The organism is Paenibacillus sp. ISL-20 (assembly GCF_018613005.1).
In the GTDB taxonomy this organism is placed as follows: Bacteria; Bacillota; Bacilli; order Paenibacillales; family Paenibacillaceae; genus Paenibacillus_AQ.
On sequence record NZ_JAGGRD010000006.1, the window covers coordinates 115,343 to 166,797 of the forward strand.

57 protein-coding genes, 2 pseudogenes and 1 riboswitch (1 of these 60 cut by a window edge) are annotated in these 51,455 nt (G+C 45.8%); of the genes and pseudogenes, 10 read left to right on the plus strand and 49 right to left on the minus strand.

Annotated elements, in window-relative coordinates:
* From J7E85_RS04790 to J7E85_RS04820, 7 genes are all read right to left on the minus strand, one after another.
* Positions 1-1,102, minus strand: partial view of an ABC transporter permease gene (locus tag J7E85_RS04790; protein ID WP_215155530.1) — the 5' portion only. It extends 1,211 nt beyond the left edge of the window; only the first 1,102 of its 2,313 coding nucleotides appear in the window; it begins with the start codon at positions 1,100-1,102; the stop codon falls past the left edge of the window.
* The gene (locus J7E85_RS04795) at positions 1,087-2,385 is read right to left on the minus strand and encodes an MFS transporter (RefSeq protein ID WP_215155532.1); all 1,299 of its coding nucleotides are present in this window, start codon (positions 2,383-2,385) and stop codon (positions 1,087-1,089) included. Before J7E85_RS04795 ends, J7E85_RS04790 begins: the two co-directional genes overlap by 16 nt.
* The gene (locus J7E85_RS04800) at positions 2,378-3,025 is read right to left on the minus strand and encodes a TetR/AcrR family transcriptional regulator (RefSeq protein WP_215155534.1); all 648 of its coding nucleotides are present in this window, start codon (positions 3,023-3,025) and stop codon (positions 2,378-2,380) included. Before J7E85_RS04800 ends, J7E85_RS04795 begins: the two co-directional genes overlap by 8 nt.
* Before the next feature lie 145 nt (positions 3,026-3,170).
* On the minus strand, positions 3,171-3,545 hold the full coding sequence (locus tag J7E85_RS04805) for a hypothetical protein (RefSeq protein WP_215155536.1): 375 nt from the start codon (positions 3,543-3,545) through the stop codon (positions 3,171-3,173).
* Between the two features lie 116 nt (positions 3,546-3,661).
* On the minus strand, positions 3,662-4,216 hold the full coding sequence (locus J7E85_RS04810) for a GNAT family N-acetyltransferase (protein ID WP_215155538.1): 555 nt from the start codon (positions 4,214-4,216) through the stop codon (positions 3,662-3,664).
* 13 nt (positions 4,217-4,229) lie between these two features.
* Entirely contained in the window at positions 4,230-5,324 is a 1,095-nt protein-coding gene (locus J7E85_RS04815) for a sensor histidine kinase (protein ID WP_215155541.1), read from the minus strand.
* Complete coding sequence (locus tag J7E85_RS04820) at positions 5,315-6,034, minus strand: response regulator transcription factor (protein WP_215155543.1); 720 nt, start codon at positions 6,032-6,034, stop codon at positions 5,315-5,317. Before J7E85_RS04820 ends, J7E85_RS04815 begins: the two co-directional genes overlap by 10 nt.
* A gap of 179 nt (positions 6,035-6,213) precedes the next feature.
* Here J7E85_RS04820 and J7E85_RS04825 point away from each other — a divergent pair.
* The 6 genes and pseudogenes from J7E85_RS04825 to J7E85_RS04845 all read left to right on the plus strand — a co-directional run.
* Positions 6,214-6,900 (plus strand): annotated as a pseudogene (locus tag J7E85_RS04825) (ABC transporter ATP-binding protein); the annotation flags it as partial.
* A gap of 37 nt (positions 6,901-6,937) precedes the next feature.
* The gene (locus J7E85_RS04830) at positions 6,938-7,642 is read left to right on the plus strand and encodes an ABC transporter permease (protein WP_215155656.1); all 705 of its coding nucleotides are present in this window, start codon (positions 6,938-6,940) and stop codon (positions 7,640-7,642) included.
* Positions 7,643-7,675: 33 nt separating this feature from the next.
* Entirely contained in the window at positions 7,676-8,545 is an 870-nt protein-coding gene (locus J7E85_RS04835; RefSeq protein ID WP_215155547.1) for a DUF4097 family beta strand repeat-containing protein, read from the plus strand.
* Between the two features lie 135 nt (positions 8,546-8,680).
* Entirely contained in the window at positions 8,681-8,995 is a 315-nt protein-coding gene (locus J7E85_RS33850; protein WP_251035474.1) for a hypothetical protein, read from the plus strand.
* A gap of 50 nt (positions 8,996-9,045) precedes the next feature.
* Positions 9,046-9,702, plus strand: a complete 657-nt coding sequence (locus J7E85_RS33855) for a hypothetical protein (protein ID WP_251035475.1) — start codon at positions 9,046-9,048, stop codon at positions 9,700-9,702.
* Positions 9,703-10,057: 355 nt separating this feature from the next.
* Positions 10,058-10,555, plus strand: a complete 498-nt coding sequence (locus J7E85_RS04845; RefSeq protein WP_215155549.1) for a DinB family protein — start codon at positions 10,058-10,060, stop codon at positions 10,553-10,555.
* Positions 10,556-10,605: 50 nt separating this feature from the next.
* Here J7E85_RS04845 and J7E85_RS04850 read toward each other — a convergent pair whose 3' ends face one another.
* The 10 genes from J7E85_RS04850 to J7E85_RS04895 form a co-directional block, all read right to left on the minus strand.
* Complete coding sequence (locus J7E85_RS04850; protein WP_215155552.1) at positions 10,606-11,391, minus strand: hypothetical protein; 786 nt, start codon at positions 11,389-11,391, stop codon at positions 10,606-10,608.
* Between the two features lie 351 nt (positions 11,392-11,742).
* Complete coding sequence (gene arcC, locus J7E85_RS04855) at positions 11,743-12,702, minus strand: carbamate kinase (protein WP_215155560.1); 960 nt, start codon at positions 12,700-12,702, stop codon at positions 11,743-11,745.
* The gene (locus J7E85_RS04860; protein ID WP_215155562.1) at positions 12,684-13,607 is read right to left on the minus strand and encodes an oxamate carbamoyltransferase subunit AllH family protein; all 924 of its coding nucleotides are present in this window, start codon (positions 13,605-13,607) and stop codon (positions 12,684-12,686) included. Before J7E85_RS04860 ends, arcC begins: the two co-directional genes overlap by 19 nt.
* Before the next feature lie 34 nt (positions 13,608-13,641).
* Entirely contained in the window at positions 13,642-14,907 is a 1,266-nt protein-coding gene (locus J7E85_RS04865) for a YlbE family protein (protein ID WP_215155564.1), read from the minus strand.
* A gap of 48 nt (positions 14,908-14,955) precedes the next feature.
* A complete protein-coding gene (gene fdrA, locus J7E85_RS04870; protein ID WP_215155658.1) occupies positions 14,956-16,698 on the minus strand; it encodes an acyl-CoA synthetase FdrA in 1,743 nt (580 codons plus the stop codon).
* Positions 16,699-16,741: 43 nt separating this feature from the next.
* A complete protein-coding gene (allD, locus tag J7E85_RS04875) occupies positions 16,742-17,791 on the minus strand; it encodes an ureidoglycolate dehydrogenase (RefSeq protein ID WP_215155565.1) in 1,050 nt (349 codons plus the stop codon).
* A 42-nt stretch (positions 17,792-17,833) separates the two neighbouring features.
* Positions 17,834-18,598: a (S)-ureidoglycine aminohydrolase gene (gene allE / locus J7E85_RS04880; protein WP_215155566.1), complete on the minus strand. Its 765-nt coding sequence runs from the start codon at positions 18,596-18,598 to the stop codon at positions 17,834-17,836.
* 56 nt (positions 18,599-18,654) lie between these two features.
* Positions 18,655-19,944: an MFS transporter gene (locus J7E85_RS04885; RefSeq protein ID WP_285228782.1), complete on the minus strand. Its 1,290-nt coding sequence runs from the start codon at positions 19,942-19,944 to the stop codon at positions 18,655-18,657.
* A gap of 8 nt (positions 19,945-19,952) precedes the next feature.
* Complete coding sequence (gene allC / locus J7E85_RS04890) at positions 19,953-21,185, minus strand: allantoate deiminase (RefSeq protein ID WP_215155570.1); 1,233 nt, start codon at positions 21,183-21,185, stop codon at positions 19,953-19,955.
* Between the two features lie 171 nt (positions 21,186-21,356).
* Complete coding sequence (locus tag J7E85_RS04895; protein ID WP_251035477.1) at positions 21,357-23,039, minus strand: PucR family transcriptional regulator; 1,683 nt, start codon at positions 23,037-23,039, stop codon at positions 21,357-21,359.
* A gap of 396 nt (positions 23,040-23,435) precedes the next feature.
* Between J7E85_RS04895 and J7E85_RS04900 the strand changes: the two genes are divergently transcribed.
* Entirely contained in the window at positions 23,436-24,065 is a 630-nt protein-coding gene (locus J7E85_RS04900) for an alpha/beta hydrolase (protein ID WP_353049466.1), read from the plus strand.
* On the opposite strand, the gene J7E85_RS35090 is transcribed toward J7E85_RS04900, so the two are convergent.
* The 24 genes from J7E85_RS35090 to J7E85_RS05015 form a co-directional block, all read right to left on the minus strand.
* Positions 24,057-24,503, minus strand: a complete 447-nt coding sequence (locus J7E85_RS35090; protein ID WP_483311298.1) for an aminopeptidase — start codon at positions 24,501-24,503, stop codon at positions 24,057-24,059. The genes J7E85_RS04900 and J7E85_RS35090 overlap by 9 nt on opposite strands.
* Positions 24,443-25,222, minus strand: a complete 780-nt coding sequence (locus tag J7E85_RS04905) for an aminopeptidase (RefSeq protein ID WP_483311299.1) — start codon at positions 25,220-25,222, stop codon at positions 24,443-24,445. The genes J7E85_RS35090 and J7E85_RS04905 overlap by 61 nt, the downstream gene beginning before the upstream one ends.
* Before the next feature lie 116 nt (positions 25,223-25,338).
* A complete protein-coding gene (gene eutH / locus J7E85_RS04910; RefSeq protein ID WP_215155572.1) occupies positions 25,339-26,445 on the minus strand; it encodes an ethanolamine utilization protein EutH in 1,107 nt (368 codons plus the stop codon).
* A gap of 76 nt (positions 26,446-26,521) precedes the next feature.
* A complete protein-coding gene (locus J7E85_RS04915; protein ID WP_215155574.1) occupies positions 26,522-27,067 on the minus strand; it encodes a BMC domain-containing protein in 546 nt (181 codons plus the stop codon).
* Positions 27,060-27,335: a EutN/CcmL family microcompartment protein gene (locus J7E85_RS04920; RefSeq protein ID WP_076325832.1), complete on the minus strand. Its 276-nt coding sequence runs from the start codon at positions 27,333-27,335 to the stop codon at positions 27,060-27,062. Before J7E85_RS04920 ends, J7E85_RS04915 begins: the two co-directional genes overlap by 8 nt.
* Before the next feature lie 16 nt (positions 27,336-27,351).
* The gene (locus J7E85_RS04925; RefSeq protein WP_215155576.1) at positions 27,352-28,047 is read right to left on the minus strand and encodes an ethanolamine utilization protein; all 696 of its coding nucleotides are present in this window, start codon (positions 28,045-28,047) and stop codon (positions 27,352-27,354) included.
* 27 nt (positions 28,048-28,074) lie between these two features.
* A complete protein-coding gene (gene eutD / locus J7E85_RS04930; protein WP_215155578.1) occupies positions 28,075-28,701 on the minus strand; it encodes an ethanolamine utilization phosphate acetyltransferase EutD in 627 nt (208 codons plus the stop codon).
* Positions 28,702-28,714: 13 nt separating this feature from the next.
* A complete protein-coding gene (locus tag J7E85_RS04935) occupies positions 28,715-29,545 on the minus strand; it encodes a cobalamin adenosyltransferase (protein WP_215155580.1) in 831 nt (276 codons plus the stop codon).
* Positions 29,546-29,699: 154 nt separating this feature from the next.
* Positions 29,700-29,990 (minus strand): BMC domain-containing protein, encoded by a 291-nt coding sequence (locus J7E85_RS04940; protein ID WP_076325828.1) that lies wholly within the window; start codon positions 29,988-29,990, stop codon positions 29,700-29,702.
* A 90-nt stretch (positions 29,991-30,080) separates the two neighbouring features.
* Positions 30,081-31,550 carry an acetaldehyde dehydrogenase (acetylating) gene (locus J7E85_RS04945; RefSeq protein ID WP_215155582.1) on the minus strand — a complete coding sequence of 490 codons (1,470 nt, stop codon included), beginning with the start codon at positions 31,548-31,550 and terminating at the stop codon, positions 30,081-30,083.
* A gap of 105 nt (positions 31,551-31,655) precedes the next feature.
* The gene (locus J7E85_RS34495) at positions 31,656-32,456 is read right to left on the minus strand and encodes a BMC domain-containing protein (RefSeq protein ID WP_215155589.1); all 801 of its coding nucleotides are present in this window, start codon (positions 32,454-32,456) and stop codon (positions 31,656-31,658) included.
* Positions 32,457-32,467: 11 nt separating this feature from the next.
* Positions 32,468-33,121, minus strand: a complete 654-nt coding sequence (eutL, locus tag J7E85_RS04955) for an ethanolamine utilization microcompartment protein EutL (protein ID WP_215155591.1) — start codon at positions 33,119-33,121, stop codon at positions 32,468-32,470.
* 18 nt (positions 33,122-33,139) lie between these two features.
* On the minus strand, positions 33,140-34,093 hold the full coding sequence (eutC, locus tag J7E85_RS04960; protein WP_215155593.1) for an ethanolamine ammonia-lyase subunit EutC: 954 nt from the start codon (positions 34,091-34,093) through the stop codon (positions 33,140-33,142).
* An 18-nt stretch (positions 34,094-34,111) separates the two neighbouring features.
* Positions 34,112-35,476 carry an ethanolamine ammonia-lyase subunit EutB gene (locus J7E85_RS04965; RefSeq protein WP_215155595.1) on the minus strand — a complete coding sequence of 455 codons (1,365 nt, stop codon included), beginning with the start codon at positions 35,474-35,476 and terminating at the stop codon, positions 34,112-34,114.
* A gap of 47 nt (positions 35,477-35,523) precedes the next feature.
* Positions 35,524-36,954 (minus strand): ethanolamine ammonia-lyase reactivating factor EutA, encoded by a 1,431-nt coding sequence (eutA, locus tag J7E85_RS04970; protein ID WP_215155597.1) that lies wholly within the window; start codon positions 36,952-36,954, stop codon positions 35,524-35,526.
* Between the two features lie 134 nt (positions 36,955-37,088).
* Positions 37,089-38,513: a sensor histidine kinase gene (locus tag J7E85_RS04975; RefSeq protein WP_215155599.1), complete on the minus strand. Its 1,425-nt coding sequence runs from the start codon at positions 38,511-38,513 to the stop codon at positions 37,089-37,091.
* Entirely contained in the window at positions 38,506-39,078 is a 573-nt protein-coding gene (locus tag J7E85_RS04980) for an ANTAR domain-containing response regulator (protein ID WP_076325821.1), read from the minus strand. The genes J7E85_RS04975 and J7E85_RS04980 overlap by 8 nt, the downstream gene beginning before the upstream one ends.
* Before the next feature lie 88 nt (positions 39,079-39,166).
* Positions 39,167-39,598 (minus strand): EutP/PduV family microcompartment system protein, encoded by a 432-nt coding sequence (locus tag J7E85_RS04985; RefSeq protein ID WP_076325820.1) that lies wholly within the window; start codon positions 39,596-39,598, stop codon positions 39,167-39,169.
* A 12-nt stretch (positions 39,599-39,610) separates the two neighbouring features.
* Positions 39,611-39,967 (minus strand): BMC domain-containing protein, encoded by a 357-nt coding sequence (locus J7E85_RS04990; RefSeq protein ID WP_076325819.1) that lies wholly within the window; start codon positions 39,965-39,967, stop codon positions 39,611-39,613.
* Between the two features lie 422 nt (positions 39,968-40,389).
* On the minus strand, positions 40,390-41,532 hold the full coding sequence (locus tag J7E85_RS04995; protein WP_215155601.1) for a 1-propanol dehydrogenase PduQ: 1,143 nt from the start codon (positions 41,530-41,532) through the stop codon (positions 40,390-40,392).
* Positions 41,533-41,991: 459 nt separating this feature from the next.
* Positions 41,992-42,145: riboswitch (adenosylcobalamin (AdoCbl) riboswitch) on the minus strand.
* A gap of 197 nt (positions 42,146-42,342) precedes the next feature.
* Positions 42,343-42,882, minus strand: coding sequence for a DinB family protein (locus J7E85_RS05000; RefSeq protein WP_215155602.1), 540 nt, complete (start codon positions 42,880-42,882; stop codon positions 42,343-42,345).
* 45 nt (positions 42,883-42,927) lie between these two features.
* Positions 42,928-43,620 carry a DinB family protein gene (locus tag J7E85_RS05005; protein WP_215155604.1) on the minus strand — a complete coding sequence of 231 codons (693 nt, stop codon included), beginning with the start codon at positions 43,618-43,620 and terminating at the stop codon, positions 42,928-42,930.
* A 16-nt stretch (positions 43,621-43,636) separates the two neighbouring features.
* On the minus strand, positions 43,637-43,954 hold the full coding sequence (locus J7E85_RS05010) for an HAD hydrolase-like protein (RefSeq protein ID WP_215155606.1): 318 nt from the start codon (positions 43,952-43,954) through the stop codon (positions 43,637-43,639).
* Positions 43,955-44,052: 98 nt separating this feature from the next.
* Positions 44,053-44,559: a DUF6985 domain-containing protein gene (locus J7E85_RS05015; protein ID WP_076325814.1), complete on the minus strand. Its 507-nt coding sequence runs from the start codon at positions 44,557-44,559 to the stop codon at positions 44,053-44,055.
* Between the two features lie 206 nt (positions 44,560-44,765).
* Between J7E85_RS05015 and J7E85_RS05020 the strand changes: the two genes are divergently transcribed.
* The 3 genes from J7E85_RS05020 (at position 44,766) to J7E85_RS05030 (ending at position 46,851) form a co-directional block, all read left to right on the plus strand.
* A complete protein-coding gene (locus tag J7E85_RS05020) occupies positions 44,766-45,197 on the plus strand; it encodes a BlaI/MecI/CopY family transcriptional regulator (protein ID WP_215155608.1) in 432 nt (143 codons plus the stop codon).
* Positions 45,194-45,994 (plus strand): M56 family metallopeptidase, encoded by an 801-nt coding sequence (locus J7E85_RS05025; RefSeq protein WP_215155610.1) that lies wholly within the window; start codon positions 45,194-45,196, stop codon positions 45,992-45,994. The genes J7E85_RS05020 and J7E85_RS05025 overlap by 4 nt, the downstream gene beginning before the upstream one ends.
* Before the next feature lie 98 nt (positions 45,995-46,092).
* Complete coding sequence (locus J7E85_RS05030) at positions 46,093-46,851, plus strand: prolipoprotein diacylglyceryl transferase (RefSeq protein ID WP_215155612.1); 759 nt, start codon at positions 46,093-46,095, stop codon at positions 46,849-46,851.
* A 110-nt stretch (positions 46,852-46,961) separates the two neighbouring features.
* On the opposite strand, the pseudogene J7E85_RS05035 reads toward J7E85_RS05030, so the two are convergent.
* From J7E85_RS05035 to J7E85_RS05070, 8 genes and pseudogenes are all read right to left on the minus strand, one after another.
* Positions 46,962-47,397 (minus strand): annotated as a pseudogene (locus tag J7E85_RS05035) (GNAT family N-acetyltransferase); the annotation flags it as partial.
* Positions 47,398-47,492: 95 nt separating this feature from the next.
* Positions 47,493-48,140, minus strand: coding sequence for a FusB/FusC family EF-G-binding protein (locus tag J7E85_RS05040; RefSeq protein WP_215155616.1), 648 nt, complete (start codon positions 48,138-48,140; stop codon positions 47,493-47,495).
* 369 nt (positions 48,141-48,509) lie between these two features.
* Positions 48,510-48,851 carry a GyrI-like domain-containing protein gene (locus J7E85_RS33865; RefSeq protein ID WP_353049464.1) on the minus strand — a complete coding sequence of 114 codons (342 nt, stop codon included), beginning with the start codon at positions 48,849-48,851 and terminating at the stop codon, positions 48,510-48,512.
* Between the two features lie 172 nt (positions 48,852-49,023).
* The gene (locus J7E85_RS05050) at positions 49,024-49,494 is read right to left on the minus strand and encodes a GNAT family N-acetyltransferase (RefSeq protein WP_215155618.1); all 471 of its coding nucleotides are present in this window, start codon (positions 49,492-49,494) and stop codon (positions 49,024-49,026) included.
* A gap of 63 nt (positions 49,495-49,557) precedes the next feature.
* Positions 49,558-50,049, minus strand: a complete 492-nt coding sequence (locus tag J7E85_RS05055; protein WP_215155620.1) for a GNAT family N-acetyltransferase — start codon at positions 50,047-50,049, stop codon at positions 49,558-49,560.
* Between the two features lie 82 nt (positions 50,050-50,131).
* Positions 50,132-50,626, minus strand: coding sequence for an NUDIX hydrolase (locus J7E85_RS05060; protein ID WP_215155622.1), 495 nt, complete (start codon positions 50,624-50,626; stop codon positions 50,132-50,134).
* Positions 50,627-50,780: 154 nt separating this feature from the next.
* Complete coding sequence (locus tag J7E85_RS05065; protein ID WP_215155624.1) at positions 50,781-51,140, minus strand: hypothetical protein; 360 nt, start codon at positions 51,138-51,140, stop codon at positions 50,781-50,783.
* The coding region (locus J7E85_RS05070; RefSeq protein ID WP_215155626.1) for an alpha/beta fold hydrolase at positions 51,106-51,455 on the minus strand (350 nt) is incomplete at its 5' end. The genes J7E85_RS05070 and J7E85_RS05065, both read right to left, overlap by 35 nt.

A 51,455-nucleotide genomic window follows, 5' to 3' on the forward strand; every position in this document is an offset into this window, starting at 1 on the left:
AACGTTTCAACATTGCGCTTATATAGGCGATTATGGCAAGGAATACAAGCAGTATGCCGATGATTCCGAACAATAAAGCATAAGCGGAATTTTCGTTTTCCCCCATATACAGCCTTATATTTTCAAGAAGCATGCCTTGGAACATAACCGACAGTGCAAAACCGAGCATACTACCCACCCCGGCAATCGCTGCGTATTTCGCAAGATACATCTTCTTTATGTCGGAAACACGCAGCCCTATTGCCTTCATAACCCCAATCTCGCGATAATCTTCTTCGATTTTCGCCAGGAGCGTAAATCGTATGCACATCAATGCGATGGCCACAACAAGCGCGCTCACAAGAAGTATAACCGCGATCATCAACCCATCGGAAAGTGCGTTCATCATTTTAAAAAGCTTATATGTAACGGTTGGTCCGTTTGCTTCAAGTCCTGCGGAGGCATAAGCCGTTTCAAATGTACCGAGCTCAGATAAATCCTTTAATCTAAACTCAATCAGATACTCCATGCTGCCGAGGCCCTTGATTTCCGCGTAATCATGTTCATGTACAAGAAATCTCTTGGATGAAGAGAGTGTAGAATTCATCTGCGAATCCCGGAGGAATCCCGCAACGATAAACTCCTTCCCACTAATGACCGCCTGATCACCGACCTTGGTGGTGCCATCCTTCATATAGCTTACTGGAACATACAACTCGCCGATGGCGGGTTTAATGATGTTACCGTCGAGATCAAGAAGATAATCGAATTTTTGACTCTGCATGCTAAATCCGTTATCCTGGACACTATTCGCAAGCGAATGTTCGCCTAATCGTATCCGCGCACCGTCCATATTGAGAAATTCTATCACTTGTACATCATCCACATTACTATGCTGCTCCGCAAAAGCTGAAAGCCGCGCAGTATCTATTTCACCGGAATGCATCTGCATAAAATGCGGGGTTTTAGCTTGCGTCATCAATGTGTTGAGCGCACCCGAGAGATTGACGACGAGGATCGCCGCGAGCGAAACAAGCATTGCCGCAGCAGCGACAAATACCATAGTTGTTAGCGTAGTGGCTTTGCTTTTTAAAAGATCATTGCGGATTATTCTGGAGTACATAAGACACCTCTGTTTTCAAGCATTTTAACCGACTTTAATTTATACAGAATGACCGAAGTTACACATAGCAGCATCCCGGCGATGATAATGAGAAATCCCATCCCTCTGCCGAGTCCCGTACCGATGATTTTTCCCACACTGTCAGAAAGCACGCCACCTTCAACTAAAAAAGGGGTGAACACATAATCCGCCAAAACACCCGAAAGGGCATAAGCCACTACAAATCCAAGCTGGGAAAGGATTCCGATCAGTGCCCAAGCTCTGCCTTGAACGGAATTATCAATGTTAGTACGAACTAGAAAATCCAGGCTTGTGTTGGCAAACGGAAGCATTGCAAAAAACAGAAATCCCGAAACACAGATCAAGGCAATATGTTCTCGAAATCCGAACGCCATCATAAACACGCCTACACCAAACAAAGAAATCGAAAGAATGTTCACATAACCCTTTTGAATGGGAAGAAATCCTATAATGACACTGGATACGAGCATTCCCGAAGCGATAATGGTTTCTATCATCCCTACGACGGAGCTGCTTGTAAACGTCAGCAGCATAGGAATGGAGAGTGTTTCAATAACTCCAAGGTAAAATGTCAGCACCGATGTCATAATCACAAGAACAAGCACACCTCTGTTAGTAGAGACAGCGTTCCAACCGGCTTTGATTTCGTGGATGAACGATTGCGTGTGTTCGTATGTCTTGGAGACAAGGCCCCTGCGGACGGCAAGCGTAGTTGCAACGGTGACAAAAAAAGTGCAAATGTCGATGACAAGCAGCAGCTTTATATCCGTAACGGTGAGCAAAAATCCCGCAAGGATCGGCGAAATCAGAAATTTTGCCGATCCTGCCACCTGGACAAAACCGCTTGCCCTCGTATACTGCTCCTCGGTCAGCAAATCCGTAACCGTAGCCTTGTATGCGGGGTCAAGCAGCGATGAAAACACCGAGCTTATGGTAACTCCCGCACAAATTTGCCATAGCTGTGCTTCTCCGCGAAGCATGCATATGAGGATGAATACAAGGCCGATCGCAGAAAGACTATCGCCTAGCACCATTAACAGTCTGCGGTCATAGCGGTCCGCAAGCACTCCGGCAAATGCGCTTAAGAGTAACGACGGCATGAACGCAAGCAAGGTTACAAGCGCCATGGCCGAAGCCTTTCCGGTCTGTTGGAAAACATAAATCCCAAGCCCGAACGATGTGAGCCCGTTTCCTATGGTTGAAATAAGCTGTCCCGACCACAGTAGGAGAAATTTCTTGAAAGACTTCTCTGGTTTATTCATGGCTGCTCTCGTCTCCTCCACCAAACATCTGCATGACGTCCATCAGACTTCCGCTTGCTGCACCGAGCAGCCTTTCTACGTTACAAACAAAGGCCAGCATTCGTGAACCGCGCTCCTCATTCGTCAAGGTAATCATATCGTCATCAAAAACGGTATTCGCATAGATCACAACCATTTCCATGCATTCATACGGAAACGGTGTGCTGAACATTCCCTGCTCAATGCCTTCGCGGATGATTGCTGTCAGGATCGGCGGAAGGCCGTTGATGATGACCTTTTGTATTTTTTGATGCATCAGCGCGTTCTGCGGCTTGTGAATATGCTCCATAATTTCCTTGCTGCTTCCGCCGCTTAAGTTCATAGCCATCACAACGCGGATAATGCGCTCGACTACGGGTATCGTCTTGTCTGCGGCAATGCCCTGTGCCCCATCCAGAAGACCGTCACTATACCGATCAATCAACGCATCCATAATATCCTCCTTCGACTTGAAGTGATGATACAAGGTTCCCCGCGCAATACCGACCTTCTCGAGAATATCGTTTGTACTTGTGCCGTCAAAGCCCTTCTGACCAAAGAGCTCATCCGCCGCGTCAAGGATTTCGTTCCTGCGTTCTTCCGCTTTTTTCACAACTCGCATAGTACACCTCCTCATTACCGACCGACTGCCTGTCGGTTATAGAATAACAGGTTTCCTGTTATTGTCAAGATGTTGTTAGCTGAAAAACAAAGCAGCCCATCCTCTATTGAGGAATGAGCTACTTTTAGTTATCCATTTCACCCTATTACTGTCTAATGACGAGGATGTCTTGAGGCGGTCTGGCGGTGCTTTGGATTTGGGATATTTCAGCGTCAGTAAGATTGCGTCCTACAACAATGAACGAAGATGTCACATTGTTAAAGTTGAAATTCCCTAAGTTCGCTACGTTTTGGCTGCCGCGGAATACACGGAACGATCCCTGAAAGTTAATTCTCGAAAATAATACAAGCGTTATTTCAGAGCTCTGCACAACATTTCGGAGTCGGAAACTCGAGAGAATATTGTCAAACCGAAACGCTCCCAGATCACGGACCGCAACGCCTCCTCGTCTGAAGAGAATCCGACGAACTGAAAAATTAGTGCCTGACCAAAGCGCAAGACGTATATCACTGTTTGCCATCTATATCACTCCTTGTATGAGAATGATATAGTATATTACTTGAGTAATAGAAAGGTGAAAGACAAAAACACCTGAATAATCGTTTGTTTTTCGGATTCTACTTCCCCTGCGATGTCTTAGCTGTTCTCCGAAATATATTCATCCCTTAAAAGGCCATAATACACGAGGTCTTCATATTGGTTCCATTTCCTTACATGCTGTCTTAAACGACCTTCATATTTCATTCCTAACTTTTCCATGACTTTACCCGATGCAGGGTTTTTCCCCAGATAACGGGCAAATATACGGTTCAATTTCATTTCGTCAAACGCATACCGTACGATACCTTTTGCCGCTTCCGTACAATATCCATTGTTCTTATACTGTCTCCCAATCCAATATGCAAGTTCACCATGATCAAAATTCCTATTACATCCAACACAGATAGCGCCTATTACATGCTGTTCTTCTTTATGTACGATAGCTAGTTCCAGTGATCGGTCTTCATTAAAGTTATGAGCATGTGTTTCTATCCATTGTTCTGCCATCCCATCCTCATACGGATGCGGGATATATAATGTTGTTTCCGCAATATATGGATCCCCTGCTAATTTTTGAACGACTTTGGCATCATCTAGACGGAAAGGCCGTAATGTCAATCTTTCCAATTGAATGGTCGGCAGTTTCTCCAAATGGTTCTCCCCCTTAGTTTTTCGGCAATCGAATCGTGAACGAAGTTCCTTGTGAAGGCTCACTTTCTACACTAATTGTGCCGTCATGAACCTGAACCAGCTTGTAGACAATCGCCATTCCGAGTCCCGTGCCCTCAGAGGTAGAATCCGTGGTCGTGCCCCGGTAATATTGCTGGAATAGGTGCTCCACCATATGGGCCGGCATCCCTACGCCATTGTCCTTGATGCGGATTACAGCATGCTCTCCTGTATCCGCAATCTGTATATATATATTCGTATGTTCAGGATTGTGGAGGATGGAGTTCATCATCATATTTTGCAGGATGCGCTGCATGAATTTCAAATCAAAATCAACATAAATGGCAGGTGGATCCGCTTGAAAATGCAAATGATAGCTGCTCGCTTGCGGACTATTGCTGATATCGGCAACTACCCGTTTTGTAAATTCGACGATATCTTGATTCGTCTTCTGTAATGGCAAAGCGCCGTCAGCGCGATTGAGCTGTGTGACGAGGCTTAAATCTTGAATCAATTCCTCCATATGCTTTCCTTTGTCGTCCATTTCCCGAATGAAAGAGATCGCCTCTTCTTTCGACCACTCGTACTGCTCATTCAATAAAAGCGCTGAGTAGCCTTTGATATAGGTTAACGGTGTTTTCAAATCATGAGAAATCCCCGCAATCCATTCCTGCTTGGCTTCTTCTATTTGGCTCCTCTCGATTTCGTTCGCTTGCAGTTTGACTCTCAAGGATTGAAGATACTCAAGCACCTCCTGATACAAGCGGAACCGCATGCGAAGTTTCCCTTTACGGGTATATATTTGAGGCAAATCGGCAGGTTGCTCATAGTTGTCCTGCGAGAGTCGATGAATCCAGGCCATGATGAATCCGATCGGTCCGCCAAAATACCATCCAAACAAGACGATGCACAGCAGCGTACTCGCACCAAAGATCCATCCAACAAACAGTCCTTCATCATCTAGACTGACATGGATACCGAGCAAGGGAAGAAGGCCTTCAAGAATAATAACAACGAGTACACCCGTGCCAAGCATCCATAGAATAAGTCCTAATGCCAAATGAATCGTAAATCGAGTTTTTATTCGCATGACAGTGCCTCATTCGGGGGGATGAATTTATAACCGATTCCCCGCAAATTCACGATGATTTTTGGTTTTCGGGTATCATCGCCGAGTTTTTTTCGCAGCTTGGCGATATGGATCGTGACCGTTTTTTCTTCCCCGTACACATCATTTCCCCATACCAATTCGTAAAGCTGAGCCGTCGTGAAGATATGATTCGGATGTTTACAAAAGAAATGCAGCAGCTCCAGTTCCTTCGCCGTGCATTCTACAGGTTGACGCTTCACGGTTAACGTTGCCGATTCCGGATGAAAAGAGAAGTAGCCGTAATCGAACGCCGTGTTTTGTTGATGAGCATTCTCCATAAACCTTTGCCGGCGAAGGATCGCCTTGATTCGGGCAATGACCTCCAGTGGATTAAACGGCTTGGTAATATAATCGTCCCCGCCGATCCCTAGACCCGTTAATTTGTCGAAGTCGGTGGAGCGTGCGCTAATAAAAATAATCGGTGCATTCGTATGTTTCCGAATCTCCGCACATAGTTCAAAACCACTTAGATCCGGGAGCATAATATCGAGCAAAATCATATCATATGCCTTCTCTTTGATCCGCTGCAGCGCGCCTTTGCCCGATGATGCGGTGTCGATATGCGTAAAATTCTCTTTGTGAAGCGTGATCTCCAATAATTTCAAAATGCCGATTTCATCATCGACAGCTAGTATGGATGCAGATTCCATTGCGATTTTCCCCTCACTTTAAACTTAGCCTGTGTATTCACTTTTCTATCTTACTCTATTTACAAGATCCCGAGTTTACTCTAGTTAAAATGTTACGAGCTTTTTCCATTGTGTTTACTTTATTTTTACTTTCATTCCCTAAGCTTAGTGTAGCACATCATTAAGGGAGGAAATGACAAGTGAACGCCGCCATTCAAATCAATCAAGTAAGCAAGGTATTCAAGGGCACGGAAACCATTACAAACGTCAATATGAGCATCAGCAGAGGGGAAATTTACGGGTTCTTAGGTCCGAATGGGGCCGGCAAAACAACCATTATGAAAATGATCTTAAATCTGGTAAAACCGTCTTCCGGTAATATCCAAGTATTCGATCAGCTGGTTCTGCCAACATCGGTTCAATACTTAAAAAGGATCGGCAGCATCATTGAATATCCCGTGTTTTACGACCGGCTGACAGCAGAGGCCAATTTGGAGTTTCATTGTAGATACATGGACGTTCGCGATAAGACTGCGATCAAGGAATCGCTGGAGATCGTAGGTCTTCAGGGCGTAGGGAAGAAAAAAATCCATGAATTCTCTTTAGGAATGAAGCAGCGGTTAGGGATTGCGCGCGCGATTGTTACGAAACCGGACATTCTCATTCTGGATGAACCGATCAATGGGCTTGACCCGATCGGGATTAAGGAAATGCGGGAGCTTTTCTTGCATTTAAAGGAGAGATACGGAACGACCATTTTAATTTCGAGTCATATCGTATCCGAAATCGAATCTGTCGCCGATACGATTGGCATTATTCATCAGGGAAAACTATTAAATGAAGTCAAGATGAATGATATTCGAAAACAACACGCCGGATCATTAGAAGAGTACTTCATCAATCTCATTCATGGAGGCAAACGCTATGCTTAAACTTATACAGCTAGAATGGCAAAAAAGTAACATATCCCATTATTTTAAAGGATTAGCCATTTCTATTGTGGCTATTTTCGCCGCCGTTGCGCTGATGGCACTAGGCTCTCGCGGTGAAATTGAACCGATGTTTCAGAATTATACTGAATTCATGTCTTTAACGGATATTTTGATGCGCATCACTTATATCATTTTCGCGAGCGTTATTTTATCACGTTTAGTTATTGAAGAATACAGGAGCAACATGATCCAAGTATTATTTACCTACCCCTTGCAGCGAAAAAAAATCATTCAAGCCAAGTTATCGATTGTGTTTGGATTTAGCTTCTTCAGCATCATCGTCTCTACGTTTGTAATCAATTTGTTAGTGTACTTCTTAAATCCGATGATTGGTTTATTCGAAGACCCTGTGCATATTGGTGACATGACGGCTACCCTTCCAGCAACGTTGATCCATGCATTTATGATCGCGGGAATCAGCCTGATTCCTTTATCTTTTGGCATGCGAAAAAAATCCACGGCTTCCACGATTACCTCGGCTGTCATCATTGGATTCGTAGTTAATACAACGGTGTCTGACGGGAGCAGTTCGACCAGTCTGTTTCATTTCATCGCCATCCCGATTGCACTCTGTCTGCTCGGCCTTATCCTTGGCTATCTTTCTTTTTATAAAGTAGATCGAACCGATGTGGCTTAAAAATTACACCGTACATGAATGGAGGACTAGAGCATGAGAAAAATCATAACCACTTCGCTTGTTTTGCTTACCGTTGGCGGGTTAGTTATGGGCTGCGAAGGTGTAGGGAAAGCAACAAGTTATAAGCATGAATCTTCCTATGAGGCTAACCGCATTGAAGAAATTGAAGTCAACAACGAATCTTGGGACATTGAATTCAAGCGGTCTGATTCCCCGAACATCACCATCGCTTGTGAAGGTAAGCGGCAGAACAATAAGAGCGACCCTGTAACGATTAACCATGACGGGAATAAAATTGTTGTTACCCAGGAAGACCAGGGTAGTGCCATGGCGGGGTTCACTTTTAGAAAAAAAGGGACGATCTATATCTCGATTCCCGACCGTGAAGTTGATACGATTACATTGAACAATAATGCAGGTGACATCAAGATGAAGAATGTAGCGGCGCAAAACATTGTCATTGCCAACAATTCGGGGTCTGAGAACATCGAAGGACTGTCAGCAGACAAGGGTGAGTTTACTTCCAAAGACGGGGATATCAAATTGAAAGACAGCTCGCTAAACGAATTAACGGTAACCACAGGCAGCGGCGCCAGCTATATGACAGACGTGACCAGCCCCGTGATGAACATCACTTCAACCTATGGGGAAGTATCCGTTAAAGAGATCGAAGAAGGAAAGTTGCTGCGAGTAGAAACACAATCCGGAGATATCGCCGTATCTTATAAAACACCCCCTGCTTCGTTAAAGCTTACCGCAAGCAGCGACTCATCGGATATAAGCGTTGGTTTAGATGGCTTCAAGGTAAAACAGAGCACGGAAAAATCAATCGAAGGCACGATTGGGGATGCATCCAATACATTAGAGCTTATCAGCCGCGCCGGAACGATTGCTGTAAAATAACTGCATCCATACGAGTATGCTACAATATCGTTAAAAAACTGACTGCGCATAACATTCGGCCTATAATAAGAAGAGAATCATGACCAGAATTTCGACTTTTATTTCCATGGCTTCAAGTAAAGGAGAACAATCGGCATGATCACTGTGCAGATTATTTATTTCGGACTCATGTTTTGGTTCGGCTTATATATAGTCAGCCGAGATGCAAGAAACGTTCGGCTATTGCTGGCCGGTCTTGGCGTAATTGTTTGCTCGTTCGGTGTTGGGGCTGCCGTATTGATGCCTTACAGCCTAGAACCTCAGCGCATCGCACTGCCACTTAGCAAGATACAAGATATCTCCTCCTATCTGCCTTTGGTTTTGTGGCAAGGTGCCGTTCTATCCACTGTCGCCGGAAAAGAAGATAAACGGAACGCATTTATGTGCCGCTTCTTATATTTGCCTGCATGACGGCTTTGGCCTTCTTTTATCCGAACGACGCATGGAACAAGGGAATCATAATGGCACAAGGTACAGGAATGCTGGTGTTTAGCGCGTATACGATGATCAAAGAAATCAGGGAGCAAGGGGAATCCTGGCTGCCCGATTTGTTTCGGTCCCTCGATTATTCTGTCTTTTTTACGCTCATTTTTTCCGGTCAGGTTGCGCTTGTTATTTGGCTTGGAACGGGGACGGGTTTCGATTTTATTACACTGTTGTTATTGATGATCAGCATGATGGTTTCCATTGCATTCCAAGTGTTTGTGTATCCGATTCGGGCTTTGCTCGACAACTTCGCTTTAATGATGTTCCCCAAGCTGCGCCTGGAACGCTCCAAACTGCGTTTGGTCGAAAGCGTCCAGGCTCGTATTGATGAGGATGCGAAACCGGAGGAGATGGACGATGAGGAGCTCTACCGTCATATCCGGCGCGCGACTAGCAACTTGGGCAACCTGGAGCGTTTGGCGTCAAGCCCGCTCACGCAGTTGAAGCTGATTGACGAAAGGCTACGGAAGCGAGGAGCGGTTGATGGTATAATGGAACGAGCTAACGAGCTTAAATCTCTGCTTATCGAAAGTATACTGCAAATAAAGCCGCGCCAGGATGAATCGTTTGGCACGACGGACGAATGGAAGTTTTACAATACTTTGTACTTCCCTTTACGTCGTCGGAATTAAGCCATATAGCGTACGTTATTCGGGTAATCAGCTGGATGCCCCTTCCCAAGATGCTTTGGCGTGGTTCCGTTCCTGCGTGCCCGAGCGCACCTGCTACAATTGGCAGAATGCTGGCGCGCGTCTTATAGCAACAAGTCTGAAGGAGAAAAACGCACTAATCAAGGCGCAATAACGATGACTTAGATGGCGGTTGTTTTCTTGGGTATATCCACCCAAAAAACAACCGCTTTTTATTGCTGGCCGAAAAAAAAGCCATATTGGCACCAAATGGCAGTGAAAAGTATGGTTTTGGCAGTAGTTTGTGGGCTAATCTCGGGTGGTTAGAGCATAGCCAAACCATTAGGAGGAATGTACAATGTCCCAAGCAAGCATCCAAACCGCAAAAACGGTGCATCAATTGGTGATCGGATCCATTCAAGCGATTCCGGAAGAAATCTACGATATTACTCCGGCAGGATTTAAGAATACCATTCGTTGGAACACCGGTCATATCGTGACTATGCTGAATTGGTTTCTCTCCGCAAGCCCGGCGTTAAATACGAAGCTGCCGGAAAACTATTCCGGCTTATTCATGACCGGAACGAAACCGTCGGACTGGACTGTCACGCCCCCATCGAAGGAGGAACTGATTCAATATTTATCCGCGCGGTACGACGATCTGTCCAAGGTAGACCCCGAGTCGTTGATAATGCCTTTGAATCCACCGATTGAAATGGGGCCGCTGAGGTTCGAAACGGCAGGCGAGCTGTTTAACTTCGCATTCATCCACGAAGCAATGCACTTGGGGATCATTTCTTCGCTTGTGAAAACTGTACAAGCGGACAATCAAGCGTACTCAAATGAAAGGGGATAAATATGAAATCAAATGGAGCTGGGTACATCCGCATTATTCAAAATAAACACTTATTTCGATAGCTTGGCTTCTGCAGCACGAATTGTGCTCCGAATATTCCCCTCCCATTCAAATATCTTCTTCTGTAAAGCATGAATCTGGTTAGCATCATCAACGATCCGTTTCAATTCTGCAGCAGCCTCCACAGCGTCTCCCTGCTTGACAGCTGCTCTATAACGTTTATTTACTACATTTATATTTTTATTGAAGTCCGTTATTTTTTTGTTCTCGGCTGTGATTTGTTTCTTTAACGTTTGTACCGGTAATAACGCATCTTTAACGATTTTGGCTTTTGCGGCAGCCTGCTTCTTCGCATCGGTTAAAGCATCCTTTATCAATTTGATCTCCTGTCGCGCCGTATTAACAGCACCCTTTATTCGGTTTCGCTTAAGATCATACAGAAGAACAGATTTTCGATCTTTGCGTTTCCTCGCCTCTGTCGCTTTCTTGCCGAGATCTGTATATTCCGCAAGCAAAGGAGCGTATTTATTCTGAATCTGGTCTGCTTCTGTCTTTAACTTATCGAGCTGTACCTTATCAATCAGCTTTACTTTCGAATTAATTTCCTTAAGCTTGTCATTGTTTTGCTGGCGCAATACCTGAATTTGCTGCTTATCCTGTTTATTGGCTAATTCCAATGAGGTAAGGCTGTCATGCAACTCATTAATTGTTGTTAATGCAGCATCCCACCCTGTATTTGAAGCCTCTGCATAAGCTGGTCTAGCGACAAGAAGAAAACACATGACTAGGACGGCTAAAGCGTTTAAATACCATTTAGTTCTTCTTCGTTGCACCAATACAATCATCTCCCTTATCCAAATTTTCCTGAAAGAATGCCAAAAAGCACCCCACAAGAAAGGCTTTATAGCCTGTCCTGCGAGGTGCTTCTCCCGCTCTTCTTCCGATTTGATAATAGTATATATTTGATCTATTTAGATGTCAATCATTTTCTAGAACGTTTGTTCTCATCCCAACCTCTAAATCGTTTATTGATTTTGGCATAGATTTCTGATATCAACGTGTTGCCAATGCCAATTTCTCCTGCTTCAAAGAAACTGGAGTTGCATTCACTGGTAATGGTGGCAAGCTCCTTTGTTGATTCTAACCTTGTATCCTGTCGGAAAAAGTATTGATTTATCAATCCTTCATTACATACAGCGCAGCAGATTATCCTGGACGATACGGGTACCCGCTGCTCCTTCCAGGGCGAGATCAGCCTGATCCAGGGAACAAATGATAGCAATGCCGCCCTTTTCTGCAAAGCCTATGGCTGATTCCATCTTAGGGCCCATACTTCCGACACTAAACTGGCCCTCATCCGCATATCGCTTGGCTTCTTCAAGAGATATTGTTTCCAGTGACTTTTGATTCGGCTTTCCGTAGTTCACATATACATTTTGAACATCGGTCAGAATCATAAATATATCCGCCTGCACATCCTGGGCAAGCTGATATCCGCTGCGATCTTTATCGATGACGGCTTCCACACCGACAAGGGTCCCGTCTGGTTGCCGGGATACAGGAATACCTCCTCCACCTGCGGCAATGACAATGGCTCCCTGACTAGCCAAGGACTTGATTACATCAGCGCCAACAATGGATTGAGGCATTGGAGATGGAACAACGCGACGCCAGCCTCTGCCTGCATCTTCTTTGACAACCCAACCTTTGTCTTCAGCAAGACGTTTGGCCTCTTCTTCGCTGTAGAAAACACCAATGGGTTTAGTGGGGTTTAAAAATGCAGGATCTTTCAAAGATACTTCCGTTTGTGTCAGGATGCTTGTAACAGCCTGATTTAGTCCCAGTTTTTGCAGTACATTTTTCATGCATTGGTCCATCATGTACCCGATAAAGCCTTGGGATTCCGCACTGCACACATGCAGCGGAAACGGCGGAACCACTTCTCTGGCTTCGTCCTGCTGACGCAATATATTCCCTACTTGAGGACCGTTCCCATGCGTAATAATGACTTCATAACCTTGACTCACAATGCAGGCGATCACTTCACAGCTTTTCTGGATATTTGCTATTTGATTCTCATAGGTTGCCTGTTGTTTAGGTTGTAAAATAGCATTGCCGCCAAGAGCAATCACAACTTTTTGTGCCAATTTGAATTCCTCCTAATAATCAGCATACCGATCAGTATGCCGAATGCTGTATCCAGACCTGAGCTGTGTCCTACACGCAGCAATTCCCTGGTCCGCTTAATCAAGCTGTCTGCATCTTGTTGCAGAAGAGCATTCATGACACCTATCACTGTTGAACTGAAGTTTCGATTCAGCGCATACTTTAGGTATTCCCGGCTGATGTCGGTAGTTAGTGCTTCTTTCTCCACCAGTTCAGATAAATGTAAGCGGAACGTATCCGTGAATATCCCAGCTATTGCATCCACCGCAAGCATTCCCGCCAGCATGTCATCTCCGGCAGGGGTTAGGCCTTTTCCGCGTCCCATCCAATATCTGAGTATTAAATCTATCTGTGACAAGTTCCCGGCCAGTACCGTATTTATTAGCTGCATCATTTTTTGTTCACTATCCGAACAAGCTGCATGAGCTTCGTTAATGAAACATTCGATGAAATGATCTATCGAAATACCTGTGCCTGTTGGCTGATTATGAATAAGCAGCTCGGTTGCAAACGCATTCAGAATATGAAGCAGCAATTCCGGTTGCTCCGTTCTTGGTCCTATCCCAGATTGATAAGTTGCCTGAGGATCTAATTTAATACAGAAGGAAGAAAAGAGAAGAGACGATGTATCGCTGTCATAATGAATCATCTGATCTTCTTCATCTTGCTGGAGCATAGAAATGAGCTTTGGCACTTGTTTGTCTTCCAGATGAATGCCGAAAGGAAGCTGCCCGTTCTTTGTAGTGCCTATAAAAATAAGCCCATCTCCCATCCGGATATTCCAGCCATTGTGAAATATACTATGCACACAGCCTAGCTTACCGCTATGAAGGAGAGGGAGGACAGCTGCGCTGCATACTCCATCTGCCTGGATTAAATGTTTCATGCGACTGCCACTCTCCTCTGTTCCTTCGTGTTGTTTAAATTAGACCCAGTTTCTGGGCATACGCTTCAAGCGCTTTTTCAAAACAAGCTAGAGGTGCGCGTACTGTACCTGCCCCGATTTGGCCTACTCCAGCCTCTTTGTGGGCTATCCCGGTATTAATTACCGGTGTGATGCCTGTTTCAACGACTTTTCTTGCATCAATACCGAGACAGATTCCCTGAAAGTTCCAAGTTGGAATCGTAAAGTTAGGGTTATGGCCAATGCAAATTTCAGCCATTTCATTGCTGGTTGCCAGTGCATCGTCAAAACCGCCCGCACCTACGAAGCGGGTCACACCCGGGGCAGCCACCATGGCCATGCCTCCTATACCGAATGCCTCCGTAATGGCGCTATCGCCGATATCGGGATTCGCCATGTCTTGGGAATAACCGGTGAAGAATAAACCTTGCGGTGTATTAACTGGAGCGGTAAACCATTTGTCTCCCATGCCGCTGATTCGGATTCCGAAGTTTTGGCCATTTCTCGACATCGCCGTTACGACAGTACCGTGCTCAATCATTCTTGCAGCATCCAGTACCGCTTTAGAGGTTGCCATGGCAACATTCAGGAAGAACTGATCGGTATCAGCCAGAAACTTCACTACAGCCAATTTGTCTGTTTCGGTTGCATCGGTTTGTAAAATATAAGGACTTATTTCTTTTAGAAATACGAGAGAAGCTGCGATATTCCGCTGATGGAATTCGTCACCCATTGTGATTGCCTTCGCGATCATCACATTAATATTCAGACCTTGCTCAGTCTGGCGTAGGGCTTTAGAAAGGGTAGGGCCCAGCACATCTCTCATCCATTGCAGACGCTGAATGACCTCTTCGGAATAGGCTCCGAAGCGCAGCACTTTCCCGATTCCTTCATTCATGGTGCAAAAGGCGCGGTTGCCATCCGTCTGATTTTCTACCACTAGCAGCGGCATGTTAGCGGAGGTGATTCCGCCCATAGGCCCCACAGCTTTGACATGATGACAGGGAATGAAGGTTACTTCTCCTTGCTCCAGCATGGTCATCGCTTGTTCTTCGTCCGCTGCCCAACCTTCGAACAAGACCGCTCCGATACAAGCGCCCTGCATGGGGCCTGTCATGTCTGTGAATAGAATGGGTGGACCGGCATGCAGAAGCACCTGTCCATTTAATTGGTCCACTACTGATTTGGCAGGAACGACGTCCACCAAGAAAGGGGCACCGGCTACAATTTTTTGAATGACTGCCTGATTGGCTTCATCGATTGTTTGATATGGTCCATACATGCTGCATTTCTCCTTGTTGTTTATTTAAGAGGTTGTTCGAACTTCAATTTATTTGAGCAGGCTCAGAATTTTCCGCATCTTCTCATTGCCTCCAGCTATCGGGCGCCAGTCAAAGTGAACGGCATTTCCGCCGTGGCTGGTTACTGCATTTACAAATTTCTTAAGCCCCACATTCACAACTTCTGGCTTTCCGCTCAGCAGTTTAACAATGGATTCAGATACGTTGATGTTTCCTTGTTCGGTCTGCACTGCAGGAATGAATGATTTATCCTTATCCTGAAGCTGGATGCCCATCATCGCCAGAGCGGTTCGCACAGCCTGATTGTTACTGTCTTTAACAATAACGCCTGCTCGTTCAAGTTTGGCCTTTTGCTCTTGATAATTTTGCGGGTCTTGTTCGGTGCCACACACCGTTGCTACGAAATATAAGCTTTTGCCTTGTGCTGCAGCTTCACTCTGTGTTTTCTCAATGACAGGCAAAAGTGCGCCAGCCATATCTTCATGTGAACCGTACCCTAGAACGACATCCAGCATAATAATCGCTGTGGATTTATCCTGGGCTGCCTGCTCGATGTAATGGATTCTCGTTTCTGGATCAATCATCGGGTGTGGTTTACCTTGTGTATATTTGTCATCTCCCAGATCAATCACTTCATGACCTTTAGCTTTTAACATGTATCCATCTTCATGAATCAACTGTCCCAGTTCCAAGCCTTTGGAAATAAGAACCGCAGCTTCGTAAGCGAGTGTACCACCGGAATATAGACCTTTAATTGTTGTCTGCTCTGGTGTCAGCTTCGTCTGCGGAGCCGTAATGTTCAGTTTATTGTAGTTCGCCCTAACTTCTCTGCCTTTAGACAAATCCACGGCTATCATGGCAGTCTCTTCCAGCGTATAGGAATAATGTACCGTGCCTTCATGTGTTTCTGGCTCTTCGCCGACGAAGATAGCGACTACCGGTTTGGATATACGATGTAACAGTCGAACGACCTGATTCCGTACTTCGATGGCAGGCGGTTTGGAAATAACGACGATCACTTCAGTAGCTTTGTGATGCTCTAGTCCTTGAATCGCATCCAGCATCGCAATCGCTCCAATCGGTTCAGACAGATCGCGTCCGCCTGTCCCGATTGCCTGGCTCACGCCGCTGCCCAACCGGGCAATGAGGGTGGTAACTTCTTGAATGCCTGTGCCTGAAGCACCGATAACGCCAATGTTGCCTTGTTGTACTACGTTGGCAAAAGCAATCGGAACACCGGATACAATTCCGGTTCCGCAGTCTGGACCCATGACCAGCAAGCCTTTGTCATGCGCCTTTTGCTTCAGACGCAGTTCGTCCTGGGCATCAACGTTATCGCTAAAGATAAAAGCGTGCAACCCACGGTCAAGCGCTTGTTCCGCTTCTTCCGCTGCGTATTGGCCAGGGACAGAAATAAGAGCAAGATTAGCATTAGGGAGCGCTTGCAGCGCTTTGTCCCAAGTCCGCACGGATTGGAATTCCTGCTTGCTGCTGCCTACCGCCTGATTTTTCAGTTCCGATTCAATGGTAGCTAACACCTCGGATACGTGTTCTTTACTATTAGTCTTGATTACGATGCACATATCGTTAGGACCCGCTTTGTCGAGTTCATCCGTGTACATGCCAGTATTATGAAAAATATCTTTATTCGCAGGCGTCCCCATCATAATAGAGGCCTGCTCTACTCCATCCAGTGTGGAAATTTTGTTTGTTAAGAGCATGAGGTTAACTGAATCTTGATAGGAATTTTCTTTAATGATGGAATATAACATAAGTACAAGCTCCTCTTCGGTCAGAATAGACAATTGTGTGAAGTTACTTGGCAAATGGATCTTTGTTGTCATACTGATTTCTATGAACGACGTCTGATACCAGGTATTCATAAATATCGTCTACCATTTCAATACCATTTTTCTCGTATTGTTCTTGAATCAGATCATTATTTTGTCCGGGGAACAGCACTTGCTCAAAGCCAGGCGCCGGTTTGATATGATTCAAATCGTCCATGGTATTCGAAATATGTTGTTTAAACATGTCAGGGTCCGTAAAAAATGCAGGGTTAATGACAAGATGAAACTGACCAAGATTTCGGTATTCGGTTAGATCATGGTACATTGATGAAACTTTATTCCCAAATGGCAGGCCGAGCAGAATACCTGAGAGCACATCCACCATCATCATCAGACCATATCCCTTAGGACCGGCAATTGGAAGTAAGGCATTGACTTTAAAAGGATCTGTCGTCGAATGGCCTTCTTTATCGACTGCCCATGAATCCGGGATCGACTCGTGTCTTGATCTGGCATGAAGAATTTTGCCCCAGGCTTGTATCGTCGTCGCCATGTCCAGCGTCATGATCCGTCCATCATGGCTAGGAGCGGCAAATGCAATCGGATTCGTCCCATAATAAGGTTCTGAGCCGCCGAAGGGCACGACCATCGGATCGGATTGACACATCGAAATACCGATCATTCCGGATTTGGCTGCTTGCCTTACAAAATAGGATAGGGCTCCGCTGTGTCCGATTCTTCTGACGCCAACAGCTGCTATCCCGTGTTCTCTCGCCATCTCGATGGCCTCATCCATAGCTAGTTTGGCAGCGACATGACCTACTCCATTGTCCCCATCAAATATCGCTGTGCTGGGGCCTGTTTTGTTAAATTTAAACTCGGGATTTGTATTTAATCCGCCTTTGGCGATTCGCTCCGCATAGTATTCCACTCGCATAGCGCCGTGAGAATGAATGCCCCTTATGTCGGCATGAACCAGAACATCTGCTGCGCCGGCGGCATGTTCTTCTGTTAAACCCGCCTTGTGCAGCTTTGTTGTGATTAACTCGTGTAACTGTTGTCTGAATATTTTCAATGCTAACACCTCTGTTCATTCGATTTGCTTCATGACACGAGCTTAGAGATCCGCATCCCGATTGCAATCTTTAGAGTAAACATAAGCTAGTTTCTCGCGACCAACTGCATAGCAAGCTTGCTGCACATATGGACCCATGAAGATATAGTCGCCTTGTTTTACCGGAATCCACTTGTTATCCAGATTGTACAGTCCTTCACCAGACAGCAGGTAAGCCCCATGTTCCTGTACATGCGTTTCGATGAATGGATGACATGCGCCCGGATCGAAGGTTAATATGTGAAAATTCATATCAAAAGCGAGATCTTTAGGAAGTAAATCCTGAATTCTCATATTTGTCATTCCATCATAATCTTCTTCAGGAATGTTGCCTGAATGCCCAGATACGACCCATGGTTTCAAATCTTTTAACGGTTTATGCTTTTGTTTATACAAGAACAATTTGCTGTCGCCGTCTACCAAGTTGTTCAGATACATCTTCGTTCCTGGCGGACAGTACAGATATCCACCGCTTGTCAGCCTATACGACTTGTCAGCAGCAGATGCCTCGACTTCACCTTCCAGCACATAAACGAAAGTTTCGATCTGTTCTTGCCCGCCAAAACCATCCGTATTTGCGCCGCCTTTGTGCATGGTAACCATATAATCGACAAAGCTTGCTCCAAGTTTTGGGGTTGCCAGAATCGATATCGTGCAGTTGTCAAAGCCCGGTACTACGTTGTTAACCAGGCCTTCCGGAGTGATTAAGGCATATTTGCCATGTTGAATGATAGAACGACTGGACAACAGATCAGTTGGATATCCCATTGTGTGTATCTCCTTTTTCTCTTAATTTTGTGTATGAAATCAATGCTGTTGTTCTTTTACAGCGCAGGGCGCTTCCTTAAATTTGCGAAGAACAGGAATACAGTGCCTACAATAATGATGCCGATAGCTAGGTAAAAGCCCAAAACCTTACTGCCTGTAGCGTCTGAAATCAAGCCAGTTACGAACGGAGCGATGACCGAGGACATCATTCCGAAGAAGTTAAACACGCCGAATGTTGTACTATACCCTTGCTTAGGCGCAATATCTGCTACGTATGAGATCATGATCGGATCAACAGCCAGTTTACCGAAGAAACCGTACATAATCAGGAACAACATCAGCAGTTCGTTGCTCTGAATAGCGACTGTTAGATACAAGGTAACTGCGGCAATCACTTGCAAAATAATTACAACCATAATCTTCTTGTTCTTGAACTTGTCGGATAACCGACTGAACAACAGCGCACCTGGCACAGATGCAAAGGCAACCAGAGCTGAGGCAAAACCGATAGCAGCACCTTGGAATCCGCGCTCCATTTGCAGGTAACTTGGCAGCCAAGTCACAATCATGTAATACCCATAACATATTGCAAAGTAAATCACGTAAGCGGAGATCATTCGGATATCGCCAAAGAGCGTCTTCATCGTTGCTTTATCATCTGTATCTTTTTCCTTGTTAGCTGCAACGTTATTCGAAACCGGTTTTTCCTTAATGACTTTGGCAAAGGCGATCGCCATAATAATAATCAGGACAGTTGTGACGACGAGCAACGGTCTCCAGTCCCAACCTAGCCCTTTCACCAAGTAAGAGGAACCGATATACCCGATAGCCATTCCGAGCGCTGAACCGCTGTTAATAATGGCGGTAGAGAAGCCCCGCTTCTCGGCCGGGATTGTGGACGATGAGATCGAATAAGCAGGTCCGTAGTACGTTCCTTGTCCAAGCCCTGCCAGGAAGCTGCCTACCAGGAGGAAAATCAGGGACGGTGCGATTCCGACGGTAAAGACTCCGAAAGCAAAGATAAGGAAACCCGGAATCAACATTATTTTTTTTCCGAATTTATCAGCCATAAAGCCGGATGGAATCTGCATTGAAGTGTATGCTAGAAAAAACAAACTAGAGATAAGACCCATGCTGGCATCCGATTCAACGCCAAGTTGTATTTTAATTTCCGGTAAAATCGGATTCAGTATTGTTCTGTATATCCAGATGACAGTCCAACCAAGGCAAAATAAAATGACGACCTTTTTCCAATATTCAAGTCCACCTTGCTTAGGTGTAGTAGGGGTTTGTACCTTCATCTTTTTCTGCTCCTTATATAAGGTTGTAGGCAAGTTATTTGCCAAGACGTCGTTTATTCCTTGTATGCCAAATTATACAGAGTTCCGATCAGAACCTTCACACCTTCGGCTAGATCATAAGGCTCGGTATATTCAGCCGGATTGTGGCTAATTCCTTGCCTGCTGGGTACAAAGATCATGGCCGATGGTACAAAAGGAGCCAGAATCTGGGCATCATGCCCTGCCCCACTATGCATCAGCTTATACTTCAAGCCTTGTTCCCGACACTCGCGTTCAATGACTTCTACGACATGTTTATCCATTGGAACCGGATTTGCATCCATCCACATATCGATTTTCAGTTCTACTTTCCGTTCTTCTGCAATGTTCTTAATGGAATTCGTAATTTCTTCCGTAAATTGAACAAGTACGTCTTTCTCGGTATGACGAATGTCCATCGTGAATAAGGCGTATCCTGGAACGACGTTAACTACATTTGGCTTCACTTCGATTTTGCCGATCGTTGCCACTAACGGATCTCCGTGTTTGTCCGCTCGGCTTATGACGTCAAAGATCATAGCGCTTGCAGCTTGGACAGCATCTTTGCGGTAACTCATCGGAGTCGTACCTGCATGGTTAGCCTCACCTATCACTTCTACGGTAAATCTGCGCTGGCCTACAATGCTGTGGACTACACCAACGGGTTTTTGCTCTGTTTCCAGAACACTGCCTTGCTCGATATGGATTTCTACAAACGCTTTCAGGTCTTTGCGAAGTTCTCTAGATTCCTGGCGGAAATTAAAGTTGCATTCTCTCATCGCATCCACGAAAGCTACGCCATCAAAATCAACAATGCTCTCTACTTCTTTGCGTTCTGCTGTGCCTACGATGTTTTTTGACCCCCAGAATGTATATGGGAAACGGCTGCCTTCTTCTTCAGCCATCGATACAACCTGAAGATTGCGCAACGGCTGACCATAGGTTTCTTGTAAATATTTAACCGCAAGCAGACCTGCGACAATACCGTATTGTCCATCGTATAAACCGCCATTGCTTACTGTATCCACGTGAGAACCGGTCAAAATCGTTTCATCCGGATACTTCGTTCCTTGTAGACCTCCAAACAGGTTGCCCACCTCATCAAAGTGAGCATGGAAACCTTCTTTGTTCATCCAATCTTCTAGAGCTTTCTGAGCGTTGAGCCATTCTTTAGAATAAAGAAGTCTGGTAATACCTCCTTCAGGATCATTTCCGAAATATCCGAGCCATTCTAACATCTGCGTGATATCTTTACTTAGTTCTCCCATACTTACCGTTCCTTTCTACGATGATAAAAGTGCTTCAAAAGTGCTGATTAACTTTCTTACACCTTAATTGTAAGCGCTTACCTATGTGGGCGTCATTAACAGAGGTGGATAAAAGATTAACAGCTTCTTTATCCACCTTAGCTAAAAACAGGGTTTATTTAGTTAAAATTTTTAGTGTTCTTCTTCGTTATTTATTAAATCCAGAATTTTTAGACCAACCCGGGTTTCCAGCATCTCTTCAGAATTATCGAAATCCATGTCGCTAATTTCTTTGATCCGTTCCAGTCGGTACATGACCGTTTTGTAATGGACAAACAAATCCTGAGCTGCTTTTGCAGCATTTTGGTTATGCTGCAAAAAGACCTCAAGCGTATGCAGCAAATCTTTTTTGATGGCGCTTTTGCTTTGAACGAGCCTGTTTAAAGAAGCGGGAATAAACGAGGTCAATACGGCAGGATCTGGATACTGACAGAGCAGGCGGAATAAACCGAGCTCGGCGAAGGCGGTAATCGATTCGCTACCGTAGAGTGTACCGCCGAGGTTCAGGGCTTCTTGCGCCTCTTGATGGCTTCTCGAAATATCCATGACAGTTGCTGCCACATTGCCGATGCCGACCTGTACTACAATATCTTTCGTTTTCGTGCGGATGTTGTCTTGAATCCCGCGGATTTTGTCTTTAACTGCTGGCAACCAGATTTTCTCTTTCCCTTCCTGAGAATCAACAGGCAGTAGCAGAATGATGGTATCGCTTCGGCTACGCATAATAGCATCTGCAAATTGAGCGTCAATTGCTTCGTGTAAGTAAGTAAATGTTTTACTCTGCAGTCTGCGCAAGTTTTTAGGTTTAAACATTTCTTGTTGGTTGAACGAGATGAACTCTTCTTTCACATGAAACAAAAGCACAGCATATGATCGATCTAAATCCCAGCCGATCAGGTTAGCTCGTTGATACACCGTCTCCAACATCTGACCTTTACCTGCAAGCAGATCATCAATGATGTCATTTTTATATTTCCGCTCGACTTCCGCCACAGCAAATTGCTTGACCAGTTCTAGAGACAGAGCAGTAGCGGCATTCTCTATTGCAATGAAATCTAATTCTTCTAATTGTTTATGGATTTCGGTGATAACGAGATGCACCTTAATACGGTTTACTGTACGAATAGGCACGACTACATGGTGGAGCGATTTCATCTCCGGTTCGGTAACTTGCGTAGTTATCCAATAATAAGGAAATTTGGTTTCGAATATTTTCTCGCGTTCTACAATATGCTCCTGTTGGTGTGTGGGAATCGTGTACAAGGAAGTATGAGTCATACAGACAAAATTTCGGTCATAGATGGCAACAGGGTTTCCGATTAATTGTTCCAATGTAGTGATTATTGGTTCCATACCGCTATCTGTTAAGGAGAGTGTAGTGAAGCGATCATGCACCTCTTTAAAATATTTGAGCTTCATTACCTGGTTATTAAACAGTTCTTCCATAACCGGATAGAGCACATCTACATAAGGGATGTCCTGTGGGATTTGGATAATGGGCAGCCCCGTCTGTTCGCCTATTTCTATGATTGCCTCGGGAATCTTCTTAACAAAACGGTGGTTTTTGATCAATATGGCGCTGACGCTTTTGTCAGCCAAGCGGAACATAAATTCGCGCTGCTCTGCTTCTGTATAATTGAGGATCGGATATAGACTGGTCAGCAGCATCTCTCCGCCTTTCAGCCAATCTGCGATGTCGGGAGCTTCCATAATTGTGATGCCTTTTATTATATTCGTAATCCCTTTGCTGCCCCCTAGCACTTTTGCATGCTGCAGTCGAGCCATCTTCAATACATGTTCTACTCTGAATTCCATGTCTTTAACTCCTTATGATTGCAAGTCTGACGTCTTCTTAATTGTATTGCGTCGGAGTAAGGGTGGAGTATAGCATAATGGTGTATTCGTAATGGTGTATTCGCTTTCACTCATGCCCGATGGGTTACCTTTGAAGTTGACGCACGCGGATCAGCTCCTTTATATGTATGTATAAAGGATAAACAATGTAGAAAATGAAGTCAAAAATAGGGGGAATAACGATGAGAACGATTTGTTATAAAACAATTGAAGGTGTTGAATTGTTTAGAGACTTTTACAGTGCTTGTCAGACTAGTTCCGCTGTGATTGTCTATATTCATGGAGGCGGATTAATATGGTCTGTCCATTGATTATCGACTAGCCCCTGAAACGCGGGTCCCAGCTATTATTGAAGATATTCAGGATGCTCTTCGCTGGCTACGAGAGAATGCTTTCACTCAGCTTGGCTTTGAGCCATCCGCTATAGCCGTTGTAGGCAATTCGGCAGGTGGATACCTCGCTCTGCTTGCCGGATCCAGAGAGCCGGCTTTGCAAGCGGTCGTGTCTTTTTATGGCTATGGGGATATTCAAGCCAACTGGTCTTCGAGTCCTAGCCCGTTCTATCTGCAAAAACCTACGGTGCCTAAAGAACTGGCAGATCAGTTGATCACAAGGCGGACGCTTGCTGAAAGCTCCATTCAGCAAAGATTTGGTCTCTATTTATATTATCGTCAACAGGGAATCTGGACTCAGGAGGTTACGGGGTTGGACCTTGTTCAGGATAAGGAGGAGCTGGACTTGCTTTGTCCGGCACAAGTTGTGGACGATTCTTTTCCGCCTACTATGCTGCTGCATGGGGAGGATGATCAGGATGTGCCTTGTGAACAATCTATCGGCATGGCGCGGCGGTTGCAAAGTGCGGGAGTTGAGCATACGCTTCTTACCCTTTCTGGTGAGGACCACTTGTTTGACATGCAGCTGGACAAAGAAAATGTTCGGCAGGCATTTGCGCAGGTTCTGGAGTTTTTGCGGCGTCATTTAGTTTAGAGCGGATCCGATCATAAAATCGACATGAATCAAACTGTTATTTACTCCAAGCTTTGCCAGTTCCTCTTCGTCCATATTCGTACCGCCCTTGAGGGTTACAGGATAGGCTTGGCCAAGCGCAAGGTGACAAGATGCATTTTCATCGAACAAAGTATTGTAAAAAATAACATTCGAGTTTGAAATCGGAGAATCATAAGGAACCAGCGCTACTTCACCCAGAGCTCTTGCTCCTTCATCCGTATCCAACAGCTTCTCTAGCGCCTCAGCTCCCTTTTCGGCACTGAAGTCAACGACTTTGTCTTCCCTGAACGTCAGCGAGAACCCATCGATAATGACGCCGTTATTGTTAAGCGGCTTTGTGCTGCGCACGGTTCCATTTACGTCGTCCTTGCTTGGAAGCGTGTAGACTTCCTCAGTTGGAATATTGGGATAAACCAAACTCCGCGCGTATTCTCTTTGGCTCCGCCAAGCCAAACATGTCCTTCCGGAAGATCAATGGTCAGCGATGTGCCCGGAGCTTCATATTGAAGCTGCTTGTAGCGTTTGTCATTCAGGAAGGCCACCATTTCGCTCAGCTTCGCATTCTGTCTGCCCCATACTTCAACCGGATTTTCTTGATCAATGCGAGTTGCATCGATAATACGTTCCCACAGTTTCTGTACCGCCGATTCCTGGCTTTCGCCCGGGAACACCTTGCTTGCCCATTCAGGAGTAGCATACGAAATCAACGTCCAAGCGTTATTGTGGGACATCAGATAACTGCGGTATTTGTTTAATGCGGCAGCAGCCGTTTTGGCAGCGGTCGCAATCCGCGATGGTTCCACTTCGTTCAGCAAATCCGGATCAGGAGAATAAATCTGGATAAAAGCCGCACCCTTCTCCGCATATTCCTCCATCGATTTGGCTTTCCACTCCGGAAATTCCGAGAATACTTCTTCCGGTGCATGCAGGTATTTAATCTTGGACAGCTGATCATCATTGTATTCCACATGAACATTATGGGCGCCTGCCTTGTAAACATGCAGAGTAATCAACCGGATCAGGTCGGCTGCCGCGATCGGTCCCATCACCACAACCGTCTGGCCGGGTTGTACATTCACACCTACCTTGACGGCGAGTTCCGCATAATTTCCCAATTGCTGCTTCAGTGATGCCACAATGCGGAATGAGAGTCTGATATCATAAAAAACCCACCTTTTTCAAGATGGGCTCAAACGAGAGGATTAGATAGAAACCTGCATACGTAAAAATAATATTCTGAAAAAAACCGCTATTATGACTCCTGAAGTTCTTCCTTCGGTTCCGGAGCCATCTTCTTAGCCAAAAACAGGGCTACAACCACCGCCGTAATTCCGCCGACAAGCTTCCCGACAATCATTGGGAAAATCATTTCCTTCGCGACCCCGGCCGTAAAACCAAGATGATCGCCGAATACAAATGCGGCCGACACGGCAAATGCGACGTTGATGACCTTGCCCCGCGCATCCATGTCTTTCATCATGCCAAACATGGGTATGACGTTAGCAAGCGTCGCAACCAGCCCGGCTGCCGCAATCTCATTCATGCCGAGCAACTTGCCCAGCTTCATAAGCGGTTTATTAAATACTTTCGTAATTACAAATACCATCGCAAAAGCGCCGGCGAGTACAATAGCAATATCGCCAACGATCTTGATTCCGTCTTCAACCGGAGCAAGCCCTGGAATGATGGTAATCCCCGTCAACTGCTGCGTGATGCCAGCTGCGAGTCCCAAAGTCGCAACGACGACGATGAATTGCCCAAAAACCGTGAACCCTTTGATCATACCCTGCGGAAATTTCCACAATCCCAGCACGATAAGTACAGCAAACAAAATAATTGGAACCAGGTTGGACAAAATCATTGTGATCGAGTAACCGGCAACCAATCCGCCAATCAAGCAACCGAGCGGTATAGTTACGATACCGGCCAGCACGCCGGTAGCCAAAAATTTCTGGTCTTCTTTTTTAATAATGCCAAGCGCAACTGGAATGATGAATACCATCGTAGGGCCAAGCATAGCCCCCAGAATCGTTCCTGCAAATAATCCCGCTTCCGGACTCTGCGCGAGTTCCTGTGCCAGCGAGAAGCCGCCCATGTCGTTCGCCAGCAATGTAGTCGCAAACATGGCGGGGTCTGCTCCCAATGCGCTGTATATCGGAACGACGACCGGACTTAGCACTTTGGCCAGGACCGGAGACAGGCAGATGATCCCCACCATGGCGAGCGTAAGCGAACCCATGGCCATAATCCCTTCATCGAATTGATGTCCCAATCCGAACTTGTACCCAATGCACTTATCGATGGCACCGAGAATCATGAAAATAACCATGCCGTATATGATAATTTCATTAATCTCCACGTACATGCTCCCCCATTCTATCGCTATATGATCCAAAGCAAATGGTTTTCATTGACCATCGTGCCCTGAAAACTCCCTACCGGAAGTGTTGTATGATTTCTTCGGACGGGGAACGAAGCACCGCATGATGAATGATCCGCTTTGGATCCATGGAGGATACAAACACCTTCATCCCCTGCTCCACATCGCTGACACTTCCTGTGAACACGGCGAGAAATTTGCCCCCAATCGCCATGCCAAGATTCATTTTTTTCACATGAATGTCGCATTGCTTCAAAGCTTCATTTAATGCAAAAATGCCGGGAGACACCGTAGCCGTCTCCACAATGCCAAGCGCATTCACAGGCAGGGAGGAAGGACGGCGTTTCAATCCATCGATGATATCGGGATGTACGCCATGCAGTTCAAAGTCGCTGATCCGGAAGTCGCCGGCTTCGACCTTGGCTGTCTCCATCGCTGCCTGTACGTCTGCGGTATCCCCGCTCATGACGATCAGAAACTTGCCCGGACAGATCGGCTTCATATGATGCACTTCAACAGGCGAAGTCTTCAGCATTTGGTCCGCTGTTTCGTAACCTTTACTAATGCTGCGCATCTCAACAACGCCTATTGCACTAATCATGTGTCACCTCGATCGAATCGACGATCCCTACGATGACCGCATCAACGGGTACGTCTCCATTGGCAAACGATGTTCGGGCCGCACTTCCGGTCGTTACCAATACCGTATCCCCTATGCCCGCCCCGGCATTATCCGCAGCGACAAAATATTCACGTGTGACGGGTTCTTTGGCATATGATAACGGTTTGACCACGAGGAAGGCCATCCCGTTCAGCTTATTATCCTTGCGGGTAGCCCACAGGCTTCCCATAACTTGTCCCATGATCATAAGTTCACCTCGCCCGTTATCTTCTACGTATCTGCATCTGCTGCATGCGTAAGTAATCCTGAGCAAGCGGCGTAATGATACTATGCCGGTCTATCACGATCTCTGTCCGGTTCTGCAGACGGTACTTTTTCACTTCCGCTTCGGTAATGACTTTGCGGCTCAATACTTCCGCATCATGCGGCGCATAAACAGATTCGGTATGAGGCTCAACCTGGGTCATATCCTTAAGCCGCCCTTCCTCCATACAAGCCGCAAGCATTTCCGTTTCTTTGACCATCCGGATTCCGTAATCGCTCAGCTTGTCTGTAAATTCATCGTACATTTTGTACAGCAACACTGGGGCCGTAGACTTGTATTTGCGGTAAAGCAATCCTTCCTCGAACGCAATCACCTTTCGTCCCTTCAGCAGCATCGTGAGCACGAACCGTTCACGCGGGCCTGCGCTTATGCCGTTCGCAAGGTGGGATAACAGCTGAATACATATTGTAGGAATAATCAGCACATCACAATCTCTGAGCGTCTCATCGTAATAACGCACCTCATAATATGGCTTCAGCTTATTTTCCAGTTCCGGCAGCGGTTCCACAGTCAGAAGAACCGCTTGCTTTTTGGATACATCCGGCTTCTCCGTCTGTGCCAGTTCCAGCCGTTTCATCACCTCAGCCGTTACGGTTTCGATAATCGCTGCCCGATCCAGAGCTTCTATGTTCATTTTTTCACGCTCCTAAACCTGGATGCCCTACTTCAAAATTTTCCCCTTCGTACCTTTCGTAAAGCCGCATGCATTTGCTTCGTCGTAGTCAATATGCATGTAGGTCTCAAAGTTCGGGCTCACTCGAACCAGCACATCGTCAAAAATAAGCGGACGTTTGCCATACACTTTTACCTGTACGATTTCGCCGTTTTTTACGTTGTATTTCTCCGCATCCTCCGCTTTCACGTGGATATGGCGTTGTGCTGCGATTAATCCTTGATCGAGCCGAATCATATTACTGCCCGAAGCGATGACGATTCCCGGGGTTCCTTCCAACTTACCGCTTTCTTTTACCGGAGCGGATATTCCGAGCACAACCGAATCTGTGAGCGATACTTCTACTTGCGATTCTTTGCGTTCCGGACCAAGCACGACGACATTATGCAATGAGCCCTTGGGCCCGATCAGCGTCACACGTTCTTTGCAAGCATATTGCCCCGGCTGGGAAAGATCCTTGGCTTTCGTCAGCTGATATCCCTTGCCGAACAAGGCATCGATCGTTTCCCGATTCAAATGCACATGCTTGCCGGATGCTTCGATTTCGAAACAGGTTTCATCCTGCACCCGCTTAACCACTTCATTAATGATGCTCTCTACCAGTTGGTTATCCACCTTAGTCACCTCATCAGTTGTACTCTCCAACACGGATGCGGAACATGATAATCCAGAACAAGGAAGACAGCCTGTTCAGTGATCGAATGATATCTTCACGCTCTACATCTCCATGTTCCTTCTTGAAGGCTTGATAAGCCAGCAGTTCCGTCTCCCTCGTCAATGTGCGTAACGCATTTATGACAACAACCGCTTCGCCCATATCATAGCTGGGTTGAAAATGTTCCAGTCCAAAGTATTTCTTGGGAAAATGGGATTGCTCCCTGAGTTCCTTGGGGGTCAGCCCAAGCAAATGGAATTCTTCAATGCTTTCGCTAAGCACTTCGCACCGTACGATCTGCCTAACGAATTGCAAAATCTCTTCCAAATCGTTGACCAGCTTGGTCATATTCAGCTTGAAGCAGCTGATTTGCGCTTCCAATATTTTTGTTTCCAATGAGTCCAGCTTGCCGCGGAATAAGATCCGTGGATGATCCTTAAAAACGAGCATATTTCCATACAAATGGGTCATATGCTCAGGCTTCGTTTCCAAAAATCCGCCGTACAGCGTCCGAAATCGCTTTTTCCCGCCGGTTGCTGGTTCAACATCCAGGTTGGTCGTCACTTGAAGCTTAACTTCGTTTTGCAGCGTCGATTCTTGCGCTGGTGCCGGTACCGGTTCCTTTACCGTATCCTTATCCGTCTCAGAAGCTGTCACATACCGCAGTTCAATCTGATGATCGGTCAAAAAGCTTTTGGCCGATGGCGTCAGTATCGTTCCCGCAGCCGTCTCATAAACGGCAACATCCTTCGAATTCCGATTTCGAAAATACTTGCGCAGTTCGCTTTCCGTAATCACAGCCATGTTTTCACATCCTTCTAAGGCGAATGCGTGTTCATATTTCCTTACGCGATCGTCCGAACCGTTACAAGTCAGGATAGGTCGCCATAGTAAGAAGCGGAATGCGGGCACTCACCCGCATTCTGCTGTCTTTCTCATCTGGCTTGTCAGAGTAGTTTTATTCTGCTTTTGTGGTTTTAGGCAGGATTGCGTCCACTTCAGCATGAGGTCTTGGAATCACGTGTACCGAAAGCAATTCGCCAACGCGTTCTGCTGCTGCTGCACCTGCGTCGGTAGCTGCCTTAACAGCGCCCACATCGCCGCGAACCATAACCGTTACAAGACCTGCACCGATTTGCTCTTTGCCGATCAGCGTAACATTCGCTGCTTTCACCATTGCGTCTGCTGCCTCGATTGCTCCTACCAAACCTTTAGTTTCTACCATTCCCAATGCGTTTGCGTTTGCCATGATAAAATTCCTCCTAATAATTTGTATTTATAATGAATTTTAGGGTTACCTATAATGGGTTGTTCGTCTAGCCGAGAAATCTACGAAAACTTACATTTTTTCAAGAATACGTGCCACAATCATGTCGATAAGTTGTTCTTTGTCTTCCGGAAGGCTGCATGCGGCTTTCGGCTGCGATTCTTCCTTCCGATCCGCCAAATCTTCCATTTCTATTAGTCCATAGGCGATTCTGCGAATGTTAAGCAGATTTAGCGGACTGATGTTGTCGGATGTGGAGCTTCCGCCAACCGCACCACAACCAAGCGTAAGCGCTGGTGCAAGTGCTGTCGTTGCGCCGATGCCGCCAAGCGTACCCGGCGTATTGACTAACAAACGAGATACCGGTTTTTTCAAAGCGAACTGGCGTACAATCTCTTCATTTTCGGAGTGAATGCACATCGTATGGCCTGCGCCTTCTCCATTCAGAATTTCGATGCAGCGTTCGCATGCAGCTTCCCAGCTGTCCTCTGTGTAAAAAGCCAGAATTGGAGCCAATTTCTCTCGTGAATATGGAACATTTCGTCCCACGCGGGTTTCTTCGGCGATCAGCACGCGCGCTTCTGCAGGAATATTCAGGTTCGCCAGTTTTGCGATATGCTCTACGCTGCGACCAACGATTTGCGGGTTCATGGTGCCATTGGCCCGCATAATGAATTTGCCAAGCTGATCGGCTTCCTCTGCGGAAAGGAAATAAGCTCCTTGCTTTTTGAATTCAGCCACAACCGCTTCCTTGCTGCATGCTTCGACGACGACGGATTGCTCCGAAGCGCAAATCGTGCCGTTATCGAAAGTTTTGGAGTCCATGATGCGTTTGACTGCAAGTGGAATATTCGCGCTTTTCTCGATAAAAGCAGGGCCGTTGCCTGGACCAACACCGATTGCCGGCGTACCGGATGAATATGCGGCTTTGACCATCGCCGTTCCGCCTGTTGCTAGAATCAAGGCGACATCGTTATGCTTCATCAATTGATCTGTTCCTTGGATTGTCGGAACCGTCATGACGCCAATGGTACCTTCCGGGCATCCTGCTTGCACAGCTGCCTCGTTAATGACCTTCACCGTTTCCAGAATACTCTTAAGCGCATTCGGATGCGGGGAGAACACGATACTGTTTCCCGCTTTAAGCGCAATGAGCGTTTTGTAGATAACCGTCGAAGTCGGGTTGGTGGAGGGAATTAGACCAGCAATGACACCGACTGGGACAGCTACCTCCATCAACTTATTCTCTTTGTCATCTTTCAAGATGCCAACGGTTTTCATGTCCTTGATGGACTCGTAGACTTGCTGCGAAGCAAAAGCATTCTTGATGACCTTGTCCTGCCAGCGGCCAAAGCCAGTTTCCTCATTGGCCATCTTCGCCAGCTTCTCGCGATGGTTGTATCCGGCATCGGCAACCGCTTTGACGATCGCGTCGATTTGCTTTTGCGTCATGGCGGCGAGCTTAACTTGCGCTTCCTTGGCTTTGTTGATCAGATCACGGACTTCTTGAATGGATCTCAGGTCTTTATCCAATGTTTCCATCAAAATTCCTTCTCTCTACTGCGTTTTTACATCGATAGATGTGTATTTGTTTTCTTTCGTAAAAGCGGTCCGTCTTCTTTGCATGTTCATTGATAGATGCTTCTCTTATGAACTTGCCTTTTTTGACTTCTTGCCGGATTTGGCTGCCGATTTTTGCTTCGGTTGCTCACGGGGCTTACCGTCATTGTGTTTGCTCTTTGGCGCATCGGCATGCTTCTTATCCGGTGTTGCTGCCTTATCGGCATCCTTCTGCTCAGGGACAAGCTTTACTGCGGCTTTTGCATCTTCTGTTTCCTTGACGTCGGGTGTGGATATCTCCTCCGCTTGAGTTTGAATTTTCTTCATCGGTGAAGGTTTCCGCTCAGGCTGGGAACCAACAGCATTCGCTTCATCTGTCTTTAGTGCCTGCGGCCAAGCCGTATCTGCCGCTTTGAGGTCTTCTGAGCTTGCCCTTTCTTCCGCCAAATCTTTAGAAGCGACAGTTTCTTGGATGGCAAGGTGTATGGCTTTATTAGCAGCGTCGTTTGGTGCAGCGATTTGTTCTACACCGTCTTCAGCTGCTTCTGCAGTTTGTTTCTGCTCCTGTTCATCCATGGTTGCGACTGCCTGAAGCGGACTTTCGCCAGTATCATCCTGCTCTTCTACCAAAACTGCCGTTTCTTCATGCATTCTGGCAATCACATGGCGGGTCAGCAGCACATTTAATTGCTTCGCCATCTCCGCCCCTGCGGAAACGGCAGCTTGGACTGCTCCGACATCTCCATCCAGTTTGACGGTCACCAATCCACCCCCGATGATCTCCATGCCTATGCAGGTAACGCTTGCCGCTTTTAATGCGGCATCCGCTGCGGCGACTGCACCTAGAAACCCTCTGACTTCTACTAGCCCTAACGCGCTATATCTCATGGTCCGCTACCTTAATAACTCGTTGGGTTATCCGCAACGAATTGGACAGCGTCCCCGAAAGCGTCGCATGCTGCCTTGCAGGCCGATTGACTGCCTGTCAGCAGTGCGCCAGCGAAGTTGGTCTCGGACGGTGGGCCAAAGAAGGTTGCAATCGTAACATCGGCGGCTTTCAGTGCTGCATCGAGCGCATACATCGCTTCCAGCGGCGGAGCGATCAAATATGCGAGCGCCTCACCTTCTTGGATCCCCGCAGTCTCGGATAAATAGGAGCCAGTTCGGGATACGCAATGGGCGAAATAGGTGATGCTGTCATCCTCATTGGCGCTAACGAAATGAGCGCCGCTTTCGATGAAATCAACGACGGCGTTCATGCCGCTGCGTACTTCCTCGGGATTTGGCCCAGCCAGAATCCCAATGACTTCACCTGCCAGCTTCGTTGAAGCATTAGCCGATCCGGCATACATGCTTCTTGCATACACAACATCCACAGCGGCTGCTTTCGTTGCTTCATCCAGTGCTGCGTAAGTTACGTCATCAATGTCAGCAGTAATGATACCCAAACTTTTATGGTGCGGCTTCAGCTCCAGCTTGTTTGCCATATCCAGGCTTACGTTGGAAATGAGCTTCATCCCGAGCACTTGTGCATGAATCGGTTCGTTTCTCATACGTGCCTCCAGCCTTTCCTATAGTTTTAAATCAATACCTGATGCTTTGCGATCAATCATGGTCTTGATCAATTCGGCAATATGCGCCCCTGCTTCTACGGCAGGGGTACCGCCGGAATGAATGTTGGAAATAACGGTACGTCTTGCTTCAGGCATGCCCACTGTTGGTTTATAAGCAATGTAGGCACTCATGGATTCTGCCGTTACAAGCCCCGGACGTTCGCCGACCAGCAGGCAAACCACATCTGCTTCCGTTACATCGCCAATGACGTCCATGGAAGGAACACGGCAATGCTTGACGAACAGGATATTGCCTGCATCGATGCCATACATCTTAAGACCTTGCGTAATGGATGGAATGATATCCCGCAAATTGGCTTCGATCGCTGCCGAACTTAAGCCGTCTCCAACCATGATTTGCACGTTGGCCTGCTTGGTCGTGTGCTGCTTGATGTACTCGATGGTCTCATCCGAGAATTGACGTCCCAAGTCCGGACGCGTAATATATTCATCCTTGTCCTGACACTTGGTGGCGATAGGCACAAGGTGCATCTCCTTGACGAAATCTTCGGATACATAGGAGAACACGGCGTCTTGAGCAGCGGCATGGTCAGCACGGAAACGCAGCGATGTAAACGTCTTGTACCGCGGACCTGCGCGCCAAACGCCAAGACGGGCCGGCGTTTTTGCTTTCATTCTCATGTATCCTTCGCGATCCGCCGGATCAGGCACGAGCAGCAGCTTGCGAAGGTTAATTTCCGTAATATCATCCAAGCATTCACCGTCGTCCTCTTGTACTTCCTCAGGTACAGTTTTATGTACAAGTCCACCTTCGTTCGGCTCCGCGCTATACGCAATCGGTGCTGCAACTGTCACAGTTTCAACAGGCTTAGCAACTTCTTGCTCTGCCTTGTTTCCTACCATTTCGTTCAAAATCGATTCAATCATCGATTTCAGATCTTTTTCGTTCATGTGAGCTTCCTCCTTTCCTTACTTGAGAAATACTGACGCATCCCCGGCTTTTTTGGTCAGTTTGCCGTTTTCGATAAAGCCCATTTTCTCCATCCACTGTTCGAACTCCCGAATAGGACGCAAACCGAGCAATTCACGCAGCGTTGCCGTTTCATGATATCCCGTCGTCTGGTAGTTGAGCATAACATCGTCGCCATGAGGGATACCCATGAAGAAATTGCAGCCTGCTGTAGACAGGAGAACCGAAAGGTTTTCCAAGTCGTTCTGATCCGCCTTCATATGGTTCGTATAGCAAGCGTCGCAGCCCATCGAAACGCCTGTTAGCTTGCCCATGAAGTGATCTTCCAGGCCGGCACGGATAACCTGCTTCGCATCGTACAAATACTCGGGTCCGATGAATCCGACGACAGTATTGACAAGGAACGGGTTATACCGCTTCGCGAAACCGTAACAGCGTGCTTCCATTGTCACCTGGTCGATGCCATGATGAGCTTCGGAAGACAGTTCGGAGCCTTGCCCCGTCTCGAAATACATTACATTTGGCCCAACCACCTGGCCTTGATGCAGCACAAGCTGCTGCGCTTCCTCAATCGTGGCCGCATTGAAGCCAAAAGCCTCATTCCCTTTCTGCGAACCTGCGATCGATTGAAAAATAAGTCCTGTGGGCGCGCCGCGCTTAACAGCTTCCATCTGGGTCGTAACGTGAGCGAGCACGCAGGTTTGCGTAGGAATTTCCCACTTCTGCCGGAATTCCTCAAACCGTTTAAGGACACGTGTCACGCTTTCTACGGAGTCGTCGACCGGATTGAGGCCAAGCACCGCATCCCCGATCCCGAAAGTCAGGCCTTCCATCAGGGAAGCCATGATACCGTCCGGATCATCTGTCGGGTGATTCGGCTGCAGTCGTGCCGACAACGTGCCCGGACGTCCGATCGTCGTGTTGGCATGAGCCGTAACCCGGATTTTCTTGGCCCCGTAAATCAGGTCAAGGTTCGTCATGATTTTAGCAACCGCAGCAATCATTTCCGCTGTCAATCCCCGGGAGATGCGTTTGATGTCACCTTCCGTCGTGTTCTCGTTCAAAATCCACTCCCGCAGTTCTTCTACAGTCCAGTTTTGAATTTCACTGTAAATGCGCTCATTCACGGCATCCTGAATGATGCGGGTTACCTCGTCTTCTTCGTAAGGAACCGCCGGATTATTGCGCAGTTCCGACAATTTGATCTGAGAAAGAACTACCTTGGCGGCTACGCGTTCTTCTGCCGAAGCGGCTCCCAATCCGGCCAGCGTATCCCCCGACTTTTCCTCATTGGCTTTTGCCATGACTTCCATGAGTGTCTTGAATTGATAAATTCGGCCAAACAATTTCGTTTTTAAAATCACAAAAGCTCCTCCTTCCAAATGCAACTCGCATCGTAAATGTGCAACTTCTAATGAAAAACAAGGGTTTTAATGACAACCGGCAGCACCTTGCCATCCGCAATCGGCTTGCCAATGTCGATATAGTCGCCATTGTCTACCTGTACGCTGTCGATGCAAATGACATCTTTCTTATAATCCAGCAGCGCGTACAGGGTTTGTCCCAGCACCTTCGCCAGATCGTGATGAACAATTACGATGAGCGGATACTGCAGTTCCAGCAGTTCAGACATTCCTTTGTGCAAACCTTGGGCATATTTCTGAACCTCCTGAAAGCTCGCGTTCTTCTTTCCCTCAAGCGCAATGGCCACCCGCTGCAAATCATTATTCAGCTTGAACCAATTCAGCTTATCGTTGATGGCCTTGGCCAACTGTTCGCTACTTCCCGACTCGTCGTCTGTTGCAAGCTTCAGAATCGGAATATTCTTGATTGGAAAGCTTTCATCCGTATAGGTAATCGTGCTCCCACTGATCTCCGTCGTATGGGATCCTGCTCCGACAACGGTAGCCCGGATGGTCTCGGCTGAACGGGCAACGGTCAGCTGCTGCGTTAGCGGAGAAGAGGCGATTGCTCTTCCAAGCAATATACCGATGTCTCCGAACTCGAATACGTCTCCTGTGGATTCATGATAAATGTAATCTGCAACCCCTCCTGAGAAGGAAATACACGGAATCGCAAGGTCCAGCTTCAACCCTTTGTTGGTGACGATGGTGTTATAGAAGTCTCCCGGTGGTCTGAGGCCGACGCTTTCTTCGAGCAGCTTGACCATTTCCCCGATAATCGGCTGAAGATCATCTGGAGTGACCCGCTGGCCTATAGCAAGACGGAATCCCCTTCGCTCGGCAAGCTGCTTGATTTTAGGCGCGATATACGTGATTTCATGTGAACTTTGATCAACCTTGATCAGGCGCCCCCCAATATCGAGGCAGCCCGTATCCAACAGTTCGCCATCGGCGAATAATGCCAAATTGCTTGTACCGCCGCCAATGTCGATGTTGGCGATGCAGGTGGAATGCTCTTTGGAATACGAATGTGCACCCGCGCCTTTGGCGGCAATAATGCTCTCCAGATCCGGCCCTGCGGTTGCGACTACGAAATCACCGGCAAAGCCGCTTAGCGAGAGCACGACTTCATTCGCATTCTCTTTGCGTGCCGTCTCACCCGTGATGATGACCGCTCCTGTCTGGATCTCATCCTTGCGGATGCCTGCCTTCTCGTATTGCTCCTGCACGAAGGACTGAATCTTCAACATATCGATCCGGTTATCTTCCAACACGGGTGTAAAACAAATGTCGCTTCGATAGACCACTTCTTTGTCTGTAATAACCAAGCGGGGCACCGAAAACGAAGAAGCCATGTTTTGAATATGGAGCTTAGACAGCACCAACTGGGTCGTAGAAGTTCCCATATCGATGCCAACGCTGAGCAATTGTTCTTCCACTTTGTTCACCCCCTGGCTTGATTTCTGATCATTCGGACTACAAAAAGGCTTAAAGTGATAACCTTCCAGATATACCGGAAGGTTTACTTTAAGCCTCATTGCTTCGAAGACTACGCCCTTGTAGTCCGATGATATTATTTTTTGAACGTAAAAGTCACTGTTGTGCCCGTATCGCCGGATACGATCGAAAGCTTACCTTTCAGCTTGTCTTTAACATAGCTGTGGACAATCGTCAGCCCCAAGCTTTTATGCGAAGTTTCCCCGACAACGAACCCGGCTCCGTCATCTGCCACGATGACCGTCACCAGCCCGCCTTCTACTTTTGTCTTGACGGAAATTCTTCCCTCCGAACAATCACCGAACGCATGTTCATAACTGTTATGCAGCAGTTCGCTTACAATCAGCGCGACGGTTACGGTCCGATCACTGTCCAAGCAAATGTTTAACTCCGAAGCAATCTCCACCTTGACGGCGCGGCAATCAACAAAACAGCGTTCAATATTGGATGCAATCAATCGTATAACATCCATGAGATCCACTTCGGCTTCGATCTCCGTCGACAGCAATTCATGGGTTGCGGCGATCGCGAGCACGCGACTGACACTGTCATCAAGGCATTTCTTGGCCTCAGGGCTTTTGCACTGCCGCCCCTGAATGCGCAGCAGAGACGCTACCATCTGCAAATTGTTTTTTACCCGGTGATGAATTTCGCGGATGGCAACCGATTTCGAAACGATCTCAGCTTCCTTGTTTTTAATCTCGGTTATATCATGCAAAATAACGCCTACGCATAAATCCTTTTCCTCAATGAACAAGCGTTTCACCTGATAGTAACGTCCGGCGGCTTTCACTTCCACCGTAAGCGGACAACATAGCGAGGATGAATGCTGGCTCATGACCTCGGAGAACATCGTCTGATCAAGCGACAAATTATCATAATGCAATCCTTGGATATCTTCCAAATAACCAAGCTGTCTGTAATATACGTCCGCCTGTTCATTTTTCAGCTTCAAAAACCCATATTTATCGAACACCAGAACGGCGTCTTCCAATTGATTGATAATCGAATCCTTGAACTGCAGCATAGCTCCCAGCATCGAGGACATTTCCCCATCCTCGCATGACGTTCGCTGCCTGTTGAAGTGGGCTTGTATATTGTCGCTGACATCTTTTTCATAGATCAGAACGGCAATGACGCCGCTTTGATTTTTAATAGGATATACCGTTTGCCGAACCAGATGATTCTCCTGCGTCCTGGCGACGAGCCCCTGCGACATAATGCCTGTTTCCAGCGTCCTCAGGACGCCAGGTTCATTCTCGCGCAGCGCCTTCTCCCCCGTAACCGGAAAATAATACACCGATTTGCCTTCACATGGACGACGATGATAGACCACGATGGCTTCGCTTGCCACGCTCGACAATACGTCGATGAACACATCATCCTCCACCTCGGTCATTTGAAAAGACTCCGCTATTTCGCAGATCCGGGCTATATCCTCTTCCGACAATCCGGTGTGAAGGCTGCACAGCTGCCTGATCCGTTCTTTGAAATCAATCATAGGAAATGACGATGGTACTAGCAATTTCAATCAGAGGACATCGCCGATCCATGCTGAGTTTGCGCAAGATTTGATAGGCTTCCTCTTCCGTGTAGCCATTTTCTCTCATCAATATGCCTTTCGCTTTCTCGACCGCTTTGCGTTCTTCCATCTTCTGCGTCAGCTTTGAGAGATCTTGTTCCAGCTTTCGGAATTCCTTGCCTCTGGCTATCGTGACTTCCACCATAGGAATGAACGACTTTTCATCAAGCGGCTTTACCAAGTAACCAAGCGCACCGACAGAAGATGCTTTTTCAATCGTCTGTTTGTCGCTGTAGGCGGTCAAGAGGATGATCCCGCCCGCCAGCTGTTCTGAAAGAATTCTTTTACTCGCCTTGAGCCCATCCAAAATGGGCATTTGAACATCCATGATGACGAGGTCAGGCAGATGCTTCTTGCATAATTCGATAGCTTCAAAGCCATCGGAAGCTTCGCCTACTACATTGTAGTTAGCCTCTTCTAGCATCTCACGAATATCCATTCTTGTAATAGGTTCGTCATCGACTATTACAATTTTTCCATTCATGCGTCATGCACCTCATTGTCTGTCGTTATTTGCTTGTCGCTTGTCTATCGATAAGCCCCGCTTGCATTTGAACTAGAATCCAAGTCGTTTACGCCCTCAAATAATCCCGAAGAGCATCCACTCCCACGTTCTCGATCGTCGAGACTTCAAAAATCCGCTCCACGCCGGCCGCCATTAAATGCGCTCTGGCCTGCGCGATTTCTTCTTGCGACTTGGCCAGTTCCACCTTCGTTACCACTCCGATAACCGGCTTGGCGAATACCGTTGCAAAGGCCGGCGGGAAATAGCTGTCTTCTTTCGTGCAATCCTGAACCAGCCCAATGACATCGGCATCTACACTGGATACTAACAGCATTTTGTATAAATACCGGTTCTCGATGCATTCGCCCGGCGTATCAATCGCCTGATCGAAATTTTCGACGGCTTGCGTTTTCTTATAGGCAATCTCCTCACCGTGCAGCCATTGGCACAGCGTGGTTTTGCCCGATCCTGTACTTCCGGCAAAAATAATTTTCTTCATCATAAGCTTCTCCTACGTTCTCGTAATGTTCGTATTAGCCGAGAAGCCCAATATATTCTGCAATCCATGCAGTACTGCGCTGATCGCAGATTCTACTGATGATACATCGCCCGTAATGACGAGTGAACCGCTGAAACGGTCGACAAAGCCGATTTGTACGCCAGCCGCCTTTGTAGCGATATCCGCTGCAATGATGGAGGCTTCGCTTGGCGTGATCGTCATAACGCCGATGGACTGATGCGCTTCGTTTCCGAGTCCCAGCTTCTTGTAAATGTCCGGGTTCGGGTTCGCGATAATGTGAGCGAGCGTGACCTGTTTGCCAGGCACATACTCCTGAATCACACGTTGTTTCTCGGCTCCTTGTTCCATACTCCTCATCTCACTCTCGTATCGAAAACACTAAAAGAGGTTGTTCTACAAGTCCACTTTTGATAAGAAAACCTAATCGATGACACTTCAAGGATGATCGACCGCGATGCATAGGTAGGTTTTCTTGCGATATAGAATTTCATCAGCCTCCGCTGATAACTAATAAATTCTTTATCTATCACGAAGTGAATCTGGAAGTAAACTCGGCATCGAATCTTGAATTCAGCCTGGAAAACCCGCCTTTTTGAACACGCAACTAAAATTCACTGCAAAAAACAATAAAAGCCCCTTAAAAGTCCATGCGGAATTTTTAAGAAGCCACTTTGCTTTGATTTGTATGCAACACGCCATTGTGTTACTTTCACTATATTTGAATATTGCAAGCGATGTCAATACGAAATCCGTCAAATTTCGACTCGATCTTAGAATTGAAACATTTTGTTCAAAATTTGAAGCACGTCCTCTGTCGTAGGAACGCGTGGATTTGTTGCCGTGCATCCGTCTTTCAGCGCGCCTTCGGCGATCGACACTCTCATCTCTCCAAACAGCGATTGATCCACACCGCATTCGCGCAGCGTTTGCGGCATATTCAATTGCTTCTGCAGCTGTTTGATTGCCTGTACGAGACTACGGACGCCGCTCTTGGCATTTGGTGCGGATAACCCCAAGCTTTTGGAAATTTCGGCATACCGAACCGCCGCTCTATTGCTTTCTTCCTTGGCGTAACCCGGCTTGTAATCGGCATTAAATTCGATGACATGCGGAAGAAGAATCGCATTCATACGTCCGTGGGCAATTTTGAATTTGGCTCCCGCCACATGCGCGATCCCATGATTCAATCCCAGCGACGCAATATTAAACGCCATCCCCGCGATGCAGGATGCATTATGCATTTTTTCGCGCGCCTCAAGATCATTTCCGTCCTTATAAGCTCGCGGCAAATAAGCAAAGACCAGCTTCATCGCCTTCTCCGCCAGCGCATCGGAGATATCATTGGATTTGGTGGATACATACGCTTCAATGGCATGCGTCAAAACATCCAGCCCGGTATCGGCCGTAATGAAGTCCGGCACGCTTTTGACGAGCTCAGGATCGAGAATCGCTTCTTGCGGCAGCATGTCATCGGATACAAGCGGATATTTGATGTTTTTTTCTTTGTCGCTGATAACGGAGAATGACGTAACTTCAGAACCCGTCCCGCTTGTCGTCGGGATTGCAATGAACGGGATATCTCGCTGGTCAAGCAGCTTTTTCGTAAACAGCTTCATCGCTTTAGCGGCATCAATGGCAGAACCGCCGCCAATGGCAATGATTAGATCGGTGTTGAACGCACAGAGCGCCTCGACACCTTCCGTGACGACTTCAATCGGCGGATCAGGCACGATATTGCTGAAAACATATTGCTCGTTACTGCTGTGCAGGCGATCAAACACCATGTTAATCATGCCCGACTTCACCATAAATGGATCCGTGACGATGAACATACGTTTGTTTTGCCACTCTGTTAGACGATCCATCGCGCCTTGCCCCATATAGAGGTCGGCTTTAATCGAAAGTTTATCCATGTAAAGCACCTCCAAGAAGTAATTGCAACAAAAAAAGAGGCCATTCAAAGGGAAATCCCCTTTAAAAGCCTCTTTGCTTGTTATCATGTATGCACGCCATTGTGCAGCTTCTTATCATTTAGTTTTGCATATATACTGTACACCGTCATTCTGATCTTCGTCAACCGCTTCCGGAACTTGTCCTTAGATCAGACACATTAACGGTACGAATCTATAAGTGCCTGGTTCAAAAAGGTCGGTCATCAAAAGCGGACTTTTGGAACAACCTCTATCAATAAAAAAAAGGGATATGCACTCCATAGTGCACGTGGTTCTTCGTCCTTGAAGAATCTCCCCGTTTGCGAGCTATACCTCATTGTATATATTCGGCGGCGAACACCCGGCTGTGGCCGACAACATCGTCGGCAGCCTCTGCTGCAATTAAAAAAAGCCTAGCGAGGCGGGAAACGTCACTAGACTTGTAAACCAGCCATTTTCGCCTCGAAATGACTGGTCTCTCCAAAGTTATTAGGCAAAAGACCTGACTTAAGACCGATCATTCGGTCTATCACAGTGGCGGGACCGTGTTGGATTTGCACCAAACTTCCATTGCCTATAACTTTTTCTATTGTACATGACGCGAATGGTTGCCCATTCGACATCATTATAGCACAAACGACACGTTTGGCGATATAAACCTAAAAAAATGATTGATCGAAATGAAACTCAAATAAAATAAAATGCCTCGGGCAGGCCAAGGGACGAACGCTGCAGCGTAGATACGGTGAATTGTCTCAGAAAGACAAACAAGGAAGTGGTTTTCCAATTCTTTTACTCATGATCCATGTCTCTTTTTTGCTCAGAGTACCACTTTCTAAGCTGATTAATATGGGCTTGATGATAACGGTTATGGTCGGCCATATGCCATAATCCCCACCGGATGGTGGCTTGCTTTTCATTTTCGTGACCAAAGGTGACAATGCTATCCAGATCAGCATCCGTTAATTGCGTGCATGTTTCCTTCAACATATTTAATACAACTTCATATTTAGATATAAGCATGTCCAAAGGCATCCCTTTGATCATTGGCAGCCTGTTATGTTCATCGATCATGGGGCCGTATTCATCTATGAAAGACTGGGGGAGCGCCTCCCCTTTAATCCTATAAATCCAGTTCAGGTCGACGTACATGATATGTTTTATTAACTGAGCGGCACTATTGAAATTGTCACAAGGTCCTTTGAAGTCTATTTCCTCTTGCGCCATGCCCTCTGATATGGACTTTAGCCGTTGGCTGTTCTCTCTGACAGCGCTATATAACATTCCCACGATCGTTGACATATTCTCTTCGCCTGGCAAATCGTACAACATCCTAGCACAACCTCCCTTGTAAAAATAAATAGCATCCCAGCCTCACTATTTGGACTTTTGAATTCTTTGTTTCAGTCGTATCGATTTATTCAAGTGCAGAAAAATATGCCTTGTCGCCGGCATAAGCACTAATCCCGCAATCGTTTTGTTTCCCCAGTATTCAAGCAACCACGATGCTTCTTCCTTAACCGCATGCTGTACTTTAAGTTCATGAATTCTTGCCGCTTCAACTTTTTGCTTAAAGTCGCCTGGAAATAAACGGGATATGACTTCACGAGTGTTTCGCCCAACTTCACTCCGATAAGCTAATAAAGAACCAATATCAAGAGTCGCACTCAAATTAGCGATTTCTGCTTCCGTCATTTCATTTCCGGAATGAACATCATCAATGTGGAGTTTCTTGTTCCATTGACCTGAATGCAATACTTGGACATCGTTATTTACGAGCACACTCATAGTCATATCTTCAATACGCGTGATATGCCACATATGCCATACTATAGAGTTTTTCGTATCAGGAGCCGTAACAGGATATTGGCGGAATGTTTCCTCTTGTAGATCTCTAACTAATTCGTCCTCAAGCGTCGCAAGTGGCGAATGGCTCATTCTTGATGAATGTAACAAGCGATGCTGCTGCAAGAATAGGTCAACCGCACGCTGATGTTTTGCCGGATCCAGAATCATCCGGGTTAGCTTTTTGTGATTTTCATTCCACTGTTTCCTTTCACTCAAATCCATTGAGAGCCCTCCTTTTCTAGCCGCCCCCTAATATCCATGTCACGGCTTCATTAAAGTCTGTCGCGATATAATCAGGATACGCTTCTTTCCATATGCCGAAGTACTCGTTGTTATTATATTTTTCCAGTTCCTTGGCGCCAGCTCCCGTCTTCACTAACACTTTCTTGCAACCGGCTTCTTTGGCGGCAACCATATCCGTCCATCTATCCCCTATGACAAAACACTTCCCTAAGTCCAGATTATTTTCTTCTGCGGCTTTCAACAGCATGCCTGCGGTTCCTCCAAGTGTTCCGTCCCTGTCAATGAAAACAGCTTGTCTTGAGAGCTCTAGCAATTAGTTATGCTCCTTTCCTTATTCATTTTTTGCGTTGGATAGTACAGGATGTCCCGGACGATTTAAACATCACTGATTGCCCGATTCATATCGCTTTCTCACTCAATTTCGTCGGTTTCGCTCCAAATAGCATATGCGCCGTAGCCTAAATACTCGCGCACCTCAAGAACCTTACTGCCCCGTATCAGAATTTCCATACCATTTTCGGAGTCCCACGCTGTACCTCCACCCAAGATTGCTCCGAATGTATTATCGTTTCGATCATAAGGATTTCGATAAAGGTCAACTTCCCCTACGGACATAAACTTCAAAATATCCTCTCCATGCACTCCATCTAAGCCGGGAGGATAATCAGCCGTATCGCTAGACATTTTGAGATTTTTCCACGCGCATGCTTTCTTGCATATTTCGTTTATGGTTTCATCCGGCAGCTGATTCAACAGGTCTTGTATGTAAATTTCCGCTTCTTCCACACTCATGTCTTCCGTGCTAAAACGATATTCAACTTCACATTCGAACAACGCAAGATACCCAAACCCAGACATGCCGGTTTCCTCTGAAGGATCTTCTATTCCTACGTGTTTTAACTCAAATCTTTCGCTCACGCTATCTTCCTCCTGAATAATCCATTCATGATTTATAATTCAATTGCTATATTTTTCTATTCTCGACTGCACGGCAAAAAACCTTTTGCCACTGACACTTCGCATGTTCCGGGACAGTCCCGGATCACCCATGCTAGTCACTGGCAGGGGGAAGTTGACTTTTATCCACAACCATACTACGATGTGTAGTATGGGGTGAAATAGGAATGAAAATTAAGAAAATGAATATCGATGGCGAAGGCCTGAATCGATTTTTTGGACCACTGGAGTCTCGAATTATGGATATTCTCTGGTCCTCCGAAGCACTAAGTATCAAGGAAGTGCAATCAATCCTGAATCAGGAGAGTCCAATCTCGATCAATACGGTAATGACTGTCATGAATCGTCTTCTGGATAAAGGCCTGCTGACAAAGGCCATGACGGGAACCGGCCGGACACGGGCATCCAAGTTCAGCCCGCTGCAGTCGAAGGAGCAATTTCTCACTGAACAGACAAAGGAGGTTTCCCAGGGACTCATTCAAGAGTACGGGAATTTGGTCGTGAACCACATGATCGATGCGCTGGATGATGTCGATCCGGAGGTGATCGCAAGGCTGGAGCGTAAATTAAACGATATCAAACACAGGAATAAGCAATGAATCCCACCACACGGCTAAGATGTGCCTATGCGCTGATGATCGTATTCATAGCTGTTGTCATCGTACATATAGGAATGTTCATTACCTACCAGGCCCGAAGCGGAATTTTTCAAGGACCCGTTCTGAATTACGCCTTAATCGACATTGTCATTGCATATACATTTGTTCAGATCATTTGGCGAAGTACCCGGCAATTGGTTTTATCGCAAAAATGGTTAAAGCACTTCCGTGCCAACATGCACGATAAATTAACCAAGCGCCTCAATTACAAGTACCACGGCTGGGGAACGGAAATCATTGTTGTACAGGACAATGCCTTTGTGGCTCTGACGATTGGTCTTCTTCGACCAAAAATTGTAGTGTCTACTACGGTTTTAGAGATGTTTAATGACAAGGAAGTAAAGGCAATTTTATTGCATGAACGATATCACTGCCGCAATTATGATGGATTAAAAATGTTCTTTTCGACCTTGCTGGCAGACGCCTTTGGATATTTGCCGATTGTTAAACCGATTCTTCGCTACTATCAGACGTGGCAAGAGCTGTTTGCTGACCGATTCACCATCCGGCAGATGGGCACGGAGCTGTATTTAGGCAGTGTCTTATTAAAATTAGCGAAACTCGGTAATCTACGGCGGTATGAGGCAGCCGTTCATTTTGCGAATTCAACATTGCAATACCGGATCATGCAAGTTCTTGAGCCTGACAGAGGGGTGAATGTTCCGCTAGCCCTGCTGAAGCCTTTTCTGAGATCCTGCTCCATTTTGCTGCTCTTTATGTTGACCGGGGATTCGTAATCCCTTTTTTTGAACTATCATACTACATTATGTAGTTTGATCACACCGAGCATAAACAGAATATTTTATCCGGGAATCTATGATGGGGGTATGAACATATGCACAATGAACTCATTCGTATCGGACCTGTGACCATTTATGGATATGGATTGATGATCGCGATCGGAATCCTTATTGCTTACAAGGTCGTTGTTTATAGAACAGCATCTAGACAACTAGAACTTTCTCATGTTTCCTCTTTAACTTTCTGGAGCTTATTAGGCGGATTGGTCGGGGCTAAACTTTTGTTTTGGATTACCCAAATGAACAATATCATCCATGATCCTTCATTGGTTCTGAATTTTTCGGAAGGATTTGTGGTATACGGTGGAATTATCGGGGGGATTGGGGTTGGTTATGTCTATTGTAAGAAGAAAAAGATAAACATTCTAAAATACCTTGACCTTTTTGTACCCTCCCTTGCATTAGCGCAAGGCTTTGGAAGAATTGGCTGCCTTCTCGCCGGCTGCTGTTATGGTGAAGAAACGGATCGTTGGTTTGGAATTACGTTTCACGAATCCCAGCTTGCCCCGAATGATATCAAACTCATTCCTACACAAATATTAGAGAGCTTACTCAGCTTTTCCATTTTTTTCATATTAATCTACATTGCAAGAAGAAAGAGACCTAACGGCCTAATAGCAGGTCTATATCTCATACTTTATAGTTTAGGGAGATTTATTATCGAATTTTTCAGAGGCGATATCATCCGAGGCCAGTTCGGTGCTCTCGCTACTTCGCAGTGGATCGCATTAGCTGTTGTTTCGATCACTTGCATCGTATTCTTAACTAAGGCTCAAAAAAAGATGACGACATAAGATACGGACACTCTTCAGTCCTTCACAACATCGTGTTTTCTGCCCTAGAGTAAAGTGTTCGATACATATCGGGGCTCAACCTTCATCAATGAAAAAGCTGAGCCCCAATAGGTTCTTTCCGATCCCACATTACCGGCATCAGACAACCAATACATCGTTTATCCCCAATTTCTTGGCCTCAATCAAGGACAATTCCAATAGTTTAGCCGCATAGCCTTTCAATCTTTCCAACGGGCGGATTCCATAGCCAATATGCCCGCCAGCATTATATAAATGTTCGGTTAATTGATGTCTAATATTAGCCGCGCCTAATACTCTTCGATGATTATCGACCAACCAAAAGGTTGAATCGGAGACCCAGCCTTTCTTTACGCCAATCCCCTCCTCTTGATTAGAGAGTTCCTTCAACATTCCCTGAAAATCACTTGGATCCTTGCTTATGACCCAAGGAATCATATTTTCACCGGATTTTTTCCATTCTTGATAAAATGATAAATATTCTTCTTCAAGCTCTAGCTGAGGCTTAACTAATCTTACATGGTTCATATATTACAACGTCCTTTCATGGCCTTTATGTCCTTCAAATGGGAACATAGTACAAATAGGCTGCCCTTGAAGGCAGCCTATTCTAGTTACTGTGTTTACTTGCTGGCGGAGAGAAGGAACTTCTCGAGTGCCCCTGTGTCGGTAATACTGTGATTACATGCTTGGCTATCCAAACATACGTATTGACCAATAAACGAAAGATTATCCGCTGAAGCAACGACTGGCTTGGTCTTGACCGAGAACAAGGCAAGTTCCTGTTGTCGGTTGCAGAACAGACAGTACCCTTTCTTGTTGGTCGGGGTAATTCTTCCCTCGATCCCGATGAATCTTCCTTCGAACGGATATACGATAAATAACTTGTTAGTGGCAATATCCACCCAGCCCAAATACGTTACATATCGAAAGTCGATCGATTGAAGATCCGGAACTTTCAGTTTCTTATTTTTAGGAAATAGCTTCTGAATCTGTTTCAGCGTAATCGTCGGATAAGGCTCCAGATAGGGTTCTAATGCGTTAAGATATTTCTGGAAATCCTCGGCCTTCTCGATGGTCGATATTTCGCCCAGCATCCGCTTCTGATCCTCTGTCAAAGACGGAAAGGCTTCCATAGCGTTCGTTACGGCACGATATCTAACCGTCTCCAAAACTTTTCGATCCGCGACCGTTCGCAATGTTTTCAGAAGGAACTCCGATTGTTTTTTAATCATATTAAACTGGTGGTTTCTAATAAATGGTGTACTCATAGCTTTCAGCCCCTTATTTTTATTAAAAATGAAGGTGCAAAGCCTGTTATTAGAAACGATAAAGTTAAGGTTGGGCGATCGAATTCATCCTATCGCACCCCACGCAAAGTATCGCCCCAGATCAGGCTTTGCATGAGGACTTCCTAGCTAATGAGCAATTCAATATTGCCATCGGTATAACCCCCAATCACATATCATACGCAAAATTATAACAGCAAGTACCAGATGGCGCAATTTATTCCGTTGGAATGAAACACCGTCTTTCTTAATCAAGTATTCTTGACGGATCACATTTCAATATCACTTCAAATCTATCTAATGGTGTCAAACAAGTCTGCTTCTATATGATTCACTTCCCCATATCCCCATTTATCCGAAATCTCCAGATCCCAGGATCTCAGCAAATCGTTCATGATTATTTTCTCGTATCCAGTGATGGAGCTTTTCATATGTATTTCTAATTTCATAATTAGGCCCCTGATGTCGTTGGACTGCATATTTTTGTTTTGGAATGACTAAAGAAACCATCCCTTCGGGAACTTGTTTCATGTCATTTACCTCAACACATACCCAGTAACCATCTTCCTCTTCCGTTACATCCTCAACGATGAATGCCCCAACAAGTCTTGCCGGTTTTACAACGTCACGAATCTCATGCAATCTTTCTTTAAGTTCAACAGAAGCCTTGGGGATCTCATTGATACTGGTCACCTGGACATACCACTCTTATTCCGACTAATTTCAATTCATGGAGCTCGACTACTTTCACAAGACTCACTCTCTTTCGTTGAATTGTTATTTTAAATGAATGCGTGAAGCTGTTGTTAGATGCAATATGCATTTCTTGAATTACCTTCACACTTCGGAACTCATACCGGCTGTTTTACTCACAAAGCATGTTCTCCATTGGTTCTTTGCAATGCTGGTATCCATTCTTTTTGTAAAAATGAACCCCTCCATCACTGGGCCATACTATAATAAATTCATATTTGTTCTCTTTTGCCCATTCGTTGATTTTTGATATTAATTTACTTCCTATACCTTTACCTCGATAATCAGGTTTCGTATATACATTCGTCATATAAGCAAATGGATGTGTGATTCTCCCTGGTCTCGGTACCTTGTGAATGAGTTCTATATAGATGTTGGACACGACCATGCCGTCTTCTTCAGCAACCCAAATACTCCAAATATCACTTTGAAAAGCATTCAATAAAAAATCATAACACTCTTCGTAGAAATCACTATAGGTTTCATTTTGTAATTTTCCATCTAGATCATCCTCAAGTGTAAAATCCCATCTCATTCGAATAAGATGATCCATATCTTCCTTAGTCGCAATTCTTATTATCATTGAATCACCCCAAAATTCATTAAAATAACTTCACCTTTCAAAAACTTCACACACTATCTGATGTTACTTCTTTGTACTGAATTCTTGAATGTATTTCTTTGAATCTCCCCTGTATCTCTCCGTGTAATTATTCTTGGAAAATTCACCGATTACGTTTCTCCAAAAAGATATGGCAGATATATTACTCTCCATTTGAGCTACTTTCCAATTTGCTTTGAATAATTCAAATGCCTGTTTGGCTGCGGTGCAACCTATCCCGTTTCTTCTATATTTCTTCAGAATCATAAAATCATAAATTACATGCGTTGGGTCTGGATCCGTATCTAAGTTTTCAAAAAGCACAACCAAGAACCCTACAATTACTCCTGACGATACTATGAAATACGGGTTCCATCTAGGGTCACCTTCCCAATAGAAATCAATGTTCACCCCGTATCTTCCATCATCATTTAAATCCTCATTAGTATATCGACTAAAATCATAATGATAAAATTGATACATGTTCGATAATCTTTCTTTCTCTTGAACTGTAACAGGAATAAGTTCGATTTCCATAACGTCTCCTTTCTTATCATCCTACTATCTCTTGGAAGTTTCATAGATTCGGCCTAAAGATCCGGTTTACCTGGTTTCCAACCTATTTCTTGTGATTGTTGTTCGTATTCCCTTCCAATCTATGTAACAACATATAATTGGGGTTTGCTTCCCAAGCTTCAAAGGGCACAAAACATGCTGCATTCATCGCATCTAATAATCTAGATCTTTGCTGTGGTCTCGTTATGTATTCCTCGATATTAGATTGATCAATTTTTATGTATCTAGCTTCGAGTATCTCGTCTTCTTGTATTTTAATTTCTCCACTTATGTATTGAGCTCTGAAACATATAGACAAAACTTGTTTTGTTGTATTCATATAAACACCGGTTATACCAATTGGCTTAATAATGATGCCCGTCTCCTCTAGAAACTCTCTGCAAATTGCTTTATCAAGGGGTTCCCCTAATTCAACATTGCCACCTGGCATTTCCCATGTATCTGAACGCCAATGTGTTCTAAGCAACAATGCCTCACCACGATCATTGGTGACTAGAGCTGAAACCGAAATACATTGTTTAGGTGCCTGGTATTCCAATCCAATCACTTCCTCTATTTAACTTTAAATACGGAACTGGCCGTGACGCAGGGTTCGCAGGATCCCGCTGACTCAGATCCCTCGAAATGTCTCCGATGGACCGATCAGTATAATGGCAACGATGAGTATGAATATACGGGAGTTCATTCCCCGATTATTCTACAAATTCTTTTATAATTTTATATATCTTTGATTTTTCCGTGCTTCGAACGTCATGTCCGCTATTCTTTAGTTCAGTTATATGCAGATTAGAAAACTGTTCTTTATATTCTTCCAATTCCTCATTAGATATCAAAGAGCCTTCCAGTAACCCTCTCATAACAAGTACGGGCTTTTCTGAACTAAACTTTATGGATCTTTGTATCGATTCTCGTTGAATTCCCATAACCGCTTCCGGGCGGATATGAGACAAACGGTTGAAGGGTACTAAATAATTTTCAATATAGTCTTTAGACCAATCCATGTGCATCGCTTTGTGCTCAGGCGGATAGTCCAAGATCATCATTTTTGCCAATTTGATCAGGATGTAATCTGGTATATTCCAAAGCGTAAGACACACCTCTTGAAAAGGCGTATAAATGAAAAGGGGTTATCCCCGTGCTTTTCACTACGGATTCGATATCAGTAACATGGTCTTTCAAATCATAACCATTCGGCGGGGTGCCACTTTGGCCTCTCCCTCGAAAAGATAACACGATACATCTTCTCGGCATTAGGTATTCAAGTAAATCTTGATACTCTTCTGCTGTTTCGGAGAGACCAGGACATATGAGAAGTGGAGTTAGGGAACAGTCTGAATCAGGATGAGAGAGTCTGTAAAATAGTTTGT

What these genes read in the sequence shown, in the direction of transcription:
- J7E85_RS33850 (WP_251035474.1), top strand. Translation starts at nt 8,681, where the DNA reads ATGATCACTGTGCAGATTATTTATTTCGGACTCATGTTTTGGTTCGGC.
- J7E85_RS04845 (WP_215155549.1), top strand. Translation starts at nt 10,058, where the DNA reads ATGTCCCAAGCAAGCATCCAAACCGCAAAAACGGTGCATCAATTGGTG.
- J7E85_RS34495 (WP_215155589.1), bottom strand. Translation starts at nt 32,456, where the DNA reads ATGAGATATAGCGCGTTAGGGCTAGTAGAAGTCAGAGGGTTTCTAGGT.
- J7E85_RS05025 (WP_215155610.1), top strand. Translation starts at nt 45,194, where the DNA reads ATGAATCCCACCACACGGCTAAGATGTGCCTATGCGCTGATGATCGTA.
- J7E85_RS04795 (WP_215155532.1), bottom strand. Translation starts at nt 2,385, where the DNA reads ATGAATAAACCAGAGAAGTCTTTCAAGAAATTTCTCCTACTGTGGTCG.
- allC (WP_215155570.1), bottom strand. Translation starts at nt 21,185, where the DNA reads ATGGGAGAACTAAGTAAAGATATCACGCAGATGTTAGAATGGCTCGGA.
- J7E85_RS04945 (WP_215155582.1), bottom strand. Translation starts at nt 31,550, where the DNA reads ATGGAAACATTGGATAAAGACCTGAGATCCATTCAAGAAGTCCGTGAT.
- J7E85_RS04895 (WP_251035477.1), bottom strand. Translation starts at nt 23,039, where the DNA reads ATGGAATTCAGAGTAGAACATGTATTGAAGATGGCTCGACTGCAGCAT.
- J7E85_RS04985 (WP_076325820.1), bottom strand. Translation starts at nt 39,598, where the DNA reads ATGAAGAAAATTATTTTTGCCGGAAGTACAGGATCGGGCAAAACCACG.
- J7E85_RS05055 (WP_215155620.1), bottom strand. Translation starts at nt 50,049, where the DNA reads ATGGAAATCGAACTTATTCCTGTTACAGTTCAAGAGAAAGAAAGATTA.
- J7E85_RS05040 (WP_215155616.1), bottom strand. Translation starts at nt 48,140, where the DNA reads ATGAGTACACCATTTATTAGAAACCACCAGTTTAATATGATTAAAAAA.
- J7E85_RS04830 (WP_215155656.1), top strand. Translation starts at nt 6,938, where the DNA reads ATGCTTAAACTTATACAGCTAGAATGGCAAAAAAGTAACATATCCCAT.
- J7E85_RS04915 (WP_215155574.1), bottom strand. Translation starts at nt 27,067, where the DNA reads ATGATTAGTGCAATAGGCGTTGTTGAGATGCGCAGCATTAGTAAAGGT.
- J7E85_RS05020 (WP_215155608.1), top strand. Translation starts at nt 44,766, where the DNA reads ATGAAAATTAAGAAAATGAATATCGATGGCGAAGGCCTGAATCGATTT.
- J7E85_RS05000 (WP_215155602.1), bottom strand. Translation starts at nt 42,882, where the DNA reads ATGTTGTACGATTTGCCAGGCGAAGAGAATATGTCAACGATCGTGGGA.
- J7E85_RS05005 (WP_215155604.1), bottom strand. Translation starts at nt 43,620, where the DNA reads ATGGATTTGAGTGAAAGGAAACAGTGGAATGAAAATCACAAAAAGCTA.
- J7E85_RS04925 (WP_215155576.1), bottom strand. Translation starts at nt 28,047, where the DNA reads ATGAACATAGAAGCTCTGGATCGGGCAGCGATTATCGAAACCGTAACG.
- J7E85_RS04815 (WP_215155541.1), bottom strand. Translation starts at nt 5,324, where the DNA reads ATGCGAATAAAAACTCGATTTACGATTCATTTGGCATTAGGACTTATT.
- J7E85_RS04980 (WP_076325821.1), bottom strand. Translation starts at nt 39,078, where the DNA reads ATGAATGGAAAAATTGTAATAGTCGATGACGAACCTATTACAAGAATG.
- J7E85_RS04975 (WP_215155599.1), bottom strand. Translation starts at nt 38,513, where the DNA reads ATGATTGATTTCAAAGAACGGATCAGGCAGCTGTGCAGCCTTCACACC.
- eutC (WP_215155593.1), bottom strand. Translation starts at nt 34,093, where the DNA reads ATGAACGAAAAAGATCTGAAATCGATGATTGAATCGATTTTGAACGAA.
- J7E85_RS04935 (WP_215155580.1), bottom strand. Translation starts at nt 29,545, where the DNA reads ATGGCTGTGATTACGGAAAGCGAACTGCGCAAGTATTTTCGAAATCGG.
- fdrA (WP_215155658.1), bottom strand. Translation starts at nt 16,698, where the DNA reads ATGTTATATTCCATCATTAAAGAAAATTCCTATCAAGATTCAGTTAAC.
- J7E85_RS04860 (WP_215155562.1), bottom strand. Translation starts at nt 13,607, where the DNA reads ATGAAACATTTAATCCAGGCAGATGGAGTATGCAGCGCAGCTGTCCTC.
- J7E85_RS04865 (WP_215155564.1), bottom strand. Translation starts at nt 14,907, where the DNA reads ATGTATGGACCATATCAAACAATCGATGAAGCCAATCAGGCAGTCATT.
- J7E85_RS05030 (WP_215155612.1), top strand. Translation starts at nt 46,093, where the DNA reads ATGCACAATGAACTCATTCGTATCGGACCTGTGACCATTTATGGATAT.
- J7E85_RS04995 (WP_215155601.1), bottom strand. Translation starts at nt 41,532, where the DNA reads ATGGATAAACTTTCGATTAAAGCCGACCTCTATATGGGGCAAGGCGCG.
- allE (WP_215155566.1), bottom strand. Translation starts at nt 18,598, where the DNA reads ATGGGATATCCAACTGATCTGTTGTCCAGTCGTTCTATCATTCAACAT.
- J7E85_RS04990 (WP_076325819.1), bottom strand. Translation starts at nt 39,967, where the DNA reads ATGGAACAAGGAGCCGAGAAACAACGTGTGATTCAGGAGTATGTGCCT.
- J7E85_RS04800 (WP_215155534.1), bottom strand. Translation starts at nt 3,025, where the DNA reads ATGCGAGTTGTGAAAAAAGCGGAAGAACGCAGGAACGAAATCCTTGAC.
- J7E85_RS04820 (WP_215155543.1), bottom strand. Translation starts at nt 6,034, where the DNA reads ATGGAATCTGCATCCATACTAGCTGTCGATGATGAAATCGGCATTTTG.
- J7E85_RS04835 (WP_215155547.1), top strand. Translation starts at nt 7,676, where the DNA reads ATGAGAAAAATCATAACCACTTCGCTTGTTTTGCTTACCGTTGGCGGG.
- J7E85_RS04920 (WP_076325832.1), bottom strand. Translation starts at nt 27,335, where the DNA reads ATGATCATGGGACAAGTTATGGGAAGCCTGTGGGCTACCCGCAAGGAT.
- J7E85_RS05050 (WP_215155618.1), bottom strand. Translation starts at nt 49,494, where the DNA reads ATGATAATAAGAATTGCGACTAAGGAAGATATGGATCATCTTATTCGA.
- J7E85_RS04805 (WP_215155536.1), bottom strand. Translation starts at nt 3,545, where the DNA reads ATGGCAAACAGTGATATACGTCTTGCGCTTTGGTCAGGCACTAATTTT.
- eutL (WP_215155591.1), bottom strand. Translation starts at nt 33,121, where the DNA reads ATGAGAAACGAACCGATTCATGCACAAGTGCTCGGGATGAAGCTCATT.
- J7E85_RS04940 (WP_076325828.1), bottom strand. Translation starts at nt 29,990, where the DNA reads ATGGCAAACGCAAACGCATTGGGAATGGTAGAAACTAAAGGTTTGGTA.
- J7E85_RS33855 (WP_251035475.1), top strand. Translation starts at nt 9,046, where the DNA reads ATGGCACAAGGTACAGGAATGCTGGTGTTTAGCGCGTATACGATGATC.